Source organism: Streptomyces sp. NPDC051183 (assembly GCF_040682455.1).
In the GTDB taxonomy this organism is placed as follows: domain Bacteria; phylum Actinomycetota; class Actinomycetes; order Streptomycetales; family Streptomycetaceae; genus Streptomyces.
In genome coordinates this window covers 111,969-167,059 of record NZ_JBFBBA010000013.1, presented here as the reverse complement: position 1 = coordinate 167,059, position 55,091 = coordinate 111,969, and the positions used below count along the sequence as shown (strand labels likewise).

Annotated in this window: 55 protein-coding genes and 1 pseudogene (2 of these 56 cut by a window edge); 38 read left to right on the top strand and 18 right to left on the bottom strand. The window is 73.6% G+C overall.

Going from position 1 to position 55,091, the window contains the following annotated elements:
- On the top strand, window positions 1–912 hold the 3' portion of the coding sequence (locus AB0M99_RS14550; RefSeq protein WP_365920113.1) for a sugar ABC transporter permease. The gene continues 177 nt to the left of window position 1, outside the view; only the last 912 of its 1,089 coding nucleotides appear in the window; its start codon lies off the left edge, out of view; its stop codon occupies window positions 910–912.
- 67 nt (window positions 913–979) lie between these two features.
- Here AB0M99_RS14550 and AB0M99_RS14545 read toward each other — a convergent pair whose 3' ends face one another.
- The gene (locus tag AB0M99_RS14545) at window positions 980–2,164 is read right to left on the bottom strand and encodes an acyl-CoA dehydrogenase family protein (RefSeq protein ID WP_365920111.1); all 1,185 of its coding nucleotides are present in this window, start codon (window positions 2,162–2,164) and stop codon (window positions 980–982) included.
- 160 nt (window positions 2,165–2,324) lie between these two features.
- On the opposite strand from AB0M99_RS14545, the gene AB0M99_RS14540 reads away from it, so the two are divergent.
- Entirely contained in the window at window positions 2,325–4,196 is a 1,872-nt protein-coding gene (locus AB0M99_RS14540; protein ID WP_365920163.1) for a CoA transferase, read from the top strand.
- Window positions 4,193–5,881: a class I adenylate-forming enzyme family protein gene (locus AB0M99_RS14535; protein WP_365920109.1), complete on the top strand. Its 1,689-nt coding sequence runs from the start codon at window positions 4,193–4,195 to the stop codon at window positions 5,879–5,881. Before AB0M99_RS14540 ends, AB0M99_RS14535 begins: the two co-directional genes overlap by 4 nt.
- A gap of 170 nt (window positions 5,882–6,051) precedes the next feature.
- On the opposite strand, the gene AB0M99_RS14530 is transcribed toward AB0M99_RS14535, so the two are convergent.
- The 3 genes from AB0M99_RS14530 to AB0M99_RS14520 are packed head-to-tail and all read right to left on the bottom strand — an operon-like array spanning window position 6,052 to window position 8,329.
- Window positions 6,052–6,870: a zinc ABC transporter substrate-binding protein gene (locus tag AB0M99_RS14530; RefSeq protein ID WP_365920107.1), complete on the bottom strand. Its 819-nt coding sequence runs from the start codon at window positions 6,868–6,870 to the stop codon at window positions 6,052–6,054.
- Window positions 6,828–7,697, bottom strand: a complete 870-nt coding sequence (locus tag AB0M99_RS14525) for a metal ABC transporter permease (RefSeq protein WP_365920105.1) — start codon at window positions 7,695–7,697, stop codon at window positions 6,828–6,830. Before AB0M99_RS14525 ends, AB0M99_RS14530 begins: the two co-directional genes overlap by 43 nt.
- Window positions 7,694–8,329, bottom strand: a complete 636-nt coding sequence (locus tag AB0M99_RS14520) for an ABC transporter ATP-binding protein (RefSeq protein WP_365920103.1) — start codon at window positions 8,327–8,329, stop codon at window positions 7,694–7,696. Before AB0M99_RS14520 ends, AB0M99_RS14525 begins: the two co-directional genes overlap by 4 nt.
- A gap of 180 nt (window positions 8,330–8,509) precedes the next feature.
- Here AB0M99_RS14520 and AB0M99_RS14515 point away from each other — a divergent pair, with 180 nt between their 5' ends.
- Complete coding sequence (locus tag AB0M99_RS14515; protein WP_365920101.1) at window positions 8,510–8,923, top strand: hypothetical protein; 414 nt, start codon at window positions 8,510–8,512, stop codon at window positions 8,921–8,923.
- A gap of 47 nt (window positions 8,924–8,970) precedes the next feature.
- Window positions 8,971–9,930, top strand: a complete 960-nt coding sequence (locus AB0M99_RS14510) for a tellurite resistance/C4-dicarboxylate transporter family protein (RefSeq protein WP_365920161.1) — start codon at window positions 8,971–8,973, stop codon at window positions 9,928–9,930.
- On the opposite strand, the gene AB0M99_RS14505 is transcribed toward AB0M99_RS14510, so the two are convergent.
- Entirely contained in the window at window positions 9,887–10,600 is a 714-nt protein-coding gene (locus tag AB0M99_RS14505; protein WP_365920099.1) for a YoaK family protein, read from the bottom strand. The genes AB0M99_RS14510 and AB0M99_RS14505 overlap by 44 nt on opposite strands.
- Window positions 10,601–10,673: 73 nt before the next feature.
- Here AB0M99_RS14505 and AB0M99_RS14500 point away from each other — a divergent pair, with 73 nt between their 5' ends.
- The 4 genes from AB0M99_RS14500 to AB0M99_RS14485 all read left to right on the top strand — a co-directional run bounded on the left by AB0M99_RS14500 (window position 10,674) and on the right by AB0M99_RS14485 (window position 14,047).
- Window positions 10,674–11,108, top strand: a complete 435-nt coding sequence (locus tag AB0M99_RS14500) for a VOC family protein (RefSeq protein WP_365920097.1) — start codon at window positions 10,674–10,676, stop codon at window positions 11,106–11,108.
- A gap of 30 nt (window positions 11,109–11,138) precedes the next feature.
- Entirely contained in the window at window positions 11,139–11,831 is a 693-nt protein-coding gene (locus AB0M99_RS14495) for an epimerase (RefSeq protein ID WP_365920095.1), read from the top strand.
- Between the two features lie 62 nt (window positions 11,832–11,893).
- Window positions 11,894–13,102, top strand: a complete 1,209-nt coding sequence (locus AB0M99_RS14490; RefSeq protein ID WP_365920093.1) for an RNA ligase — start codon at window positions 11,894–11,896, stop codon at window positions 13,100–13,102.
- A gap of 3 nt (window positions 13,103–13,105) precedes the next feature.
- A complete protein-coding gene (locus AB0M99_RS14485) occupies window positions 13,106–14,047 on the top strand; it encodes an AAA family ATPase (RefSeq protein ID WP_365920091.1) in 942 nt (313 codons plus the stop codon).
- Window positions 14,048–14,074: 27 nt separating this feature from the next.
- On the opposite strand, the gene AB0M99_RS14480 is transcribed toward AB0M99_RS14485, so the two are convergent.
- On the bottom strand, window positions 14,075–14,740 hold the full coding sequence (locus AB0M99_RS14480; protein ID WP_365920089.1) for a hypothetical protein: 666 nt from the start codon (window positions 14,738–14,740) through the stop codon (window positions 14,075–14,077).
- A gap of 177 nt (window positions 14,741–14,917) precedes the next feature.
- Window positions 14,918–15,367 carry an SH3 domain-containing protein gene (locus tag AB0M99_RS14475; RefSeq protein WP_365920087.1) on the bottom strand — a complete coding sequence of 150 codons (450 nt, stop codon included), beginning with the start codon at window positions 15,365–15,367 and terminating at the stop codon, window positions 14,918–14,920.
- 357 nt (window positions 15,368–15,724) lie between these two features.
- Here AB0M99_RS14475 and AB0M99_RS14470 point away from each other — a divergent pair, with 357 nt between their 5' ends.
- A complete protein-coding gene (locus AB0M99_RS14470; protein WP_365920085.1) occupies window positions 15,725–15,955 on the top strand; it encodes a DUF397 domain-containing protein in 231 nt (76 codons plus the stop codon).
- Between the two features lie 91 nt (window positions 15,956–16,046).
- The gene (locus AB0M99_RS14465) at window positions 16,047–16,955 is read left to right on the top strand and encodes a helix-turn-helix transcriptional regulator (RefSeq protein WP_365920083.1); all 909 of its coding nucleotides are present in this window, start codon (window positions 16,047–16,049) and stop codon (window positions 16,953–16,955) included.
- A gap of 51 nt (window positions 16,956–17,006) precedes the next feature.
- Here the strand turns inward: AB0M99_RS14465 and AB0M99_RS14460 are convergent, their stop codons facing one another.
- Together AB0M99_RS14460 and AB0M99_RS14455 are read right to left on the bottom strand one after the other, a co-directional pair.
- Entirely contained in the window at window positions 17,007–17,786 is a 780-nt protein-coding gene (locus tag AB0M99_RS14460) for an SAM-dependent methyltransferase (protein ID WP_365920081.1), read from the bottom strand.
- A 205-nt stretch (window positions 17,787–17,991) separates the two neighbouring features.
- Window positions 17,992–18,156, bottom strand: coding sequence for a hypothetical protein (locus AB0M99_RS14455; RefSeq protein WP_365920079.1), 165 nt, complete (start codon window positions 18,154–18,156; stop codon window positions 17,992–17,994).
- An 877-nt stretch (window positions 18,157–19,033) separates the two neighbouring features.
- Between AB0M99_RS14455 and AB0M99_RS14450 the strand changes: the two genes are divergently transcribed.
- The 6 genes from AB0M99_RS14450 (at window position 19,034) to AB0M99_RS14425 (ending at window position 27,082) form a co-directional block, all read left to right on the top strand.
- Window positions 19,034–20,236, top strand: a complete 1,203-nt coding sequence (locus AB0M99_RS14450; RefSeq protein ID WP_365920077.1) for a sensor histidine kinase — start codon at window positions 19,034–19,036, stop codon at window positions 20,234–20,236.
- Window positions 20,226–20,954, top strand: a complete 729-nt coding sequence (locus AB0M99_RS14445; protein WP_365920075.1) for a response regulator transcription factor — start codon at window positions 20,226–20,228, stop codon at window positions 20,952–20,954. Before AB0M99_RS14450 ends, AB0M99_RS14445 begins: the two co-directional genes overlap by 11 nt.
- Before the next feature lie 51 nt (window positions 20,955–21,005).
- Window positions 21,006–21,380 carry a YbjQ family protein gene (locus AB0M99_RS14440; protein WP_365920073.1) on the top strand — a complete coding sequence of 125 codons (375 nt, stop codon included), beginning with the start codon at window positions 21,006–21,008 and terminating at the stop codon, window positions 21,378–21,380.
- Between the two features lie 156 nt (window positions 21,381–21,536).
- Window positions 21,537–24,977, top strand: coding sequence for an endo-alpha-N-acetylgalactosaminidase family protein (locus AB0M99_RS14435; protein ID WP_365920071.1), 3,441 nt, complete (start codon window positions 21,537–21,539; stop codon window positions 24,975–24,977).
- 24 nt (window positions 24,978–25,001) lie between these two features.
- Window positions 25,002–26,429 (top strand): VWA domain-containing protein, encoded by a 1,428-nt coding sequence (locus tag AB0M99_RS14430; protein ID WP_365920069.1) that lies wholly within the window; start codon window positions 25,002–25,004, stop codon window positions 26,427–26,429.
- Window positions 26,430–26,455: 26 nt separating this feature from the next.
- Window positions 26,456–27,082 (top strand): class I SAM-dependent methyltransferase, encoded by a 627-nt coding sequence (locus AB0M99_RS14425; RefSeq protein ID WP_365920068.1) that lies wholly within the window; start codon window positions 26,456–26,458, stop codon window positions 27,080–27,082.
- Between the two features lie 28 nt (window positions 27,083–27,110).
- Here AB0M99_RS14425 and AB0M99_RS14420 read toward each other — a convergent pair whose 3' ends face one another.
- Complete coding sequence (locus tag AB0M99_RS14420; RefSeq protein WP_365920066.1) at window positions 27,111–27,953, bottom strand: AraC family transcriptional regulator; 843 nt, start codon at window positions 27,951–27,953, stop codon at window positions 27,111–27,113.
- 48 nt (window positions 27,954–28,001) lie between these two features.
- A complete protein-coding gene (locus tag AB0M99_RS14415; RefSeq protein WP_365920064.1) occupies window positions 28,002–29,027 on the bottom strand; it encodes an EamA family transporter in 1,026 nt (341 codons plus the stop codon).
- Between the two features lie 29 nt (window positions 29,028–29,056).
- Between AB0M99_RS14415 and AB0M99_RS14410 the strand changes: the two genes are divergently transcribed.
- The 4 genes from AB0M99_RS14410 to AB0M99_RS14395 are packed head-to-tail and all read left to right on the top strand — an operon-like array spanning window position 29,057 to window position 32,311.
- On the top strand, window positions 29,057–30,562 hold the full coding sequence (locus AB0M99_RS14410) for a PLP-dependent aminotransferase family protein (RefSeq protein WP_365920062.1): 1,506 nt from the start codon (window positions 29,057–29,059) through the stop codon (window positions 30,560–30,562).
- Between the two features lie 44 nt (window positions 30,563–30,606).
- Window positions 30,607–31,035, top strand: coding sequence for an LAETG motif-containing sortase-dependent surface protein (locus tag AB0M99_RS14405; protein WP_365920060.1), 429 nt, complete (start codon window positions 30,607–30,609; stop codon window positions 31,033–31,035).
- A gap of 8 nt (window positions 31,036–31,043) precedes the next feature.
- Window positions 31,044–31,784 carry a SigE family RNA polymerase sigma factor gene (locus tag AB0M99_RS14400; protein WP_365920058.1) on the top strand — a complete coding sequence of 247 codons (741 nt, stop codon included), beginning with the start codon at window positions 31,044–31,046 and terminating at the stop codon, window positions 31,782–31,784.
- Window positions 31,781–32,311, top strand: coding sequence for a hypothetical protein (locus AB0M99_RS14395; protein WP_365920056.1), 531 nt, complete (start codon window positions 31,781–31,783; stop codon window positions 32,309–32,311). The genes AB0M99_RS14400 and AB0M99_RS14395 overlap by 4 nt, the downstream gene beginning before the upstream one ends.
- Before the next feature lie 36 nt (window positions 32,312–32,347).
- Here AB0M99_RS14395 and AB0M99_RS14390 read toward each other — a convergent pair whose 3' ends face one another.
- Window positions 32,348–32,803: a MarR family transcriptional regulator gene (locus AB0M99_RS14390; RefSeq protein WP_365920054.1), complete on the bottom strand. Its 456-nt coding sequence runs from the start codon at window positions 32,801–32,803 to the stop codon at window positions 32,348–32,350.
- Between the two features lie 187 nt (window positions 32,804–32,990).
- On the opposite strand from AB0M99_RS14390, the gene AB0M99_RS14385 reads away from it, so the two are divergent.
- From AB0M99_RS14385 to AB0M99_RS14375, 3 genes are all read left to right on the top strand, one after another.
- Complete coding sequence (locus tag AB0M99_RS14385) at window positions 32,991–34,208, top strand: MFS transporter (protein WP_365920052.1); 1,218 nt, start codon at window positions 32,991–32,993, stop codon at window positions 34,206–34,208.
- Between the two features lie 44 nt (window positions 34,209–34,252).
- Window positions 34,253–34,693 (top strand): heme-binding protein, encoded by a 441-nt coding sequence (locus tag AB0M99_RS14380; RefSeq protein WP_365920050.1) that lies wholly within the window; start codon window positions 34,253–34,255, stop codon window positions 34,691–34,693.
- Window positions 34,694–34,754: 61 nt separating this feature from the next.
- Window positions 34,755–36,395: a glycoside hydrolase family 20 protein gene (locus AB0M99_RS14375; RefSeq protein WP_365920159.1), complete on the top strand. Its 1,641-nt coding sequence runs from the start codon at window positions 34,755–34,757 to the stop codon at window positions 36,393–36,395.
- Window positions 36,396–36,400: 5 nt separating this feature from the next.
- Here AB0M99_RS14375 and AB0M99_RS14370 read toward each other — a convergent pair whose 3' ends face one another.
- Together AB0M99_RS14370 and AB0M99_RS14365 are read right to left on the bottom strand one after the other, a co-directional pair.
- Window positions 36,401–36,730 (bottom strand): DUF3040 domain-containing protein, encoded by a 330-nt coding sequence (locus AB0M99_RS14370; RefSeq protein WP_365920157.1) that lies wholly within the window; start codon window positions 36,728–36,730, stop codon window positions 36,401–36,403.
- Window positions 36,731–36,844: 114 nt separating this feature from the next.
- Entirely contained in the window at window positions 36,845–37,675 is an 831-nt protein-coding gene (locus AB0M99_RS14365; protein WP_365920049.1) for an endonuclease, read from the bottom strand.
- Between the two features lie 266 nt (window positions 37,676–37,941).
- Between AB0M99_RS14365 and AB0M99_RS14360 the strand changes: the two genes are divergently transcribed.
- On the top strand, window positions 37,942–38,517 hold the full coding sequence (locus tag AB0M99_RS14360) for a DJ-1/PfpI family protein (RefSeq protein ID WP_365920047.1): 576 nt from the start codon (window positions 37,942–37,944) through the stop codon (window positions 38,515–38,517).
- 159 nt (window positions 38,518–38,676) lie between these two features.
- Complete coding sequence (locus AB0M99_RS14355) at window positions 38,677–39,636, top strand: superoxide dismutase (protein ID WP_365920045.1); 960 nt, start codon at window positions 38,677–38,679, stop codon at window positions 39,634–39,636.
- Here the strand turns inward: AB0M99_RS14355 and AB0M99_RS14350 are convergent.
- On the bottom strand, window positions 39,620–40,432 hold the full coding sequence (locus AB0M99_RS14350; RefSeq protein ID WP_365920043.1) for a glutamate ABC transporter substrate-binding protein: 813 nt from the start codon (window positions 40,430–40,432) through the stop codon (window positions 39,620–39,622). The genes AB0M99_RS14355 and AB0M99_RS14350 overlap by 17 nt on opposite strands.
- Before the next feature lie 238 nt (window positions 40,433–40,670).
- Between AB0M99_RS14350 and AB0M99_RS14345 the strand changes: the two genes are divergently transcribed.
- Both AB0M99_RS14345 and AB0M99_RS14340 read left to right on the top strand, forming a co-directional pair.
- The gene (locus tag AB0M99_RS14345) at window positions 40,671–41,732 is read left to right on the top strand and encodes a hypothetical protein (protein WP_365920041.1); all 1,062 of its coding nucleotides are present in this window, start codon (window positions 40,671–40,673) and stop codon (window positions 41,730–41,732) included.
- A gap of 123 nt (window positions 41,733–41,855) precedes the next feature.
- The gene (locus AB0M99_RS14340; protein ID WP_365920039.1) at window positions 41,856–42,380 is read left to right on the top strand and encodes a TerD family protein; all 525 of its coding nucleotides are present in this window, start codon (window positions 41,856–41,858) and stop codon (window positions 42,378–42,380) included.
- A 170-nt stretch (window positions 42,381–42,550) separates the two neighbouring features.
- Here the strand turns inward: AB0M99_RS14340 and AB0M99_RS14335 are convergent, their stop codons facing one another.
- Complete coding sequence (locus tag AB0M99_RS14335; protein WP_365920037.1) at window positions 42,551–43,213, bottom strand: TetR/AcrR family transcriptional regulator; 663 nt, start codon at window positions 43,211–43,213, stop codon at window positions 42,551–42,553.
- Between the two features lie 170 nt (window positions 43,214–43,383).
- Between AB0M99_RS14335 and AB0M99_RS14330 the strand changes: the two are divergent.
- The 8 genes and pseudogenes from AB0M99_RS14330 to AB0M99_RS14295 all read left to right on the top strand — a co-directional run.
- A pseudogene (locus tag AB0M99_RS14330) lies at window positions 43,384–44,076 on the top strand (phosphatase PAP2 family protein); the annotation flags it as partial.
- 632 nt (window positions 44,077–44,708) lie between these two features.
- Window positions 44,709–45,593, top strand: a complete 885-nt coding sequence (locus tag AB0M99_RS14325; RefSeq protein ID WP_365920035.1) for a hypothetical protein — start codon at window positions 44,709–44,711, stop codon at window positions 45,591–45,593.
- A gap of 84 nt (window positions 45,594–45,677) precedes the next feature.
- Window positions 45,678–45,944 carry a GlsB/YeaQ/YmgE family stress response membrane protein gene (locus AB0M99_RS14320; protein ID WP_365920033.1) on the top strand — a complete coding sequence of 89 codons (267 nt, stop codon included), beginning with the start codon at window positions 45,678–45,680 and terminating at the stop codon, window positions 45,942–45,944.
- A gap of 70 nt (window positions 45,945–46,014) precedes the next feature.
- Window positions 46,015–46,518 (top strand): ribonuclease E activity regulator RraA, encoded by a 504-nt coding sequence (rraA, locus tag AB0M99_RS14315; RefSeq protein WP_365920031.1) that lies wholly within the window; start codon window positions 46,015–46,017, stop codon window positions 46,516–46,518.
- A gap of 214 nt (window positions 46,519–46,732) precedes the next feature.
- The gene (locus AB0M99_RS14310) at window positions 46,733–48,313 is read left to right on the top strand and encodes a peptide-N4-asparagine amidase (protein WP_365920155.1); all 1,581 of its coding nucleotides are present in this window, start codon (window positions 46,733–46,735) and stop codon (window positions 48,311–48,313) included.
- Between the two features lie 27 nt (window positions 48,314–48,340).
- A complete protein-coding gene (locus AB0M99_RS14305) occupies window positions 48,341–50,032 on the top strand; it encodes a serine/threonine-protein kinase (protein WP_365920029.1) in 1,692 nt (563 codons plus the stop codon).
- Between the two features lie 18 nt (window positions 50,033–50,050).
- Complete coding sequence (locus AB0M99_RS14300; RefSeq protein WP_365920027.1) at window positions 50,051–50,977, top strand: squalene/phytoene synthase family protein; 927 nt, start codon at window positions 50,051–50,053, stop codon at window positions 50,975–50,977.
- 103 nt (window positions 50,978–51,080) lie between these two features.
- Window positions 51,081–51,452: an isomerase gene (locus AB0M99_RS14295; RefSeq protein ID WP_365920025.1), complete on the top strand. Its 372-nt coding sequence runs from the start codon at window positions 51,081–51,083 to the stop codon at window positions 51,450–51,452.
- Window positions 51,453–51,501: 49 nt separating this feature from the next.
- Here AB0M99_RS14295 and AB0M99_RS14290 read toward each other — a convergent pair whose 3' ends face one another.
- Window positions 51,502–52,182: a LysM peptidoglycan-binding domain-containing protein gene (locus tag AB0M99_RS14290; RefSeq protein ID WP_365920023.1), complete on the bottom strand. Its 681-nt coding sequence runs from the start codon at window positions 52,180–52,182 to the stop codon at window positions 51,502–51,504.
- Window positions 52,183–52,586: 404 nt separating this feature from the next.
- Window positions 52,587–53,480, bottom strand: coding sequence for a dihydrodipicolinate synthase family protein (locus AB0M99_RS14285; RefSeq protein ID WP_365920022.1), 894 nt, complete (start codon window positions 53,478–53,480; stop codon window positions 52,587–52,589).
- A 71-nt stretch (window positions 53,481–53,551) separates the two neighbouring features.
- On the opposite strand from AB0M99_RS14285, the gene AB0M99_RS14280 reads away from it, so the two are divergent.
- Together AB0M99_RS14280 and AB0M99_RS14275 are read left to right on the top strand one after the other, a co-directional pair.
- A complete protein-coding gene (locus AB0M99_RS14280) occupies window positions 53,552–54,571 on the top strand; it encodes a LysR substrate-binding domain-containing protein (protein ID WP_365920020.1) in 1,020 nt (339 codons plus the stop codon).
- Between the two features lie 74 nt (window positions 54,572–54,645).
- Window positions 54,646–55,091, top strand: the start of a protein-coding gene (locus AB0M99_RS14275; protein WP_365920018.1) for an S-(hydroxymethyl)mycothiol dehydrogenase. It continues 640 nt past the right edge of the window; the window shows 446 of its 1,086 coding nt (coding positions 1–446); its start codon is at window positions 54,646–54,648; its stop codon lies off the right edge, out of view.

Here is a 55,091-nt window from a genome sequence, read left to right as displayed (position 1 = left end):
CTGTGGCTGCGCTCCCGGCACACCGGGGATCCCGCCGACCGGGCCGCCGCCTCCGCGTGCACCGCGCGGCTGGCCCCCTGGGTGGCCGCCGACACCGCCGCGCGCGGGCTGATCCTCTGGTACGGGACCGCCCTGGCCGGAGGGGACCACGGGGCGCGGGAGCTGCGCACCCGGGCCGCCCGGGCCGCGCTGGACGCGTTCGACGGTGAACTCGGGCTGGTGCCCTGGGGGTCGGCCTTCGGCGGCCCGCGGCTGCTGGCCCGGGTCGACGGCGTACCGGGCATGGCGGGGCTGCTCACCACCGCGGGCCGGGAGGGCACCGAGGCGGCGGCCGCGCACCTGAACCGGCACCTCGACCTGTGCGGCGACGGCGGCGACTGCGACGACGACGGCGGCGACGGCGGCCGGGTGTTCGTCCCGGCCCGGGCCTTCGGAGCGGCACGCGGCTGGCTCGCGTGCGAGGACCCGCCGCCCGGCTGGAGCCGGGGGAGGGCCTGGCTGCTGCTGGCGGTGGCCGACGCACTGCACCGCCCCGGCGTTGCCCTGCGTACGCCCCCGGGCCGGCTGGCACGGGCGGCGCGGTGGCTGGCCGCCGGGCCCGCGGACCTCGTCCCGCCGGCCGACACCGCCCGTTCCGACGGCCCCCTGGACACCTCCGCCGCCGCCGTGACGGCGGTCGCCCTGCTGAAGCTCGCGCGGGTCCCGGGCACGGGGGCCGCCGCGCACGCCGAGCGCGCGGCCGCGATCCTGGAGCGCCTGACCGGCGAGCACCTGGCCGGGGGCCGGCTCCTGGACGGCTGCTACGACGCCGCGCGCGGCACCGCCGTACGGCACGAACTGGTGTGGGGAGACTTCTTCCTGGCACAGGGGCTGGCCGCACTGACCGGGCTGGCCGACGTCCTGGAGGCGTGACCCGCTGGGCATCGCGGCCGGGCCGCCCCGGGCAGCTGGGCCGGGGCGGTGGGGCGGTGCGATCGGGTCAGGTCAAGGCCTCCCGGACGGCGGCCGTGGCGTAGCCGCGCAGTACCCGGCGGGCCACCGAGGTGATGTGCAGTTCGTCCGGGCCGTCGAGGATGCGGGCGGCGCGTCCGGTGCGGAAGAGCGAGGGCAGTGGCGTGTCGGGTCCGAGCCCGGCCGCTCCGTGGACCTGGATCGCCGCGTCCGCCACCTGCTGGAGCATGCGGGCCGCGGCCACCTTGGCCAGACCCACCTCGACGTGCGCGTCGAGCCCCGCGCCGATCCTGGCGACCGCCTCGTGCACCAGCGGGCGGGTGCTGCGCAGCGCGAGCAGCGATTCGAATACGTGCCGCTGGACGAGCTGGTGCGTACCCAGCGAACCACGTGAGCCGGTACGGGAGTTGGCGCGCTCCGCCAGCAGGTCGAAGGCGCGCTGGGCCTGGCCGAGCCAGCGCAGGCAGCGCAGGGTGCGGCCCAACTGGAGCCGTTCGGCGGCGATCGACAGGGCCCGGCCGCGCTCGCCGAGGAGGTGGTCGGCGGCCACCCGGACCCGGTCGAACTCGATCTCCCACTGGCCGGACGCGCCGAACACGGGCAGCTCGCGCACCACTCGGAAGCCGGCGGATCCGGTGGGCACCACCAGCAGCGAGAGGCCTTCGCGGTCACCCGGTTCGCCGTCGGTGCGCACGAGCACGGTGACCAGGTCGGCCCCGGCGGCGCCGGACACGAACCACTTGCGGCCGCTCACGGTCCAGCTCCCGTCGGCCTGTTCCACGGCGCGGGTGGCAGTGAGGAACGGGTCGGTGCCCGGTGCGTCCGGCTCGGTCATCGCGTAGCAGGCGCGCAGTGCGCCCGCGGTGAGCTGCTCCGGGTACAGGGCGCGGACCCGCTCGGAGCCGTGCCGCCCCAGCATCGTGACGTCGAGCAGCGGGGCCGAGCCCAGGGCGGCGGGCCCGTGGTCGCTCGCCCCCTCGACCTCGGCGAGCCCGGCGTACTCGCCCAACGCAAGCCCCTGGCCGCCCTGTTCGGCCGGCAGCGGCAGGGCCCACAGCCCCTCCTGCCGGGCCCGGTCGCGCAGTTCCCGCAGCGCACTCGCGGCGGCGGGCCCACCTGCGTCGAGCACGGGCTCGTACGGCATGACGCGACGCCGTACGAACTCCGCGACCCGGCACCGCAGTCGATGCGCGTCGCCGTTCTCCTCCACCACTTTCCTCCATTTTGCCGGGAACCCGTGGGAACAGCAGTCCGACTGTCTGCCTGTGGAGCTGGTCGGGCGCAGACCCGGCCTGGTTCCCGAGTTCCGCAGCAAGAAGACCCGCAAGCAGAAGACCCGCAAGCAGAAGATCCGCAAGGAGAAGAGGAGAGGCATGGCGTCACCAGTCACCGCGCCGACCGCCGTCCGGCCGCTCGGCGGGCTGCACGTGGCGGTCTCGGGCCCGTCCGCACTGACCGGCCTCGTCACCGGGCACCTCGCACTCCTCGGAGCCGGCCCCGCCCCGAGGTCCGCAGATCCCGAGGAGGCCCCCGACATCGACCCGCACACCGCGCGGATCACCCTGGCCGGGCAGGGCCACGACCCCCAGGAAGCCCGCCTGAGCTGGGCGGCGGACCCGGCGAGCGGAATCACCGACGAGGCCACCGCGCAGGCCGCCACCGGCATCATGGCGGTCCACGGCCGCCGGGACGGCGAACCGCGCGGCCTGGCCGCCGACTACGCCGCCACCGCGGCGGCCGTGCTCACCACGCAGGGCCTCCTCGCCGGGCTGCTCGGCCGGGCCCGGGGCGGGGAAGCGGCCGCCCGGGTGGAGACGAGCGCCGACCGGGCCGGTCTGCTGGCGGTCTCGCAGTACCTCGCCGCATCCGGCGCCGACGAGGGCGAAGCGGCCGAACTCGCCTCCGGAGGACCGCCGTTCACATCCTCCGACGGCACCCTCTTCGAGCTCGAAACCCTGGACCCGGGGGCGTGGGCCGAGTTCTGGCGGGCCCTCGACGCCCCGGCCGACGCGATACGGGCCGGGTGGCGGCCCTTCCAGTTCCGCTACGCCACCGCCTGCGCACCCTTCCCGCAGGCCCTGCACGACACCGCGCGGGCCCACCCCTGGCAGCGCCTGCGGCAGGCCGCGGCCCGCTCCGGCGCCGAGGTCTGCCGCCTGCGGACCCTGGCCCAGCGCGCCGCCGAGCACGACGGAGCCGCCCCCTGGTCCGTGGCCCCGAACGGGCCGCCGACAGCAGGCCCCGGCCACCGCACCCCCGGGGCGGGCCCGGGGACGGGTCCGACGCCGAAGGCGGGGCCCACCCCGGCGAAGCCCCTGGCGGGACTGACCGTGCTGGAGGCCGGCCGGCGCATCCAGGCGCCCCTGGCCGCGCACCTGCTGGGCCTGCTCGGCGCCGACGTCGTCCGTATCGAGCCCCCGGGCGGCGACCCGCTGCGCGGCATGCCCCCCGCCTGCTCCGGCATCTCCGCCCGCTGGCTCGCGCTGAACCGGGGCAAACGGGCCGTGGAGGTGGACATCAAGTCCCCCGCCGAGCGGCGCCTGCTCCTCGACATGGCCGCCGGGGCCGACGTGTTCCTGCACAACTGGGCCCCCGGCAAGGCGGCCGAACTGGGCCTCGACCACACCGACCTGGCCGCCGTGAACCCGGCGCTCGTCTACGCGTACACCGGAGACTGGGGCGCGGCGACGGGCGCGGGCCGGCTGTCCGACACCCCGATGGGCACGGACTTCATGGTCCAGGCCCGCACCGGAGTCGGCGAAGCCGTACGCCCGCGCGACGAGGTGCCCGCGCCGTCCCTGATGACCCTGCTGGACGTCCTGGGCGGACTGCTCGGCGCCGAGGCGGTGCTCGCCGGGCTGCTGACGCGTGAACGCACCGGGCGGGGCGCCCGCGTCGACTCCTCGCTGTTGGGCGCCTCCGACGTCCTGATCGCCCCCGCCCTGCGGCGGGTGCGTGAGGGGCGGGACCCGCGCCGCCCGGCCGGCTTCCGCCGGCCCCTGCGCACCGCCGACGGCTGGGTCGCCCCCGCCGACACCGATGCCGGTGCGGCGGCCGCCGCCGCCCACGGCCTGCGCTCCCTGACCACCGGCGAGGCGCTGTCCCGGCTGCGCACGCAGGGGATCGCCGCCACCGCCGTCACGGCCGATCCGGCCGACCTGCTCCACGACCCGCGCTTCACCGGCTCGATCAGCCGGGACGCGCACGGTGCCCCCGCCGTTCCCGACCCCTGGAGCTTCACATGACCGTCGCACTGCACGATCTGCTGCCCACGGGCCTGCGCCGCTCCTGGGCGGTCGACGGCTCCTGTCCCGATCTCGACCTCTACAGCCTCTTCCGGGCCCGCCAGATCTCCGACCTGCACCGCACCGCCGTACTCGATTCCAAGGGGGCGCTCTGCTACACCGCCCTGGACCGCAAGGTGCGATGCCTGGCCACCGGGCTCGCGCAGCTCGGCGTACGCCCCGGCGACGTGGTCGGCGTACAACTCCCCAACGGACGCACGGCCGTCATCGCCGACCTGGCCCTGGCCGCGATCGGCGCGGTGGCGCTGCCCTTCCCCGTCGGCCGGGGCGGCCTGGAGGCCGAGTCCCTGCTGGGCAGAGCCGAGGCCGTCGCCGTCATCGCGTCCGTCGAACACCGCGGGAACCGGCACGCCGCCGACCTGCACGCGCTGACGGCCGGCCTGCCCGCGCTGCGCCACGTCATCGCCGCCGGGCCGGGAACCGCACCCGCAGGAACGATTCCGCTGACGGGGCTGCTGCGCTCCGATCCGGCCGCCTTCGTCGCCGCCCGCCCCGACCCCGACAGCGCCGCCCGCATCCTGGTGTCCTCCGGCTCGGAGGCGGAGCCGAAGATGATCGCGTACTCGCACAACGCGCTCGCCGGAGGCCGAGGCAACTTCCTCGCCTCGCTCATGCCCGACGCGACCCCGCCGCGCGCGCTCTTCCTCGTACCGCTCGGCTCGGCCTTCGGCTCCAGCGGCACCGCCGTCACCCTCGCCCGCCACGGCGGAACCCTCGTCCTCCTGGACCACTTCACCCCGGAGGCGGCCCTCGCAGCGATCCGCGAGCACGCCCCGACGCACGTCCTCGGCGTCCCCACGATGGTGCGCATGATGCTCGACCTCCTGGACGGTCCGGACGAGGCGGAGCGCGGCCGACTGCCGGCCCCCACCGCCCTGATACTCGGCGGCTCCGCCCTCGACGAAACCACCGCCGAGCAGGCCGGACGCGCCTTCGGCTGCCCGGTCGTCAACCTCTACGGGTCGGCCGACGGGGTCAACTGCCATACCGGGCTCGGCAGTTCGGACACGGCCGCCGAAGAGGTCCCCGACGGCGCGGGCATCGTCGTCGGGCGCCCCGACCCGCGCGTCACCGACATCCGCATCGCCGACACCGGGACGGGACGGGCGCTCCCGGACGGCGAGACCGGCGAGATCACCGCGCGCGGCCCCATGACCCCCATGTGCTACGTCGGTTCCCCCGAGCTGGACGCCCGCTACCGCACCCCCGACGGCTGGGTCCGCACGGGCGACCTCGGCCGGATCGACCGGTCCGGGCTCCTGCACGTCGTGGGCCGCCTCAAGGACATCGTCATCCGCGGCGGCGCCAACATCAGCCCCGCCGAGGTGGAACGGGAGCTCGCCTCCGACCCCCGCGTGCGCGACGTGGTGTGCGTCGGCGTACCGGACGAGGTGATGGGCGAACGGCTCGCGGCCTGCGTGGTACCCCGCGGCCCCGAGGCGCCCACCCTGGACTCGCTCGGCGAACACCTCGGGCTGCGCGGCCTGGAGCGGCGCAAGCACCCCGAGCGCCTGCTGCTGCTGGAGCGGATCCCGCTGACCCCGGCCGGCAAGCCCGACCGTACGGCCCTGCGCGAGCGCCTCGCCGCCGCGCCGCCGGCGGGCCGCGTCACGGTGACCGCGTAGGCCGGACAGCCGGGTAGCCGGGTAGCCGGAGGCCCGGCTGCCCCCCGGCAGCCGGACGCACGACGGCGGCGGGGCGATCCACGATCGGATCACCCCGCCGCCTGCCGCCTGCCGCCTGCCGCCTGCCGCCTGCCGCCCGCCGCCTTCAGGAGGCGGAAGTCACGCCGTCCTCAGGACCCCGTCATGGCCTTCAGCAGCCCGGTGGCGGCATTTCGGTACACCGGCAGCAAGTCGAGGTCCTTCTCCGGGTAGTTGACGATCGCGACCTGCTTGGCGCCCGAGTCGGGCAGGACGGTCCCGGTGGACATGTGCGCGTTGTCCAGGACCAGGGCCGGCTTCTTCGCGGACAGTTCCGCCAACTGCGCCGGGGTGACCGCCTCCGGGCCGTACGTACCGACCGTGGTGGCGCCGGCCAGCTTCGCGGACCACGCCGTGAAGACCTGGCTGACGACCACCGGGCTGCGACCGCCGGGCCAGCCGGCGCGCACGTCCTGCGAGAGCATCGCGTACTCGGTGTCGAAGGAGGCGGTCCAGCGCGCGGCGGCCTCGCCGGTGCCGAACAGCTTGCCCAGCCGGGCCACTTCGGCCTTGACCTTGTCGGGGTCGTTGTCGAGGTTCACCTCCACCAGCTGCGCCTTGGACCCGGCGGCCTCCTTGATCTTCGCCGCGTACGGTTCGAAGGGCGCGTACAGCACGAAGTCGGCCTTGCCGACGGCGGCGAGGTCGGACGGCTTGGGATCGTAGTCCGGCGCATGGTGCACCGACTGGGGCACGATCACCTTGACGTCCTCGGCCCCGGCGGCCTTGGCGAAGCCGCCCTCCCAGGTGGTGGTGACGACGACCACCGGCTTGCGGCCGTCCTTCGCCGCTGCCACCGGTGCCTTGCCGTCGCCGCCGTCCCCCTCGTCGCCGCAGCCGGTGACCAGGGCGAGGGCCATGGCCGCGCTCAGCGCGAGGAGGGAAGCGAATCGGACGCGGGTACGCGCCATGAGCTGATTCTCCGTTCGGGGAGGATGTGGACCACGAGGACGACCGCCCCCGCGGTGAGGACGAGGACGGGCCCGGGCGGCCAGTCCAGCCAGAGTGCGGTGAGGAAGCCGACCAGGTTCACGGCGACGCCGATGGCGACCGCCCACCCGGTGATCGACCGCAGCGAGGTGCCCAACCGGCGTGCGGCCAGGGCCGGGAGCAGGGTCAGCGCGTCCACCAGCAGGGCGCCGGTGAGCTTGATAGCACCCGCGACGGCCACCGCGACCAGCACCAGCAGCACCGCCGTCAGCGCCTGGACCGGTACGCCGGAACACTGCGCGAGCTCCCGGTCGTACAACAGCAGTGCCACCTCGCGCCGCCGCCACCAGAACAGGGCCGGCACGAGGACGGCGAGGGCCCCGAGCACCACCAGATCGGCGTTGCCCACCGACAGGATCGAACCCCACAACAGCGCGAACGCGCCGGACGCGTTGACCCCGGACACGGCGAGCAGCAGCAGCGCCGCAGCGATGGCCAGGCTCATCAGCAGACCCATCGCGCCGGACAGGCCGTCCGGTGTCCGGGCCAGCGGCGCCACGCCCGCGCCGGCCAGGGCGCAGGCCAACAGGGCGCACAGCATCGGGTCGAGACCGGTCAGCAGGCCCACGGCGATGCCCAGCAGCGCGACGTGCATCATCGCGAAGCGCACCGGCATGATGTCGAGACCGACGATGACCACACCGATCACCGGAAGACCGATCGCCGCCAACAGCAGTGCCACCCCGGCCCGTTGCACGGGGAGCAGTCGCAGCAGCTCCCCGACGTCGGCGGTGGCCAGGGTGTTCACCGGACCTCCCGCAGCCGGCCGGCGGCCATCTCCAGTACGCGGTCGCAGCGTTCGGCGAGTGCCCGGTCGTGGGTGACGACGACGAGGGTCACGGGCAGCGAGGCCAGTACGTCGGCGGCCTCCTCCTGACCGTCGAAGTCGAGGGCGGCGGTGGGCTCGTCGGCGAGCAGCACCTCGGCCCCGGCGGCGACGCAGCCGATCGCCCGGGCGAGGTACATCCGCTGCAACTGGCCGCCGGAGAGGGTGTGCAGGGGCCGGCCGGTCAGCCGCCCCACCCCCAGCCGGTCCGCGGCTTCGGCGGCCTCCGCCGGCGCCGCCCCGGAGGCCAGCAGTTCCTTCCCGAGCAGCGGGAACCGGCCGACCGCGGGCTTCTGCGGGATCCACGCGCAGGCGCGCCGCCGCCAGGCCCAGTCGGCCGCCGAACCGGTGCCGCGGCCGCCGACCAGGATCGTGCCGCTCACCTGCCGGTGCAGTCCGAGGACGGCGCGCAGCAGCGTGGTCTTGCCGCAGCCGTTGGTCCCGGTCAGCGCGACGCGCTCACCCGCGGCGATCTCCAGGTCCACCCCGGCGACGGCCTCGACCCGCCCGTGCCGGCAGCCCACCCCCCGCATCCGAATGTCCAGCCCGCCCATCCCACGCCCTTCCGCACTCCGTAGCCCGCCGTCCGCACGGGGTAGGAGTCGTACGGCGGCCCCTGCGGGTTCCGGAGCCCGGACCTTTTCTCCCCGGGCCCGTCGGGCCCTCGCCGACGGGCGCGCGCCGACGGCCCCGCTGGCCGAGGACGGCGGGGCGGCGGAGGATGGGGGACTGTGATGACGGTACTGGTGGTGGGCGTGCCGGAGGGCGAGGAACTGGAGCGGCTGCGGTCGCGCATCCAGAGCAACCCGCACTTCCGGGTCATCTCGCACGCCGCCGAGCCCGCCGTGGCCCTCGCGCACGCCCGGGTCCTGCTCCCCGACGTCACCGTCCTCGCCGTGCCCGGCGCCCTCGACGCGGATCCCGGAGCGCTCGGCGTCTTCCACGGGGTGCGCGCCCTGGACCCCCCGAGCGGGGTCGTCCTGCGTACGACGGCCACGGCGGAGGCCGCCGCACTGGCGGGCCTGGCCGGGCTCGCCGTCGACGGAGCCGTCCACATCGTCCGCGACGGCGATGCCGACGGCCTGATGCACGCCCTGCGGACGATCGGCCTGACCCGGGAGAGCTGCGACCCGGACGGCCTGGTGTGACCCCGCAGCCCGGCGCCGACCCGACCGGGCCACCGGGCCGGCGCGCCGTGGTCCGGCAGGGTCCGGTCGGCCGCTGGTGGGCCGGGCTGCCCCCGGCCGCGGGCGCCGCCGTCATGGCCGCCGGCATCATCTCCATCGGCCTCCACCTCATCGGACTCGAAGGACCCTCGCTCGTGGCGCTCGCCGGTGCCGGGGCGCTGTGGGTCCTGCTCGCCGCCGACTTCGGCTACCGGCTGCTCGGCGACCGCCGACGGTTCCGCGCCGAGGCCGACACCCCGGCCGCCCTCACCGCCGTCGCGGCCACGACCGTGCTCGGCGCCCGGCTGTCCCTGCTCGGCCGGCAGCAGGCCGCCGCCGCGCTGCTCGCGCTCTCCGCCGCACTCTGGCCCGGACTGCTGCTCCACGTCCTGCGGCACTGGCAGCGGCGGGTGCCCGGGGCGGCCTTCCTCGTCTGCGTGGCCACCCAGGGGCTCGCCGTCCTGGCGGGCACACTGGCCGCCGCCACCGGCCGCGAATGGCTCGCACGGGCGGCGCTGGCCGCCTTCCTCCTCGGGCTGCTGCTGTACGCCGAGGCCCTCGTACGCTTCGACTTCCGCGAGGTGCTGACCGGCGCGGGCGACCACTGGGTGGCGGGCGGGGCACTGTCCATCTGCGCCCTCGCCGGATCCAAGCTCACCGCGTCACCCGTCTGGGAGGGTTCCGCGCACACGGCACTGCGTACCGCCACCCTGGTGACGCTCGGACTTGCCCTCGCCTGGTACGCGGTCCTGCTCGCCGCCGAGATCCTGCGGCCGCGCCCGCACTACGACATCCGGCGCTGGGCCACCGTCTTCCCGCTCGGCATGACCGCCACGGCCTGCCTCTCCGCCGCAGCCCCCACCGGGGTCGGCCCGCTGCGGCCGCTCGGCGAGGTGCTGTTGTGGATCGCCGTCGCCGCCTGGCTGCTGACCTTCGGCGCGCTGCTCACGACCGGCCGCTCGGCGCGGCGCCCGCCCGCAGGCCCATGAGCGCCACCCAGGCCAGCAGCACCACGGCCGCCGCCAGTGCCCAGCGCGACCCGGGGCCCAACGTCAGCAGACCCCCGGCCAGCGCCCCCAGCAGCAGGGCCGCGACCGACACGATCCGGCGTACCGCGGCCGGCCCCCACGGGTCGGCGGCCAGCCCGGTCAGCGTCCGGGTGAGGACCGTGGTGGTCAGGTCGGGTACGGCGAGCCGGTGCACCACGGCGTTCTGCAGGCCCATGCCCAGCGCCAGCAGGCCGACGACGGGCAGCCGTCCCGCGCCGCCCGCGGCCAGGGCCAGCGCACCGCTCACCAGTACGGCCTGGACCGCCATCAGCGGCTCGAACATCCGGGACGCCTCCGCGGCACGCCGCAGGCGACCGGCGGCCGCGGCCCCCACCGAGAAGGCGGCGAGCGCCAGCAGGGAGGCGGCGACGGACAACTGGCGGTCCCCGGCGAGCGCGAAGCCGAGGAAGACCACATTGCCCGTCATGTTGGCGACGAAGACGTGGTCGAGCCCGAGATAGCTGACCGCGTCGACCAGCCCGCTGACGAAGGTGAGTACGACCAGCAGCGGCGGCAGCACCCCGTACGGCTGGGACGCGCCGTCGGGGCCCGGCGGAAAGAGCAGCGCGGCGAGCGGCCGCAGCACTCTGCGCCCTCCGGTGGACGTCATGCGGACCGTCGTACCACGGTGGCCGGATCCCGGCGGACGCGCGGCGCGCGTGTCGCCCGAGTAGGGTTCCGCCATGGCCTACACGTTCCAGGTGACGATCGACTCCGCCGACCCGCACCCGCTCGCGGACTGGTGGGCTGACGCCCTGGGCTGGGAAGTGGAGCCCAGTGACGAGGCGTTCATCCGGGGCCTGATCGCCGCCGGGCACGCCGGCGAGGAGGACACCACCACCCACCGCGGCGTGCTGGTCTGGAAGGTCGGCGCCGCGATCCGCCACCCGGAAGGCCTGGAGCGGGCTCCGCGCATCCTGTTCCAGCTGATCACGGAACCCAAGACTGTCAAGAACCGCGTCCACTTGGACGTCCGCACCGGCGACGACGACCCCCGGGACGTCGTCGAACGGCTGCTCGCCAAGGGCGCGAAGTACCTCCACGAGGGCCGACAGGGCCCCTCCGTGTGGACCACCATCGCCGACCCGGAGGGCAACGAGCTCTGCGTCTCCCACTGACCGGGCACCTCGACGCATAGTGTGGGCCGCGTGAACGTCATCCTCTTCGGCGCGACCGGAATGATCGGCCGGGGCGTACTGCGCGAGTGCCTGCGCGACGACACCGTCGAAAGCGTGCTGGCCGTCGGCCGCACCCCGCTCGCCGTCACCCACCCCAAACTGCGCGAGCTGGTCCAGGCCGACGTGTCCGACCTCTCGGCACCGGACCTGGACCTGGCCTCGTACGACGCCTGCTTCTTCTGCCTCGGCGTCTCCTCCGTCGGCATGAAGGAGGACGCCTACCGTCGCGTCACCCACGACCTGACCCTCGCGGTCGCCCGCCCCCTCGCCGCCGCCAACCCGCGGCTCACCTTCGCCTACGTCTCCGGCGAGGGCACCGACAGCACCGAGCGCGGCCGCTCCATGTGGGCCCGGGTCAAGGGCCGGACCGAGAACGACCTGCTGGAACTGGACTTCCGGGCCTACATGTTCCGCCCCGGCATCGTGCAGCCCGACCGCGGAATTCCGTCCAAGACCAGGCTCTACCGCACCGCGTACGCGCTGACCGCACCGCTCTTCCCGGTGCTGCGCCGCATCGCCCCGAACCTCGTCATCACGACCGAGGCCATCGGCCGCGCCATGATCGCCGTCGCGGGACCGGGCGCCGACGCCGCGGCGCACGGGCGCGTCCTGCGCCCGCGCGACATCAACCGGATCGCCTCCGGCGGCCGCGACCAGGGGTAATTCAGTTCCAGGCGGTCCCTTCCACGGGTGAGAATGAGCCATCTCGAACCGGGAGGGACCCCATGAGCCAGGACCGCCTGACTCTGCACGACCTGATGCCCGCGCAGGCGCTGGCCGAGGCCATCGACGCCGGATACGTGACCCGCAAGTCGCACCCCGAGCTGCCGCTGTCCATCTACACCTACACGCGGACGGCCCAGTACGAGCGCGTCTGGAACGAGGTCACCACGCGCTGCCGAGGTCTCGTCGCCGACGACGCCACCGGCGCCGTGGTCGCCCTGCCGCTGCCGAAGTTCTTCAACGTCGGCGAGCACGAGTCCGGTCAGCCGTACGCGCCCGCCCTGCCGGACGAGCCGTTCGAGGTGTACGACAAGGTCGACGGCAGCCTCGCCGTGGTCTTCCACTACGCGGGCCGGTGGCGCGTCGCGTCCAAGGGTTCCTTCATCAGCGCGCAGGCCACCTGGGCGCAGCGCCTCCTCGACGGCCGCGACACGGGCGCCCTGGTGCCCGGCACCACGTACCTCGCGGAGATCCTCTACCCGCAGAACCGCATCGTCGTCGACTACGGCGACCGGCGGGACCTCGTCCTGCTCGCGGCCTTCGGCGCCGACGCCACCGAGGTCCCGCTCGCCGAGGCGGCGGCCCACTGGCAGGGGATCGGCTCGGTCGTCACCGTATGGCCCGCCATGCCGATCGAGGAGCTGATCGCGCTGGCCGAGTCCAACACCCTGCCGGACGGCGCGAACGCCCGCGGGACCGACGCCGAGGGCTTCGTGCTGCGGTTCGCCTCCGGGGTGCGCGCGAAGGCCAAGCTGTCCGAGTACGTACGACTGCACCGGGTCCTCACCGCCGTCACCGAGCGGGACATCTGGCGCAGCCACGGCATCCAGCGGTTCGCCGGCCTGCCCGCCAAGCAGCTGGCCCAGGGCCTGAACTGCACGGTCGCCGACATCGAGGCCTCGGGCGGCAAGCCGCTCGACGCGCTGCTGGAGCAGGTGCCCGACGAGTTCGACACCTGGGTGCGCTCGGTGATCGAGCGGCTCGAAGGCGAGGCCGCGGAGCGCGAGCGCGCCATCGACGCGGCGTACGCCGAGATCGCCCACCTGGCCGACGACCGGGGCGCGTTCGCGCGCGCCGCCAAGGAACTGCCCGACCGGGAGATCCGCGCCGCGCTGTTCCTGCGCCTGGACGCCCGGCCGACCGAGCTCGTCGTATGGCGGCAGGTACGACCCGAAACATCCGACCCGTACACGACCGATGAGGAGAACTGACCAGTGTCCGAAGTCCCCGTAACCCCCGTACTCCCGGTGGTGCACGTCATGACGGGGTTGCCGGCCTCCGGGAAGACGACCGCCGCGCGCGCCCTCCAGGCCGAGGCCGCCGGCCGCATGCGCCGCGTCAACCTCGACGATCTGAGGGCCATGCTTGACGTGCCGGACCCCGAGCGCGGCCGGTCCTACCGGCACGAGCAGACCGTGCTGGAGATCCAGGACGAGGCGGTCCGCGCGGCCGTCGACGGCGGCTTCGACGTGGTCGTCGACAACACGCACCTGACCTCGCACATCCCCAAGCGGCTCAAGGCGGCAGTCGCCGGCCGGGCGACCTTCGTCGTGCACGACTTCACCGACGTGCCCGTGGAGGAGTGCCTGCGCCGCGACGCGGCGCGCGAGCGCCAGGTCGGCGAGGAGATCATCCGGATACTCGCCGACAAGCACGCCAAGGCCAGGAAGGGCGGCTGGCGGCTCACGGCCGAGTGGCTCAACGAGCAGCCGGACGTGTCCCCGTACGTGGCCGACCCGGCGCTGCCCGCGGCGGTGATGTGCGACATCGACGGCACGCTCGCGCTGACCGGCGAGCGCAACCCGTACGACTTCTCGCGCTGCGAGATCGACCTGCTGAACACACCGGTGCGCGACGCCCTTGGCGCCTTCAAGCGTGCCGACGGGGACACGATCGTGCTGCTTTCCGGCCGGGGCGAGGAGTTCCGGCAGCAGACGGAGGCCTGGCTGCTGCGGAACGAAGTCCCGTACGACGAGCTGTGGATGCGCCCCGCCGGGGACACGCGCCGCGACGACATCGTGAAGGCGGAGCTGTTCAACGCCCATGTGCGCGACCGCTACGCGGTCCGGGTCTCGCTGGACGACCGGGACCGCGTGGTCGCGATCTGGCGCCGGATGGGCCTGGCCACCTGGCAGGTCAACTACGGCGACTTCTGACCCGGCCGGGCCGGGTCACAAGCCGGTTCACCGGGCCTGGAGGCCGGCGTTGAACCCGTCGCGCAGCCGGCCGTAGGCCTGGGCGACGGTGTGGCCGGCCTCCCAGCAGGCTTCGCGCTCGCCCGCCGCGGCGGGCGCGTCGGCGCAGGATCGGGAGGCGTAGGTCTCCGCGGCCTTGATGACCTTGTCGGCGTGGGCGCGCAGGGTGGTGAAGGTGCGCGGGTCCTCGTGGGCGATCCACGACAGCGAGGTCCTGGCGGTCTCGGCGGCCTTGGCGGCATTGCCGGCGCAGGCCGGGGTGAGCGAGGTGGCGCGCTGCGGCCAGCACTTGGAGCCGGTGTCGGAACCGTAGCGGCTCTCTGCGTCGTTGAGCAGGCCGACGGACTTGGCGTGGACCGCCTCCGCGTCGGGGGCCGCGGTCCCGCGCGGCTGGTTGCGCCACTGCATGATGACGGCGCTCACGTCCGGCCAGGTCCTGGCCGACTGCGGGCCGGTGGTGCCCCCGGTCCCGGTGGACGGGGTCGCGGTCGGCTGCGCGGTGGCCGAGGAGGATGCGGGCGCGGGGACGGCCGACGGGGATGCGGCCGCGTCGGTGGTGCGGTCCGGTGTCGAGGAGCAGCCGATCAGGACGGATCCGGCGGCCGCGAGCATCGCGAGGGTGGCCGACTGGCGGGGGCGTCCTATGAGCGGCACGTGGTCTGTCCTTCATTCCGCCCGCGGGCCGTCTGCCTGCGGGTACACCGCTTGTCTACCTGCCGGGGAGCGTCGGCTCCACCCGCTTGTCCGGTAGGCGGCTTATGTGGGCACAAGCCGGACCGTCCGGCGCCCCGCGGGGCGCCGGACGGCCGGTTCAGCGGTCGTTCGTGCAGGTCAGTAGCACCACTTCACGTGGGTGACGTTCTTGACGTAGCGGGCCGCGACCCAGCGGTCCTCATCGTTCTTGGCGGCCGTCTTCGGCTCGCCGTTCATGTCGTCCTTGCCGTCCAGGCGGTACCAGAGGTCGTTTCCGCCGACCCGCTCGCCGCGCTTCTTGCACTCGATCTCGAGCTTCTGGTGCGGGTACACCACGCCGACCTTGTACGCGTAGGTGCTCGGCCGGCTGCGGACGTTCAGCTTGCCGTGCGAGACGACCACGCCGAGGGCGTGTCCGTACCCGTTCTCCCCGTTTTCCCCGTTGGGCTCGTCGTCGGCCACGACGCTCTCGTGCCCCGGCATGTCGGGCATCGGCTCCTCGTCGGCGACGGCGGCGCCCGCTCCCGCCAGGCCGAGCACCAGGCTTCCGGCGGCGAGGGCGAGGACGGTCCTGGTGGGCTTCAGCATGAGCCGGCTCCTCTATGAAGACATCCACCCGGCCGCGGCGTGCGGCCCGGGGCGGCGACCTGACGGTCGCCACGGACGACTATGGCGAGGGGCGGCGGCGCCGACCGGTTGACTCACCGCCCATTAGCCCGATTTGCCCAATGATAGGTGTTTCGTATGGCACTCGGAATTGCGATCCGGTCGACAGTCCGGTCGATACGAGTCAATCTCCGATGATATGAGGAGGCTGAAATCCGAGCCCCCTTTCGGGGGACTCCCGGGCTCGCTCTGCGTAGCTAGCATTCTCGCAAGTGGTTGTCGTGCAATCCCATATGGGATTGCACGATCATGCGTGTCGGGCAAGGGAGAGGTCGAATCATGCAGTTGACCAATGGCATGGCCGCCAGTGAAATCCCCGGTGCGGTCTGGGTGAAGAGCACCGCCAGCGTGGGCAACGGAAACTGTGTGGAGGTCGCCGGGCTGGCCGGCGGTGGCGCGGCGATGCGCAACTCGCGCTTCCCGGACGGGCCGGCGCTGCTGTTCACGGCCGCGGAGGTCGAGGCCTTCATCGACGGCGTCAAGCGTTCTGAATTCGATCAACTGACCTGATGGCGGCCTGACCTCAGGCCAAAGCTTGGAGGGTATGCATTCAAGCCCCATTGTGGTGACTGACAACTTCCTCAGTCATATTGGAGTTTGTATGCCTGCCCTCCCCGAGCCGCTGCCCGACCCCGGAGCCTGCGTCCTGCCCATGGGCAAGGAGCCGGGACGGGCGGCGGCCGACCGCATGCTGGGCCAGGAGCTGCGGGCCCTGCGGGAGGCCCGGGGTCTCACGCTGCGGCACGTGGCTCCCGTCATCCGCGGATCGGTGTCGAAGATCAGCAGGTTGGAGCGCGGCGAGAGCCCGCCGAAGCGCCGGGACGTCCTCGACCTGGCCCGCCACTACGGCGCCAACGCCGACGAGATGTGGATGATCGAGCGGCTCCTCGAACTCGGCCGGACCTCCGAGTGGTACGAGCAGTTCAGCGACGTGACGCCCGACTTCCTCAAGCGCCTGATCCAGATGGAGGGCGACGCGGAGGAGATCTGCGTCTACGAGAACCTCGTCGTCCCCGGGATCCTCCAGACCACCGACTACGCCCGGTGCATGGTCGAGGCCGCCATGCCCAGTGCCCATCCCGACGAGATCGCGCGCGTGGTCGAACTGCGCCGCCAGCGGCAGCTGCGGCTCATGGAGGGCCCGCTGCCGCGCGTCACCGTCCTGCTGGAGGAGGGCATCCTCTACCGCCGGTACGGCGAGCACGAGGTGATGCGCGACCAGCTGGACCATCTGCTGGAGGCGTGCGGAGTCGCCAAGGTGAACATACGAGTACTCATGATGTCCCGCGCCTACAGCGCCACGCCGCCGTACCCGATCATGCACCTGAAGTTCGGCGACCCCGAGCAGTCCGAGCTGGCGTACGTGGAGCACATCAGCAGCGCGACCTACGTGACCCGGCCGCGGGCCCTGGACGACTACCGCAACGCCCTCACGAAGCTGCGGCAGGCGGCGGAGTCCAGGGACCACAGCCGGGCCCTGATCGAAGCGGCGAAGAGCCGCTTCGAATAGGGCGGCGGGCCGGCGGCGTCGGGCCGGCGGGCCCGGTCAGAGCCGTCCCGGTCAGAGCCGGCCCACTCCGCCCCACTCGACCCAGTCCGTGGGCCGGTTGCCCGGGGGCGGGGGCGGGGTGTCCGGCCGCCAGTCCACTACGTCCACCAGGCCGGGTTCGAGGATCCGCAGGCCGTCGAAGTACCGGCGCACCTCGTGCGGTTCCCGGACCCGGCCCCAGTTGCCGTGCGTGGTGACGTCCATGAGCCGGGTGACGTCTTCCCGTACGACCGGGTCCTCGCTGACGAGCTGGCAGATCACCATGAAGCTGCCCGGCGGCAGCAGTTCGGCCGTGTTCCGCACGACCGCCGCGGGACCGGTGTCGTCCTCCGCGTCCGGCAGGCAGTGCAGGACCGAGACGAACAGGGCGGCGATGGGCTGCTTCCAGTCGAGGAACCCCTCGGTCTCCTCACGGATCTCCCGGGTCAGGCGCATGTCCTTGGGGATGACGAGCGTGCCCGGGTTCTCGTGCAGCGTGGTCAGGGCGTGCGCGAGGACCATGGGGTCGTTGTCGACGTAGGCGACCTTGCAGTCCGGGTGGGCCCGCTGCGCGACCTCGTGCACATTGTCCTGGGTGGGCAGGCCGGACCCGTGGTCCAGGAACTGGCGGATCCCGTAGTCCTCGACGAGGATGCGGACGATCCGGCGCAGGAAGGCCCGGTTGTTGCGGGCCAGGAGCTGGGTGCTGGGGGCGATCTTCAGCAGCGCGGCACAGGCCCGGCGGTCGCTGTCGTAGTTCTCCACCCCGCCGAGGAGCCAGTCGTACATCCGGGCCACGCTCGGGGTGTGCATGTCAATTTGGGGAATGCGGGAATCCTGCCCTGAGTCCATGTCCGTGGGCCCACCTTGGTCAGAGGTTCGGCGGTGTGGTGAACGGCCCATGGTAGGGAGTCGACCCGGGGCGGGCCAATCACTCGTACGGGGGTTCTGGTGCACGGACGGCGCGAGCGGCGCGAGTGCGGTGGGGGCGGGTGAGGCGCCGCCCCCACTGGGGATGTCAGGACTGCCGACGCCGGCGACGGCGCAGGAACCGCAGGAAGGACAGGAAGCAGACCGTGCCGATCGCGGCCGCCAGTGCGGTCAGCAGCGGGACGGTCGGCTCCGCCCGCGGATGGCGGATCACCAGGGCCGCCGCGCCCACGAGGTAGAGCGCGACGATCACCGTCGACCAGAAGCGTGCCTTGTTCCTGTCGTCGGCGGAGGTTTCCCGACGGGGAGGGTCAGGGATAATGCTGGGGCGAGGTTCGGGGTCGCTTGCGTGGCCAACCCGTTCCTTTCCGCAGGCCATCGTGTGCCTTTCTGTAGGTGCCCGGTCTGTCGGGTGGTCCCGGGCTGCAACCCGGGACCACCACGCAACTGGCCGTCTGCCATTGCGTGATGCGGCGATCCTACAGTCACTCCGGATCAATTCGCGTCCTGCTCTATTCATCCCTTCGAGGCTCCCTTTCATGCAACGTCTCCCGCATGCAAGTGAGGCGCTCGGTAATGCCCGATTTCCCGCTAACCCCGTTGTGTCGGGTTCACTTGTGATCGTCAATGATTGAAGTAGCTGCAATTGACAGCCCATTTCGACGGCCGAAATGCCGCCGCATCCGCAGATGCACGTGCAGATGGGAAAGTTGCTGCGTCGCATCCGTGAATTCGGCACGGCTCGGCCGGAGATGTGAGCAGCTGAGTCGGGCGTTCGGTACGTATGACGGTTCGCCGGACGTGTTTGCGACCGGACGGTCCGGGCGGCTCCCGTGCGCCCCGGCCCGCCCGTGCAACAGGAGCGCGGCCGTGAAACAGACGCATCAATGGGTGAACGCCCGCGTCTACGCTCAGGGCGGAACGCCCGGGAGGTGACGGGGCCGTGCCCGCCCCCGAACGGGCACGGCCGCGCGGCGGGCCCCGGGGGGACTGGGCCGCTGCCGGTTGGGGCCGGCGCGGTGAAATCTACGGCCGGGACCGCTCCGGCCTCGCCCATCCACAGGTTGAACCCCGCCTACCCCCACGGGCGGTAACCCTGTACAACCAGGGGTGTACAGGAGGGGGTTGACGTGCAGTTGTCCGAACATCCGGCGGTGGTCCGGATCCGCGCCGTGCTACCGGTCGCCGGTGAGATCGTGTACGCCGTCGGGTCGCTCTGGATCTCCTCCACCATGCTCCGCAACTGGCCCGACCCCAGCGGCTACTGGCGGGACACCGACGCGCTCGCCTACGGGCTGCTCGCCGCGGTCTACCTTCCGCTCGCCCTGCGCCGGCTGTTCCCCGTCACCGTCCTGGTGAGCACCGGCCTCTGCATCGGGACGTACTTCACCCTCGGCTACTACCACGTGCCTGCCGTCTGCGGCATGCTCCTCGCCCTCTACACGGTCGCCTCTCTGCGCCCCCGCCGGGTCTCCTACCGGGCCGCGGCGGGCGCACTCCTCGTACTGCTGTGGGGCACCCGGCTCGCCGAGCCGGGGATCGGACCGCTCAGCGTGGGCTTCGTGACCGTCTCCACCATCGTCTGCTGGGTGGCCGGCGACGGCTCCCGGCGGCTGCGCGACCTCACCCGCCGGCTCCGCCTGGAGCAGGAGGAGAAGGCCCGGCGGGCCGTCATGGAGGAACGCATCCAGATCGCCCGCGAGCTCCACGACGTGATCGCCCACCACGTCTCGGTGATCTCCATCCAGACCGGTCTCGCCGGGTACGTGTTCTCCTCCGACCCGCCGACCGCCCGCCGGGCCCTGGACACCATCGGGGACAGCGCCCACGAGGCCCTCGCCGAGATGCGCAGGATGCTGGTCGTGCTCCGCGAGGAGGACCCGGCGCCCGACGCGCGGACGCCCCCCGGGACCGGCGGCATCGGAAAGCTCGACGAGCTGGTCAAACGGGTGGCGGAGGCGGGCGTCCCGGTGGACGTGCGGGTCACGGGTACGGCGTACGACCTCCCGCCCGGGATCGACCTGTGCGCGTACCGCGTGGTGCAGGAGGCGCTCACGAACGTGATCAAGCACGCCCCGGCCGCGCGCACCACAGTCCGCGTGCACTACGGCGAGGGCGAGGTCCGCGTACGGGTCAAGGACGACGGGCCGGGCCGGACGGCGCCCGTGCGCGCCCCGGGCGCCGCGTCGGCCTCCACCGGCCAGGGCCTCATCGGCATGCGCGAGCGGGCGACGATCTACCACGGCACGGTGACCGCCGAGCCCGCCCCCGGGGGCGGCTTCGAGGTCAGCCTGCGCGTCCCCGTGCCCCGGGCGGCCGGCCATGGTGCCTGAGGGGACGGGGTCCGCTGCCCCGGCGGCCGCCGTGCTGCGCGTGCTCGTCGTCGACGACCAGTTCCTGATCCGGTCCGGGCTGACCGCACTGCTCACCGCCGCGCCCGGCTTCGAGGTCGTGGGCGAGGCCGGGGACGGCGAGGAGGCGGTACGGCTCGCCGCCGAGACCCGGCCCGACGTCGTGCTCATGGACATCCGGATGCCCGGCACCGACGGGATCGCCGCCACCGAACGGATCCTCGCCGAGGCGGAGGCCGGAGGCGGGGCCGGAGCCGGGGCCGTCGGCCCGCGGATCAAGGTGCTCGTGCTGACCACCTTCGACTCCGACGAGTACGTCCTGCGGGCCCTCAGGGTCGGGGCCGCGGGGTTCCTCCTCAAGGACACCCCGCCCGACCGCCTGCTCGCCGCCGTCGCCACCGTGCACGCGGGCGAGATGCTCTTCAGCCCCGGCGCCCTGCGCGGACTCATCGACACCTGCGCCGCCCCGGTCGCCCGCGTCCCGCACCCGGGCCTGGACGCACTGACCCCGCGCGAACGCGAGGTGCTGGGCCTGGTCGGAGCCGGTCTGTCCAACGCCGACATCGCCGGCCGGCTCGTCCTCAGCGCCGCCACCGTCAAGACCCACGTACACCGCTGCATGAGCAAGCTCGGACTGTCCAGCCGCGCCCAGGCCGTGGTCGTGGCGCACGAGTTCGGTGTCGCCGCCCGAATGCCGTGACCGCGGAGCCCAGCGGATGCGCGCGGCCGCGGGCGGCACCACAGTGGGTCCATGGGTATCGAAGACTACGGCGGCGGCCCCGGCGCCGAGCAGACCGGCGTACTGGTCGTGACGACCAACGACGTCCCCGGCTACCACGTCGAGCGGGTGATCGGTGAGGTCTTCGGCCTCACCGTGCGCTCCCGCCACCTGGGCAGCCAGATCGGCGCGGGCCTGAAGTCGATGATCGGCGGAGAGCTCAAGGGCCTCACCAAGACCCTCGTCGAGACCCGCAACCAGGCCATGGAGCGGCTCATCGAACAGGCGAAGGCGCGCGGCGCGAACGCCGTGCTGATGATGCGCTTCGACGTCACGGAAGCGGCCGACGTCGGGACCGAGGTGTGCGCGTACGGGACGGCCGTCGTGCTGGTGCCCGCCTCCCCCTGAGACCCCGCCCCCACCACGTAAGTCCAGGACGGCGCTCCGCTTTGTCCATGGGCCTGCCGTGCCGCGGTCCGCAAGCTGTCAGGTCAGTGAGCGGACCGCCCGTGCCTTCGAGCCGTGCGGTCCTCCGCCAAGGAAGCGCCGATTCCCGGAGGCTCGATGCGCACCCCCCTCTGGCCGGCCGCAGCCGCGGTGGCCGGTCTCGTCGCCACCCTGGTCGTGGCCACGCCCGCCGCCCCCGCCGCGGCGGCCGCACCCGTGACGATCACCTCGCCCGAACTGTCCGTCAGCGTGGACAGCGGCTTCCCCCGCGTCATCAGCTACACCCGCAGAGCCACGGGGGACGTGCTGAACGGCAACGAGGACACCATCGGCGCGATCGTCGTCAACGGGACGACCTACACCCCCGCGGTGACCTCGACCGCCGCCGCCTCCGGCGTGGACTACGCCCTGTCCTTCTCCGGGGTGACCATCAGGTCCCGGCTCTCGGTGGCGGGTTCGGTCGTCGAGTTCAAGGTGACCGCCATCGAGGACACCGCCGCGCTGCGCGTGCGCAGCCTCGCGATACCCGACCACAACCTCGTCAGCGTCCGCAGCGACCAGCCGGGCGCCGCGCTGGCCACGGCGAACATGCACACCGCCACCACCGGCACCGGTGACACCTTCACCACCCTCAAGGCGAACACCCCCGTGGACCCCGCCGCCGTGACGGTGATGCACGGCCTCGCCAACACCGCCAAGCTGGCCGCCGCAGTCGATTCCAACTCCCTCTACGACGCCCCCTCGGGCGGCACCGCCCGCGAGAACGGCCGGATCAGCAAGCGGGTCACCGACAAGGGCGGCTACCGCCGCGCCGGCCTGTGGAGCGGAGCCTGGCTCTACCGCGCCTCCGGCGCCGCGGACAGCGACACCGAGCCGCTGCCCTACGCCCGGGTCGCGATCACGGCCGACCGCAACGCCGACTCCACCGTGGACTGGCAGGACGCGGCCATCGCCTACCGCGACATCTGGACCCCGCCCACGGGCTGGCAGCAGACCCCCGACCGCGTCGTGCAGCGCATCCCCTTCAACTTCGCCTCCGAAGCCACGCACCCCTTCGCGCAGACCCTTGACGAGACCAAGCGGGTCAGCCTCGCCACCGACGGCCTCGGCCAGTTCGTGCTGCTCAAGGGGTACGCCTCCGAGGGCCACGACTCGGCCCACATGGACTACAAGAACATCGGCGCCAAACTGGGCGGCGCCGCCGGCCTGAACGCCCTCACCACCGCGGGCCACGCCTACAACGCGGACTTCGGGGTGCACATCAACGCCACCGAGGAGTACCCGGTCTCGGCCACCTTCGACCCGGCGCACCAGAGCGGCGGCCTCGGCTGGGACTGGCTCGACCAGTCCTACTACGTGGACACCAGGAAGGACGGCCAGTCCGGGCAGCGCCTGAAGCGACTCCAGGACCTCAAGGCCGCGGCCCCCGGCCTCGACTTCCTCTACGTGGACGTCTGGTACGGGGACGGGTACGTATCGCGCAAGCTCCAGCGCGAAATCGGCGGCCTGGGACTCCAGTTGGCAACCGAGTTCCCCAACACCCTCACCGAGCAGTCCCTCTGGCACCACTGGGCCACGGACGTCAACTACGGCGGCAGCGACCTGAAGGGCATCAACTCGGGCATCGCCCGCTTCATCGCGAACCACGCCAAGGACGACTGGATCGCCCGCAACCCGCTGCTGGGCGGCGCCGAGGTCACCGCGTACGAGGGCTGGCAGGGCAAGAAGGACTTCACCGCCTTCCTCAACACCACCTTCGCCACCAACCTGCCGACCAAGTACCTCCAGGAATCACCGATCGTGAAGTGGACCGCCGACACGGTCACCCTCGCCAACGGCACCTCCGTCACCACCACCGGCGGCACCCGCAAGATCACCACCGGCGGCCGGACCGTACTGAACGGCACCAGCTTCCTGCTCCCGCGCGACGGCAAGCTCTACCACTGGAACGAGGCCGGGGGCTCCACCACCTGGACCCTGCCCGCCGGCTGGAGCGCACCCAAGCTCTACAAACTGACCGACACCGGCCGCCAGTCGGTCGGCGACCTCACCGTCGGCTCGGGCGGCCAGGTCACCGTCAACGCCACCGCGCGCACCGCGTACGTCGTCACCAACGGTGCCGCACCCGTCCAGCCCGACCCCAAGTGGGGCGAGGGCACCCCGCTGAAGGACCCGTCCTTCTACGCGGGCAACCTCGCCGCCTGGACCGTCACCGGCGCCGGAGCCGCCGTCACCCGCAACGCCCAGGGCCAGAGCGAGCTCACCATGGCCGCCGGCACCGCCCCCGCCGTCTCCCAGCAGCTCACCGGCCTCACCCCCGGCACCTACGCCGCCTCCGTCTGGGTCTCCACCCCCACGGGCCGGGCGGCCACCCTCACCGTCACCCCGGCCGGGGGCAGCGCCGCCTCCGTGTACGCCGACTCCTCACCGCTGACCAACAACCTCGGCGGCAGCGAGAAGAACGGCACGAAGATGCAGCGCATGAAGGTCCTCTTCGACGTGCCCCCCGGCCAGTCCGCCGCCACGCTCCGACTGTCCTCGGCCGCCGGACCCGGCACCGTCCACCTGGACGACGTACAAGTGGTCCGCTCGGCCCGCACTCCGCTCGGCGGCCACTGGTTCACCGAGGACTTCGAGAACGTCGACGCCGGCTGGGGCCCCTTCGTCTTCGGCGGCGCCGGCGGCTCGGCCACCGACCCGCGCACCCACATCGCCCAGCGCAACGCCCCGTACACACAGGCCGGGTGGAGCGGCAAACTGGTCGACGACGTCATCACCGGGCAGAACTCGCTCAAGTCCCACGAGGAGCGCAGCGGGCTCGTCTACCGCACCCTCCCGCAGACGCTGCGGCTGACGCAGGGGCACGCGTACAAGGTCGCCTTCAGTTACGAGAACGGCTTCAGCGGCGACTACCAGTTCATCACCGGCTCCGGCAGCACCGAGACCGCCACCGCCCTGAACCAGGCGCGTACGGCCACCACCTTCACCAAGACGTTCACCGCCGGGGCCGACGCCTGGATCGGCGTACGGAAGGTGACCGCCGAGGACTCGCACAACGAGGCCGACCTCATCCTCGACGACCTCGCCGTCGACGATCTCGGACCGGTGGGCGGCGGAGAAGTCCTCGTCCCGCAGGGCCAGATGAGCGTTAAGGCGGTCGACAGCCAGGAGACCGCCGGCGAGAACGGCAGCGCCGCCAACGTCCTGGACGGCGACAGCGCCACCATCTGGCACACCCAGTGGTACGCGGCCACCGCGCCGATGCCGCACGAGATCACCCTCGACCTCGGAGCCTCGTACAACGTCTCCGACCTGCACTACCTGCCCCGGCAGACGCAGAGCAACGGGCGCATCGCCGACTACCAGGTCTTCACCTCGGCCGACGGCGTCACCTGGGGGACCGCGGCGGCCTCCGGCACCTTCGCGGACAGCGCCGCCCAGCAGGACGTCTCCTTCACCGCCAGGACCGCCCGGTACGTGAAGCTCAGGGCCACGAGGGAGGTGGGCGGCAATGCGTGGACCTCGGTGGCAGAACTGAACATCGGCTACCGGCCGTAGGGTCCGACGGGCAGACTGGTCGCCGTGACCTCACTGAGCAAGGGCGCCAACCTGCCGATCGGGGCAACCGCCGTCCGGGCCGTGCTCGGCTGGTCGGCGGGGCCCGGAGTCCCCGACGTGGACGCGTCCGCGCTGCTGCTGGGCGGCGACGGGCGCGTCCGTTCCGATGCCGACTTCGTGTTCTACAACCAGCCCCGGCACGCGTCCGGTTCCGTGACCCACCAGGGCAAGCGGCCCGGCGCCGACACGATCGCCGTCGACCTCGGCGCGGTCGAGCCCGGCATCGAGCGCGTCGTGCTCTGCGCCTCGGCGGACGGCGGCTCCTTCGGGCAGGTGCCCGGGCTGCACCTGCTCCTGCTCGACGCGGTGTCCGGGGCCGAGCTGGTCCGGTTCGACATGGCGGCGGGCCCGGAGAAGGCGTACGTGAGCGGCGAGCTGTACCGGCGGTCCGGGGCCTGGAAGTTCCGGGCCGTCGGACAGGGTTACGCCGACGGGCTGGCGGGCCTGGCGACGGACTACGGCATCAGCGTGGACGAGGCGCCGGCTCCGGTCGCGGTCCCGCGCACGGTGCCGGTGCCGGTGCCGCCCTCGGTCCCTGCCCCGCCCTCGGTCCCTGCCCCGCCCTCGGTCCCTGCCCCGGCGGCGGCCCCTGCCTCGGCGGCGGCCCCCGCTCCCACAGCCGTCCGGCTGACCAAGGGCGAGGAACTGCTGCCCACCGAGGTGCGCGCCCGCCTGTCGCTGCGCAAACAGCAGGTCGCGGTCAGCCTGAGCAAGCACGGGGTGGGATCCCTCACCGCCCGCGTCATCCTTGTGCTCGACGCCTCGGGCTCGATGGCCTTCCACTACCGGCGCGGCACCGTCGCGGGCGTGGCCGAGCGGATGGCCGCGGTGGCGGCCCAGCTCGACGACGACGGCCAGATGCAGGCCTGGACCTTCGCCTCCAGTCCCGCGCGCCTCCCCGACCTCGTGATCGCCGAACTGCCCGAGTGGCTGCGCCTGCACGTGCGCGTCGGCGAGATGAGCCTGTTCGGCCGCCGCAGGCCGCCCAAGGGGCTGGTCCCGGGCCAGCTCGACATGCGCACGGTCGGCATCGGCAACGAGGAGCAGAAGGTCATCGCGCAGGTCCGCGCCTACGTCCGTGACCATCCCGTCCCGGACCCGACCCTGGTGCTCTTCTTCTCCGACGGCGGCGTCTACCGCAACGACGCGATCGAGCGGGAGCTGCGCGCGGCCGTGGAGGAACCGCTGTTCTGGCAGTTCATCGGCCTCGGCCGGGCCGACTACGGGGTGCTCGAACGCTTCGACACGCTGCCCGGCCGCCGCGTCGACAACGTGGGCTTCTTCGCGGTCGACGACATCGAGACCCTCTCCGACCCCGAGCTGTACGACCGGCTCCTGTCGGAGTTCCCGTCCTGGATCCGCGCCGCCCGCCAGGCGGGCATCCTGCGTTGACGCGCGCTGGTGGAGGAGAAGACCGGATGAGCGATCACAGTTCCGCGGCCGAGGTGTTCGACGCGCTCGCCGGGCGCTACGAGGAGGCGTTCGGCGAAGTCCCCGCGCGGTTGGAGGCCCTGGACTGGCTCACCGCGAGACTGCCGCGCGGAGCCCGGGTGCTGGACGTGGGCAGTGGCACGGGCCGGCCCACCGCCGAGACCCTGGCCGGGGCGGGCTGCTCGGTGACCGGCATCGACGTCTCGCGGGAGATGGTCGCCCTCGCGCGCGCCCGGGTGCCGGGGGCGCGCTTCGAGCAGGCCGACGTGCGCACGTACACGCCCGAGGAGGACGGCTTCGACGCGGTGTGCGCCTTCTTCGCGCTGCTGATGATGGACCAGCCGGAGGTGGCCGGGGCGCTGCGGCGGATGGCGTCCTGGGTCGCACCGGGCGGGTACTTCGTCCTGGCCACCGTGCCGGGCGACATCCGCAACCTCGACATCGAGTGGATGGGCCACCGGATCACCGTCAGCAGCCTCTCCACGGAGGACCACCTGGCCGTACTGGAGACCGCGGGCCTCGAAGTGCTGGAACACCACACGCGGGCCTTCCGCCCCCACGGCGGCCAGGGCGACCCGGAGGAGCACCTGCTCTGCCTCGCGCGCCGGCCCTGACACGGGCGCCGGGCGGGCACCCGCCCGGTCACCGGCCCGGCCCGCGTGCCGACTGCTGGGCGCGGAACCGGACCGGGGCCATGCCCACGCGGCGGCTGAACAGCCTGCTGAAGTAGGCGGGATCCTCGTAGCCGACCCGCCGGGCGATCCCGGCGACCGGCAGGTCGGTGCGGGCCAGCAGCTCCTTCGCCCGGCTCAGCCGGATGCCGAGCAGGTACTCCTTGACCCCCTCGCCGGTACTGCGCCGCACCGCCCAGCGCAGTTCGGGCAGCGGCATCCCGAGCTGCGCCGCGTGCTCGGCCACCGAGATCGGCAGCAGCGCGTCCCGGGCCAGGGTGTCCATCACCGCGTCGCCGTGCCGGGACACCTCGGACCGGGCGTAGCGCAGCGCGACCAGCAGCCCGTGGACCGCCGCCGCGGCCTCCACCTCCAGCAGCGGTCCGCCGCGCCGGGCCGCCCGTACGATCCCGTCGACCACGTGCCTAACCCCGGCGGTCCCGCTCAGCGGCACCAGCGGCCGGTCCGGGGTGATGTAGCCGAGGTCGGTGTACGCCTCCACGCTCGGGCCCGCGAAGTCCACGAAGCACTCGTCCCATCCGGTCGCGCGATCCGGCCCGTAGTGGTGCTCCACCCCCGGCACCAGCCACAGCAGCGCCGGGGCGGTCACCGGCTGCGGGGGCCGGCCGGCGTGGCTGAACCAGCCGCGGCCGGCCGAGACGACCACCGCGACGTGGTGGTCGAGCGCGCGGGGGCCGACGACGGGCAGCACGCCCTGCTGCACCCCCACCCCGAGACAGACCAGGCCGAGCCGGCGGTGGTTGGCGGTCGGCGAGAAGTACCGCATCCAACTGCTGTACGGGGGCGTTGCCATCTGCGGATTGTGATCCACAAGGCCGAGCGCCCTCAAGGGTGCGGGCACTCAAGGAGCCGCCGGCGCCCGTTCCGCGCCGGTTTCCACCGCGCAGCCGGCCGAACCCGCGGGGGCCGCGGGGGCCGTGGGGCTCGGCGGGGCCGCCCGAGAGGCGGACACCGCCCGGCTCGCGGACACTGCTTGGCGGGTCGGGGCCGCCGCGGGGCGGGGCGGGCGGAGTCCTGCTGCCAGGCCGGCGATGAGCACGCCGAGCCCCAGCCATACCGCCGGGCCCGGCACACCGCCGCCGGTGACGGCCCCCGCGGCCGCCGCCGCGAGCGGGGCGACCCCGGTCAGCAGCCCGGCCCGGCCGGAGCCCACGGCGGCCACCGTGCGGTACCAGAGCAGGAACGCCACCGCGGTCACCATGACGGCCAGGTACCCGGCCGCCGCCCACTGGCCCGCCGTCACCGACGCCAGCTCGGAGGGCCCCTCGACGAACACCGTCAGCCCCGCCAGCATCACCGCCCCCAGCCACACTGCGTGCACCGACACCCCCCAGGCACCGTGCCGCCGCAGCACCGGCACCGCGAGCAGGGTGAACCCCGCCTCGCACCCCAGCGCCAGCGCGGCCCACGCGACCCCGGCGGCGTCGGTCCGGCCCGTCCCCTCCACGAGCACCGCCCCCGCCACCACGACGGGCGCGGCCAGCAGCACCTGCCGGCTGGGCCCGCGCCCCTCCAGCAGCGGGCCGATCAGCCCGAGGAGGATCGGTACGGAGGCCACCGCGACCGCGATGACGGCCGGCTCCGCATGCGCGACGCCCCGTACGACGGCCACGTTGAACAGCACCAGCCCGGTCGCCGCGATCCCGGCCAGCCACAGCCACTCCCGGCCGCGCGGACGCAGGATCCGCACCCGGGCCCACCGGGCGAGGGCGAGCAGGATCAGCGCGGCCGCCGCGTAGCGGACGGCCTGGACGCCGAACAGCGGGGCGTCGACCAGGGAACGGGAGACGGTGACACTGCTGCCGACCAGAGCCATGCCGGCGATGCCGGGGGCGAGGTCGCGCAGGGAAGCGGACGGAGTGTTCATACCGTCGAGCCTGGCGCCAGAATGGACCCATGAGCAGGTCCAAAGAAGGAAAGGTACAGGGGTCCAAAACACCCCCCGCGGGCGGTGGCGCGGACTTCCTCCAGCTCGACGTCGGCCGCGCCCCGGCGGGCGGCCGTACCGAGTGGCTGGCCGAGCGGCTGCGCGCAGCCATCGCCGACGGCACCCTCCCCGTCGGCAGCCGGCTCCCGCCCAGCCGGGTGCTCGCCGCGGAGCTGCGGGTTTCCCGGGGTCTGGTGACCGAGGCGTACCAGCGGCTGGCCGAGACCGGGCAGGTGGCCGGCCGCGGCCGGGCGGGCACGGTGGTCGTCGCGGCGCCGCCCCCGGCGGCAGCGGCCCCGGCCGCGCCGCTGCGCGGAGGCTTCGTGGACGCGCTGCGCGCCGTACCGTGCCGGATCGACCTCTCGCCCGGCGTCCCCGACCTGGCCGCCTTCCCGCGAACCGCCTGGCTCCAGGCCGAGCGCCGGGTCCTGGCCGGGCTCACCCCCGCCGACTTCGGCTACGGCAACCCGCAGGGCGCCCCCGCGCTGCGGGAGGCCGTCGTCGGCTGGCTGGCCCGGAACCGGGGGATCCGCGCCGACCCCGGGGAGGTGGTCGTCGTCGCCGGGGTCGCGCAGGCGCTCGGGCTCCTCGCGCACGTCCTGCGCGAGGACGGCGTACGACGCGTCGCCGTGGAGGACCCCGGCTCGCTGGGGGCCCGGCAGCAACTGGAGTACGGGCGGCTGGAGTCGGTGCCGGTACGGGTCGACGAGGGCGGTCTCGACGTCACCGTGCTGAGGGCCTGCGGGGCGCGGGCGGCGCTGCTCACCCCGGCGCACCAGTTCCCGACCGGGGTCGTCCTCGACGGCGAACGGCGCCGGGAACTGCTCGGCTGGGCCGCCGCCGGGGGAGTGGTCATCGAGGACGACTACGACGCCGAGCACCGCTACGACCGCGCCCCGGTCCCCGCGCTGCGCGCCCTGCTGCCCGAGGCGGTCTGCTACGCCGGGAGCGTGTCCAAACTGCTCGCGCCTGCCCTGCGGCTGGGCTGGCTGCTGGTCCCGCCGCGCCACCTGGACGCGGTGGTCGCCGCCAAGCGCTACGCCGACCTCGGCAACCCGGTCCTCGCCCAGCTCGTCCTCGCCCGGCTGATGGACTCGGGCGAGCTGGAGCGCCACCTGCGCTTCGTCCGGCGCCGCCACCGCGGGCGCAGGGACGCGATGCTGCGGGCCATCGCCGCCGAACTGCCGGGCGCCCGGGTGCACGGGGCGGCGGCGGGGCTGCACCTCATGGTCACGTTCGAGGGCGCCGACTTCGAGGACACCGCCCTCGCCTCGGCGGCCCTGGAACTCGGGGTCAAGGCCCATCCGCTGTCCTGGCACCGGATGGCCCCGGGCCCGCCCGGCCTGATCCTCGGCTACGCGGCGGGCCCGAAGGGCGACATCGAGGAGGGCATCGCGGTCTTCGGCGCGGCCCTGCGAAAAATTCTTCGGAACCGGCGGCAACCTCCCCGGGGGTCGCGCGTCGTGCAGGGGTGAAGGGCGTGAACCCGCGCCCGTTCGACCGACCGTGGAGAACCACCTTGAAGAACCTGAAGCGCGTCTCCTTGTCCGTCCGCCGGGCAGCGGCCGTCGCCGCCGCCACTGCCGGGGTGACCGCTGTCCTCGCCGGGCCGGCCCTCGCCGCGAGCGGGCCCGCCGCCGCGCCGTCGCCCTCGGTCAGCGCCGTCCCGAGCGCCGCCCCGAGCGCGGTGCCGAGTTCCCCGTCCAAGCCGTCGCCCTCGCAGCCCGCCGTCAAGCCCAGCGCCTCGGTCAGCCTGCCGCCGGGCACCGCGCCCAGCGCCGCCCCGAGCGCGGCGCCGAGCGCCGGCTCCGCCGATTCGTCCGGCGGCGGTGAGCTTGCGCATACTGGCTCCTCCAAGACCACCACCATCATCGGGGCCGGGGCCGCCGTACTCGTCGTCGCCGGGGCCGGGACCCTGTACTCCGTGCGGCGCCGCGCGAACGGCTGAGGACTCCCGTGCTTCACCTCGCACCACCCCTGAGCTCCGTCGTGCCCGGCTTCGGCCGGGCACGGCGGGGCTTGTGGTCGTTGCTGCTCCACCGCGAGCGCCCGGCCCCGCCGACCCCCGCGCAGCCGCACGGATACGCGTACGGTCACCACGGCCACGGCCACGGCCACGGCCACGGCCACGGGCACGGCCACGGGCACGGCCACGGGCACGGCCACGGGCACTACGCGGATGCCCGCGGAGCGGGGGACGGCGGTGCACCGCCGCCCACCGTCACCGCGCTCTACCACGCGCACCGGCTGCGGATGGTCCGGCTGGCGGTCCTGCTCGTGGACGACCTGGGCACCGCCGAGGACGTGGTGCAGGACGCCTTCACCGCCCTGTACCGGCGCCACGGGGAGCAGATCGCCGAGGTCGACAACGCGCTCGGCTACCTGCGCACAGCCGTCGTCAACACCGCGCGCTCCGTACTGAGGCGCCGGCGCACCGCCCGGGCCTGGACCCCGCCCGCACCCGTCGACGTGCCGTCCGCCGAGGCGTCCGTGGTCCTCGACGAGGCGCACCGGGAAGTGCTCGCCGCCCTGGGGCGGTTGACGCCGAGGCGGCGTCAGGTCCTGGTGCTGCGCTACTGGGCGGACCTGAGCGAGGCGGAGATAGCCGAGACCCTCGGGATAAGCCGGGGCGCGGTCAAGTCGAACGCGAGCCGGGCGCTGGACGCGCTGGAGCGGATTCTGGAGGGTCGGATATGACGCCTGACGTCGAGCGCACCGGTGAGCGGGCCGCCGAGCGGCCCGTCGAGCGTCGGCTGCGCCAGGCCCTCGACGTCCGCGCGGCCGGGGTGACGGTGCGCGAGCTGCGCCCCGCCGATCCGCCGGGGCCGCACGTACGACGGCTGCCGCTGTCGCTCGCGCGGCTGCGGGGGTTCACGCTGCCCCTGACGGGTCTGGCCGCGGCGGCCGCCGCGCTGGTGGGGTACCTCGTACTGGCTCCGGACGCGCCTGTGGTCCGCCCGGTGCCGCCGGCCTCGCCGCCCGAGATCACGAACCCCGCACCGCGGCCTTCTCCGCCGCCGACCGGGACTCCGTCGCCGGTTCCGTCGTCCCCCTCGTCGCCGACTCCGTCGGCACCGGTGCCCGAGGTCGCGTCGACGAAGCCGGGCGGCGCCCCGCCGGGCACGAGCCCGTCCCTGTCCCCGTCGGCCCAGCGGGGCGCGTCGAGCCCGGTCCGCTCGTCACCGCCACCGCCGAGCGCCACGCCCGCCGGGCCGCAGGGCTAGGGGGTGTCTGGCGGATCAGGGTCGGCCAGACACCCCCTAGACCGGCCGCGCGTTCTCCACGACCGCCACCAGCGGGGCGAGCTCCGGATTGCGCGCGGCTTCGTCCAGGGCCTCGCGCAGGGCGGTGTCGTTGGTGGGGCGGGCCTCGCCCAGGAGGGCCAGGCCCGCCTCGCTGACGTCGGTGTAGATGCCCCGCCGGTCGGTGTCGCAGATGTAGCGGTTGAGCAGCCCGCGGTCCTCCAGCCGGCTGACCAGGCGGGTCGTCGCGCTCTGGCTGAGCACCACCGATTCCGCCACCTGGTTCATCCGGAGGTGGCCGCCCGGGCCGCTGTGCTGGCGGCTGAGGACGTCGAGCAGGGAGTACTCGCGCACGCTCAGCCCGTGTCCGGCCTGCAGGGCCCGCTCGATGTGCGTCTCGATCCGCCCGTGCAGGAGGGAGAGGGCGCACCAGCCCTGGGCGAGGGCGGTGAGTGCGCTGTCCGTGGCCGTCATGGGCTCCTCCTTCGTACATGTGCCAATGCCCAGGATAGGTCACATCCGCAATAGCCCGCGCTTGCAAATATCCCGCGTCTGCAACTAATGTGGACGCACGTAAGCGGCGACCGCACCAACACGTCGCGGCGACCGCGGCCACCCGCCGCGACGGCACCACCACCTCCCCTGAAGGGCACCACCCCTCATGCCTCTCGCTCTCCTCGCCCTCGCCATCGGGGCCTTCGGGATCGGCACCACCGAATTCGTGATCATGGGCCTGCTCCCCGAGGTCGCCGCCGACTACGGCGTCTCGATACCCACCGCGGGCTTCCTGGTCACCGGCTACGCCCTCGGTGTGGTCCTCGGCGCACCTCTGATGACCGTCCTCGGCACCCGCATCCCCCGCAAGCGCATGCTGATGCTGCTCATGGGCCTGTTCGTCGTCGGCAACGTGCTCTCCGCGCTCGCCCCGGCCTTCGGGGTGATGCTCGCCGGACGCGTCGTCGCCTCCCTCGCCCACGGTGCCTTCTTCGGCATCGGATCGGTCGTCGCCGCCGGCCTCGTCGCCCCCGAGAGGAAGGCCGGCGCCATCGCCATGATGTTCACCGGCCTGACCGTGGCCAACGTCGTAGGAGTCCCGCTCGGCACCCTCGTCGGCCAGCACCTCGGATGGCGCGTCACCTTCTTGATCGTCGCCGCGCTCGGCGTCCTCGGCCTGCTCGGCATCGCGAAGCTGGTCCCCGAACTGCCCCGGCCCGAAGGCGTACGGATCCGCCACGAGCTCGCCGCCTTCCGCAACGTCCAGGTGCTGCTCGCCATGGCGATGACCGTCCTCGGCTTCGGCGGGGTCTTCGCCGCCATCACCTACATCACCCCGATGATGACCAACGTCGCGGGCTTCGCCGACACTTCCGTCACCTGGCTGCTGGTCCTCTTCGGCCTCGGCATGGTCGCCGGAAACCTGATCGGCGGCCGGTTCGCCGACCGCGCGCTGATGCCGATGCTCTACGTGTCCCTCGGTGCGCTGGCCACCGTCCTCGCGCTGTTCACCCTCACCGCCCACAACAAGTTCGGCGCCGCCGCCACGGTCGTCCTCATCGGCGCCCTCGGCTTCGCGACCGTGCCCCCGCTCCAGAAGCGGGTCCTCGACCAGGCCGCCGGGGCCCCCACCCTGGCCTCCGCCGTGAACATCGGCGCCTTCAACCTCGGCAACGCCCTCGCCGCCTGGCTCGGCGGGCTCGTCATCGCCGCCGGGCTCGGCTGGACCGCCCCGAACTGGGTCGGCGCCGCCCTCGCCGCCTCCGCCCTGGTGCTCGCCCTCGTGTCCGGCGCGCTGGAGCGGCGTACCGGGGCCCGGGCGGCCGGGCGGGCCGTCGCGGCCGGGGCCTCCCGGGCCGCGGCCGCCGCCCCCGTCCACCGCTGAGCCCCCACCCCCGTACGACGAACCACCCCGCAGGAGAACCCGCCATGACCACCGCCACCACCGCGCACCGCACCGCCGTCGCCCCGCTGACCAACGCGGACGCCGAACTGCTCGTCGCCACCGCCAGGACCGCCGCCGAGGCGGCCGGGGTCACGGTCAGCGTGACCGTCCTCGATGCCGGCGGACACCTGCTCGCCTTCCGCCGCGACGACCGCGCCGTACTGATCTCCGGAGAGACCAGCACCCGCAAGGCCTTCACCGCGCTCCAGCTCAACGCCCCGACTGCCGATCTGGTCGAGGCCGTCCAGCCCGGCGGCCCCTTCCACACCCTGCCCACCGCCCTCGACCGGCCGCTGCTGTTCATCGCGGGCGGGCTGCCCGTCCACCGCGACGGGCGCCTCATCGGTGCCATCGGGGTCGGCGGCGGAGCCCCCGCCCAGGACCACGGCTTCGCGGCGGCCGCCCTCGACGCCCTGGCGGGCTGAGCCGTCCGGTCGCGCACCGGCGTCCCCCGTGCCACGTTGGTACGGGGGACACGGGTGCATGATGCGGAATCCGAGGCAGTACGGGAGAGTCCACGTCATCGCGACGGCAACCGTCGCCGCGCTGGTCACCCTCGCCGTCCCGGCCTGTACGGCGGCCTCGGAACAGCCCCGCGCCCCCACCGGCACGGCCACCCCGGCCGCCGTCAGCTCGCCGGGCGCCGCGCGCGCGCCGAGCCCGAGTCCGACACCGCCGCCCGGTCCGACGCCCTCGTACCGACTGTCCACGGCCCCGCGCACCATCCCCGCCGTACGGGAGCACGTGCCGGCCCGCGGCCCCGGCTGGAAGCCCGCCCCCGACGCCCGGGTGGTGGTCCGGCCGCCCGACAGCGCGGTCCTGGCCGACGAGGGCCGGCTGCTCGCCGGTGAACTGCGCATGGGATTCGCGGAGTCGGCCGACGTACGCCGGGGCGACATCGAACTCGACCTGGGCGCCAAGGACTCCGGCGCGCCCGAGTCGTACACGCTCACCGTGCAGAACGGACAGGCCCGCATCACCGGCCCCGACGAAGCCGGCGTCTTCTACGGGACCCGTACCCTCAAACAGGCGGTGGCGGCGGGTGGTTCGGCCCCCGAGGGCACGGTCCGCGACGGCCCGGCCAAGCCCCAGCGCGGCCTCAACCTCGACATCGCCCGCAAGAACTTCACCGCCGGCTGGATCGAGGACCGGCTGCGCGAGATGGCCGACCTCAAGCTCAACCAGTTCGGCCTGCACTTCTCCGACGACCAGGCCTTCCGCATCGAGTCCACCTCCCACCCGGAGATCGTCTCCACCCCGCACCTGACCAAGGCCGAGGTCGCCCGCATCGTGGCACTCGCCCGGAGCCTGCACATCACCGTCGTCCCGGAGATCGACTCGCCCGGCCACCTCGGCGCCGTGCTGCGCGCCCACCCGGACCTGCAACTGCGCAACGCGCAGGGCGGGGTGGTCAAGGGGGCCGTGGACATCTCGAACCCGGCGTCGGCGAAGCTGATCGACGAACTGCTGCGCGAGTACCTGCCGTTGTTCACCGGCGGGGCCTGGCACCTCGGCGCCGACGAGTACCAGGCGCTGGTGGTCCGCGACCCGCAGGCCTCCTTCCCGCAGCTCGCCGCCGCCGCCCGGCAGCGGTACGGGCCCACCGCCCGGGTGCAGGACCTGGCGACGGGCTGGCTCGACGACCGCGCGGCCGTCATCCGCCCGTCGGGCAAGGCGCTCAAGGCGTGGAACGACGGCTTCTTCACCGGCGGCGTGGCCCAGGCCGCCAAGGACCTTCAGGTCGAGTACTGGACCGGCAAGGAGATCGGCGCCCGGCCGCCGCTGGAGTACCTGCGCGAGGGCCGCAAGCTCGTCAACCTGAACGACGAGTTCCTGTACTACGTGCTGGGCGAGCCGAACCAGTTCACCTACCCCACCGGCCGCCGGATCTACGAGCAGTGGACGCCGCTGGTGCTGCGCGGCACCACCCCCGTGCCCGCGAGCTACGGGGCGCAGATCCTGGGCGCCCGGCTCGCCGTCTGGTGCGATCTGGCCGCCTCCCAGACCCAGGCGCAGGTGGCGGCCGGCATCCGGCTGCCGCTGGCCGCGCTGGCCCAGAAGGTCTGGGACGCGCGGACCCCGCAGCAGGCCTGGGAGCAGTTCAAGGCCCTCGCCGACCGCCTCTGAAACGGCTAGGGTGCCTTCTGGGGCTGCGGGGTGCGGTCGCGGCGCTGCCAGCGCTGCTGGACCGACTGGCCGAGCAGCGGCAGCGCCGTGACCACGGTCAGCGTCCAGGCGGTGGCGAAGCCCCAGATCAGAGGCTCCGCCACGGTGATCGACGCGGCGACCATCAGCGCCACCGTGAGCGCACCGAGCAGGCAGGCCGCCGCGATGCGCCGGCGCCGGTGCGTGGACCGCGCGAAGCGGTCGAGGGACCGGCCCAGGGACCGGTCACCCTTCAGTTGGGCCTCGATCGCGGAAAGGGCGCGCTGCTCGCGATCGGAGAGTCCGGCTCCGTCCATGGCCACGTACCTCCACCTGCTGCCGCCGCCCTGCGCGGACCTCAGCCTCTGGCGAGCGAATACCCGGCCTGAGACGGATCAACCCCCGGCGGCCGCGGCGGCGCAGGCGGGTGGTCACCAGATGGAGTTGACCCACTCCGGGTGGTCGATGAACGGGTTCCGGTTGTGCTGGTAGGTGTCGTATATGACCTGGTTGCGGCGCTGCTCGAAGGCGTCCGGCGGGTCCTGCAGGTTCCACTGCTTCAGGACGCTGATCCGGCCGAAGGTGGGTGCGGAGCCGTTGTTGACCCTGTCGTTCATCTCCAGGTCCGCGAAGCCGTCACCACCGTCGTAGCGGACCGCCATGTACAGGAGCATCCGCGCCACGTCGCCCTTGACCGCGTTGCGCGGTTCGAAGGAGTCCGAGTCGGTGTAGCTGCCGGGGGCCTCGGAGACCGGGCCGCCGCCGTAGTCGAAGTCCTTGTTGCCGCGGGTGCTGTTGACCGTGACGTCCTCGGGCCGCAGGTGGTGCAGGTCGGTGCCCGGTCCGGTGGCGGTGCCGAAGTCGCCGTGGCTCTTGGCCCAGACGTGCTCGCGGTTCCAGTCGTTGACGCCGCCGCCGTTGGTGGACTTCGACTGGGAGCGGCCGGAGTAGACCAGGATGACGTTGTTCGGGTTCGCCGGGTCCTGGTCGGTGACCTTCAGGGCGTTCCACACGCCGTCGTAGGAGACCTTGGACTGGGTCTTGATGATGTTGTGCAGCGCGGTCTTCAGCGCGGCCCCGGTCTTGCCCTCGGCGGTCGCGTAGTACGAGTCCACGTCGGCGGACGAGACGGCTGCGGCTGCGGTTGCCGCGGACGGATCGGCCGCGGCCCGCTGCTGGCCCGCGGAGGCGGCGGCCGGGACGAGCAGCAGCGCGGCTGCCGCGAGCGCGGCCGCGCAGGGGGTTGTGCGGGAGATTCTCATGATGTGGGGGACCTCTTTACAAGCACCGTCCCCGCCCGGGGAATTGGCGGGGTTTCAGGTGGCCAAGCGAGATTCACATTGTCATGTGCCGAACAGGTGAAAACCATGTGTCCGGAACCAGGACTTTGGCCCTCCGGCCCCGATCGGGTGAGGCCCTCTTGGCAGAACGCCGGGGTACGGGCACGGTGGCAAAGGCCCCGGTGGCAAAGCCCCGGCGGGGCCGCCCGGACCGCTGGAACCGTCAACAGCCCTACCTGGAGCAGCCCATGGCAGCGAAGATCCTCATCGTGACCGGCGACGCGGCGGAGTCGCTGGAGGTCCTCTACCCCTACCAGCGCCTGCGCGAGGAGGGGTACGAGGTCCACATCGCGGCGCCGACGGTGAAGAAACTGCGCTTCGTGGTCCACGACTTCGAGGACGGCTTCGACACCTACACCGAGAAGCCCGGCTACACCTGGCCCGCGGACATCGCCTTCGCCGACGTCGACCCGGCGGCGTACGCGGCAGTGGTCGTCCCGGGCGGGCGTGCGCCGGAGTACCTGCGCAACGACCCCGACGTGCGGCGGATCCTGGCCGCCTTCGCCGGGGCCGACAAGCCGATCGCCCAGATCTGCCACGGCCCCCTGATCAGCGCCGCCGCCGGCGCGCTGGACGGCCGCCGGGTCACCGCGTACCCGGCACTGGAGCCGGACATGAAGTCCGCCGGGGCGGACTTCGAGGACTGCGAGGCCGTCGTCGACGGCACCCTGGTCTCCGCCCGGGCGTGGCCGGACCACTCGGCCTGGATGCGGGAGTTCCTCACCGTGCTGCGCGGCAAGGCGCCGCTCGCCCAGGCGGAGTGAGGCCGGGCGGGCCGGGCCGCGGCGGGTCGCGTCGGGCGAAGGGGAGGTTCCCCATTCCCTTGTGAAGTGTGCGGGTCGGGGGACTGACGGGGCGCCGGTCGTGTGTTGAGGTGGGTGAGTCAATCAACGTTGTTCGCAAGGCAGTTGAAGGGACTTACCGTGACTGGAACTCTGGGTCGACGCGGGTTCATCGGGGCGGCCGCGGCCCTCGGCACGGCCGCGCTCGCCGGGCCGATGGCCCCCCTCGCCCAGGCGCAGCCCGCCGCACGGCGCCCCGACTCGATCGCCGTCCCGGCGGGCTTCCAGCCCGAGGGCATCGCCGTATCGGCCCGGGGCGCGCTCTACACCGGTTCCCTGATCGACGGCTCGATCTACCGCGCCGACCTCGCCACCGGCGCGGGCCGGATCATCACCGAGGGCCAGGGCCCCATGTCGGTCGGGCTCAAGCTGGACACCCACGGCAGGCTGCTCGTCGCGGGCGGATTCAGCGGCCAGATCCGCGTCGTCCACGCCGGCGACGGGCGCGTGCTGGCCACCCACCAGGCCGCGACCGGCACGACCTTCGTCAATGACGTCGTCGTCGGCTGCGGAGGGGCCTGGTTCACCGACTCCTTCAACGACGTCCTGTACTTCCTCCCGGCGGGCCGCGACCTCACCGGCGCCGGCGCCGCCCCGCGTACGGTGGCCCTCGGCGGCGAGTGGACCCCGACCCCGCCCGGCGGCGAGTACTGGGGCTCCAACGGCATCGAGCGGACCCCGGACGGCCGGGCGCTGCTGGTGGTGCACGACACCGCGCAGGCGCTGTTCCGCGTCGACCCGCGCACCGGCGCGGCCACCCGTACCGTGCTCGACGGCGGCTCGGTCGGCAACGGCGACGGGCTCGTGCTCCACGGCCGCACGCTGTACGTCGTACGCAACTGGGCCTACGCCATCGACGTGTTCACGCTCAGCGCGGACGGACTGCGGGCCCGGTTCGTCAAGCAGATCACCGACCCGCGCTTCGACGAGCCGACGACGGCCGCCGTCCACGGCGGCCGTCTCTACGTGGTCAACGCGGCCTTCGACTCCGACTGGTCGGACCCGGCGACCGCCTCGACGATCGTCAGCTGCCCGATGTGATCGGCGGGGCCGGCTCGGACTTGTAGTTCTCGCCGAAGTTCTTCTTCACGGCGGCGTCCCAGGAGCCGTCCTCGACCATCTTCTTCAGAGCGGTGTTGATCTTGCCCTGGAGTGCGGTGTCGCCCTTCTTCACGCCGATGCCGTAGTTCTCGTTGCTCAGGCTCAGCCCGACCAGCTTGAACTTGCCCTGGTTGCCCTTCCGGGCGGCGTACCCGGCCAGGATGGAATTGTCCGTGGTCATGGCGTCGACCAGGCCGTCCTGGAGGGCGACCAGGCACTCCGAGTAGCCGAGGAGCTCAAGGAGGCTGGCCTTGGGGGCGAGCTTGTTCTTGACGTTCTCCGCCGAGGTGGAGCCGGTGACCGAGCAGAGCTTCTTGGTGTTGAGGTCCTCGGCCTTGGTGATGGTGGGGTCATCTGCGCGGACGAGCAGGTCCTGGTGCGCGAGGAAGTACGGGCCGGCGAAGGAGACCTTCTCCTTGCGCTTGTCGTTGATCGAGTAGCTGGCCGCGACGAACTTGACCTCGCCGTACTGGAGCAGCAGCTCGCGGTCGGAACTGTCGACGCGCTTGAACTCGATCCGCTCCGGCTTGTAGCCGAGCTCCTTGGCCACGTACGTCGCCACGTCCACATCGAAACCGGTGAAGGTGCCGTCCGTCTCGCGCATGCCGACGCCCGGCTGGTCGAACTTGATGCCGATGGAGAGGGTCCCCTTGTCATCATCGCCTCCGAAGCAACCGGAGGCGGTAAGGCTGAGGCCGATCACTGCGGCGACCGCACCGGCCTTGGGAACCTTCATGCTGCACTCTTTCCTCGGGAACGCGGATCGCGCGGTAAACGGGCACGCGGAGGCAGCGCGGCGGCGCCGGGATTACCGGAACACAGGGAACCGCGCGGACGTGGAGACGCGTGTACGAGGAAGCTAGGAAAGTGACGGGCGCAGTGTCACTGGATCTGAGGAAAACTTGAGGTAACGATCCGGGTAGGCCGCAGATCCTGTGGCCGATCGGGTACCGGGCGGGAGAGGGGCTGGGTGCGTGACTGCTGCTGGGGCAAGGGTCGAGGGGAACGAACTGCTGCTGGGGGACGGGGCGAGGGTCAGCTTCATGCGGACCCTGCGGCTGCCGGAATCGGGCACGCACGCGCTGCCGCCGGGGCTGGGCCAGTTCCCGCTGCGCCGGGTGGAGGACTATCCGGACACGGTGCCCCCGGAGTGGCTGGCCAAGGGCGGGGTGATGCTCCCCGTGTACCTGCGCGAGGCGATGTGGCTCAGCTTCGGCGGGACCGCGGAGCCCACCGCGCTCCAGGTCGGCGTGGGCAAGGTGTGCGCCGTCTCGGGTGAGCGCTGGACGGGACGCCTCGCGCGGCGCCCGCAGAACTACGTGGTACTGCCGCGGCAGCCCTGGCTCGACGGGATCAACTCCGGCGACGGGACGGTGCGCCAGTTCGTCGCCGTACCGCTCGGGCTCGGAGCGACCGTGGAGGGGCAGGTCACCGGCGAGGAGACCACGGGCGGGGTGCAGCTCCAGGCCTTCGCACTGCGTCCGGACCGGCTGGCGCAGTGGCGCGCGGCGCGTGCGCCGCGGACCCGCTCGATGAGCGTCGGGTACGGGGGCGCGGCTCCCGCGCCGTCCATGCCGCCCGCCGCCATGCCGTACGCCCCGGGGGCTGCGGCGGGACCGCCCCCGCCGGGCGCCCCGGCTCCGGCGGCCCCCGCCATGGGCCTCGGCGTCGGCGGTTCCATGCACCAGGAGGTGTACGAGGACCACCGGCCGCTGTCCGACTGGGCCGAGGAGGCGGCCGCGCGGGTCTTCGTCCACCTGGTCACCCCGCCCGCGTGGCACCGGATCACCGGGGAGCGCCCGCCGCCCTCACCGGTCGACCGGGCCGCCTACACCAAGGCCGGGCTGCCCTGGTTCGACTACTACGACGAGTCCGCCACCGACCTCGCGGCGGCCGGTCCGCTGGAAACGGTCAAGCCAGTGGGGGAGTGGCTCGGCGAAGACCACGCCCCGTGGACCCCGCCCGCCCCGGGCCAGGTCAAGTCGCTGGGCAACGCCCCGCGGCCGGGCGCACCCGTCCAGGACGGCGACTGGTAGGGGCTCGCACACCGGGCGCGGGGCGGCCGTCCGGCTGGCCGGGAACGTACGGTCGGCCGGGGCGGGGCGTCGGCCGCATGGCAGCATGGCCGGGCAACACACGGTAAGCGGAGGGGGAGTTCGGTGAGCGGTGTACGCAAGGGCCTGGCCAAGGTGGAGATCGCGCTGCGCTGGGACCCCAGCCCGGCCGGGGCGCCCGCGCACGATCTGGACATAGTGGCGGCGGTGTACGGGGCGGCGGACCCGCACGGACGGCCCGCGTACCTCGTGCACTTCGGCAGCCGGTCCCCCGACGGCACCATCACCTTGAACCGGGACAGCCACACCGGTCTCGGCCTCGGCTTCGACGAGGTGATGACCATCGAACTGGACCGGATGGCGGAGGAGTTGCGCCGCGTGGTGGTGGGCGTCGTGATCCAGGCCGGGTCGACGACCTTCGCCGACGTCGCCGGCAAGGGGTTCAGGGTCCGGGAGGGCTACACCGACCTCGCGCAGGGCGACTTCGCGGACGTCCCGGACTCCACCGCGGCCACGGTCGCCGAGTTCACCCGCGACGACTCCGGCGCCTGGTCGCTGGACACCGCGGTACGGGGCTTCGACACCGACCCGGAGGAGTTCGCCCGCGTCATGGGCGCCCCTCGGGGGTGAGTCCGCCGGGCCGAGGTCCGCGGGGCCGAGGTCCGCGGGGCCGCGCAGATCGGGCGGCGGTCACTCCCTGAGGGTGACCGCCGCCCGGTCCGGGTGGCGCGCTGCCGCCGTCCCCACGAGGCAGCGCGGGCAGGTCGCCGTCCGGTCATCGGGGGCGGCGGCCCGCCGGTTCAGGTGGCCGAAGAGGCCGTGGCCGTGGCCGTGACGGGGGCAGAGGCAGGGACCGGGACCGGGGGTGCGTGCAGGCCCAGGGCCGGAAGCAGCGCCGCGTCGACGAACCGGACCAGGTAGTCGGCGTCGGCGTACTGTCCCTCCAGCACCGGCCGGATGCGCAGCACGCCCATCAGCTGGGCCGGCAGGAACTCCACGGCGGGGTGCTCCGCGGTGATCTCGCCGCGCGCCACGGCCCGCTCGACCATCGCGTCGAAAGCCGCCAGCTCGGGCTCGATCAGCGCTTCGCGCAGCGCCGCCTGGAGTTCTTCGTCACTGAGTACGGCGTGCCCCATGGCCTGGGTGAGCAGGGTGTCGCGCCCCGAGGTGCCGGCCGCGATCCGGGCCGCCTCGCGGAGGTCCCCGGCCAGGCTTCCGGTGTCCACGGCGGCCAGCGTGCCCTGCCGGTTCGCGCGCAGGGCGGCCGCGACGAGCTGGGGCTTGGTCTTCCACTGCCGGTAGAGCGTGGATTTGCCGCAGCACGCCCGGGCGGCGATGCCCTCCATGGTCAGGGCCTCGTACCCGTGCTCGCGCAACTGCTCCAGGACGGCGTCGTAGAACTGCCGCTCCCGCTCCGGGGTGATCTTCGAGCGGCGCGCGATGGTCGGCGTCGGCGACGTCATGGGGTGCGGCTCTCCTCGGGGGCGCCTCGGTGCCTTCGTGGCTGGATCTCGTTCCAGTCGAAGTCTACGGGAACGCAAGCGTATCGGTACACCCTCGTATCGATACGCCAATGTATCGATACACTGGCGTGTCGATTGTGTGTGCCCGTGACAGGAAGAGAGACCGGGGGATGACCTCCCAGACCACACCCGCCGAGGCAGGTGCCGGACCGAGAACCGACCAGCGCCGCCGCCTCATACGCGAGCTGCTGCTCGTCGCGGGCCTCTTCGCCGTCTACAAGGCGGGCCGGATGCTCTCGACCGGCCGCACCGACGAGGCCTTCCGCAACGCCACGCGCGTCTGGGACGCCGAGCGCGCCCTGCACCTGCCGGGCGAAGGCCTGATCCAGCGACTGCTCCTGCACGGCGACGCACTCGTGCAGAGCGCGAACACCTACTACGCGGCCGTGCACTTTCCGGCCACCGCGCTGTTCCTGGTCTGGCTCTACCTGCGGCGCCCCGCGCACTACCTGTGGTCCCGCCGGGTCCTGGCCCTGCTGACCGGCGCCGCCCTCGTCCTGCACCTGTCCTTCCCGCTCGCGCCCCCGCGGATGCTCGGCGAGGCGCGGCTGATCGACACCGGCCAGGTCTACGGGCCCACCGTCTACGGGGCCGCGCCCGCCACCGACACCATGGCGAACCAGTTCGCCGCGATGCCGTCCCTGCACTTCGGGTGGGCGCTGATGCTGGCCCTCGGCATGATCGCGGCCACCCGGTCCCGGTGGCGCGTGCTGTGGCTGCTGCACCCCCTGGTGACCCTGCTCGTGATCGTCGGCACCGCCAACCACTACTGGATCGACGCCGCCGTCGCGACCGTGCTGCTCGGCGCCGCCCTGCTGCTGGTCCCGCGCCCGGCCGCCCGGTCCCTGGTGGCCGTACGGAGCCTGCCGCGGCCGCGCCCCGCAGCCTCGGGCCCGCCCGCCCAGGCCGCCGCCGCGGCTGCCGCCCCACCCGCCGCTGCCCAGCCTGCTGCTGCCCCGCTCGCCGCCGTTGCCCGGCCCAGCGCCGTGGCACTGCCCGGCGCTGCCGCCCCGCTCGCCCCCGTGGCCGTGCCCGGCGCTCCTGCCCTGCCCGCTGCCGCTGCCGTGTCCGCTGTTGCTGCCCAGTCCGCCGCCGTGGCCGCGCCCGGCGCTGCTGCCCCGCTCGCCGCCGTTGTCCGGCCCGGCGCCGTTGCCGTGCTCGCTGTTGTTGCCCGGCCCGGCGCCGTGGCCGTGCTCGCTGCCGTTGCCCGGCCCGGCGCTGCTGTCCAGTCCGCTGCCGTTGCCGGGCCCGGCGCTGCTGCCACGCCCGGTCTGCTGCGGCAGCGCCCCGGCGCCTCGGGCACGCCCGCTCAGGGCGCCGCCGATGCGGCTGCTGCCCCGCCCGGCGGTGCCGGGCCCGCCGCTGCCCCGTCCGGCGCCGTTGACGGGCCCGGCAGCGGCGCTGCCGTCGGGGCGGGGACCGTGGGGGCCGCGCGGTGAACGCCACCCTCCTCGCCGTCGGGCTCTGCCTCGCCTCCGCCGCCACCTACGCGACCGCCGCCGTCGCCCAGGAACGGCTCGCCCGCCGCGCCACCGCCCGCAGCGCCAAGTCCCTGCTCGGCAACCACGCCTGGTGGTGGTCGGCCGGGCTGAACGCCACCGCCGCACTCCTGCACGCGGCCGCCCTGCGCTACGGGCCCCTCACCCTGGTCCAGCCGCTCGGCGCCCTCACCCTCGTCGCCGCCGTCCCCCTGGGGGCGCACGGCGCCGGACGCCGGGTCGCCGCCACCGAGTGGCGGGGCACCCTGGCCACCGTCGTCGGGCTCGGCCTGCTCCTGCTTCCGGCCTCCGGACCGGCGCCCGACGACACCCTCACCCTGGCCGAGGCCCTCGCCGTCTCCGGCGCCACGGCCGCGGTGATCGTGCTGCTGACCGCACGCCGGGACACGCGCTCGGGGCTGCGTCACGCGACGGCGTCCGGGCTGGCCTCGGCGGCCGCCTCCGCCCTGACCCAGACCGTCGCCGTGGCGGCCGGCCGGGGCGGGGCCCTGCTCAGCGTCCGGGTCGTGTCGGTGGCCCTGCTCGTGGTGGTCTTCGCGGTCGGCGGGCTGCTGCTGTCCCAACGGGCCTACCGCGGCGGCCTCGGCGCACCCCTCGCGGTGGTCAACCTGGCCAACCCGCTGGCCGCGGCCGCGATCGGCATGGTCCTGCTCGGCGAACGCCTCCAGGGCGGCGCGCTCGGGGTCCTGCTGGCCGTCGCGGGCGCCCTCGCCGCGGCCCGCGGGGTCCTGCTGCTGACCCGTACGGCCCCGTCGGCCGTACCCGCGGCAGCCGCCGTACCCACCGCCCCGGCGGCGGCGATGACCCACGCGGCGGTGTGATCCGGCACGCCGCAGAACCGTTTCGGCCGGGCTCGCGTCCTCGAAGGCGAGTACGCGCACACGAACGAAGCGGAGTGAACGGGCATGGGGATAGTCAGCTGGATCGTCCTGGGACTGCTGGCCGGGGCGATAGCCAAGTTCCTGCTGCCCGGCCGCGACCCCGGCGGTCTGATCGGCACCACCCTCATCGGCATCGCCGGCGCCTTCATCGGCGGCTGGCTCTCGGCGAAGTTCCTGGACCGCACGGTCGAGAACGACTTCTTCGACCTCACCACCTGGACCTCCGCCATCACGGGCTCCCTGGTGCTGCTCGTCGGCTACCGCATCCTGTTCGGCAACTCCCGCGACTGAACCCCGCGGACCAGCTCATAGGCTGGGCCCGCACGGCGCGACGTACGAGCTGCGAGGAGCCCCGAACCGGATGAGCGTCACACCCGTCACACCAGTCACACCCGTCCCCACCGCCGACCTGTACGACGAGCACGGCGAAGGACTCGGCATCTGCACCACGCAGTTCCGCCCCTTCGGCGGCCGGCGGCTCTTCGCCGGGTCCGTTCGGACCCTCGCGTGCCACGAGGACAACGCCCTGCTGCGCGAGCTGGTCCACACGCCGGGCGGCGGCGCGGTCCTCGTGGTGGACGGGGGCGCCTCCCTGCACACCGCCCTGGTCGGAGACCTGCTCGCCGGCGCGGCGCAGCGCAACGGCTGGGCCGGTCTGATCATCAACGGCGCGGTACGGGACAGCGTGGCGCTCGGCGCCCTCGACCTCGGCATCAAGGCGCTCGGCACCGTCCCCCGCAAGAGCGGCAAGACCGGTGCGGGCACGGTGGACGAGCCCGTCACCATCGGCGGGCTCACCTTCCGCACCGGTGCCGTGGTGCACGCGGACGACGACGGCGTGGTGCTCCTCCCCGCCGCGGACTGAATCCCGCCACGGACGGGCGCGCCGCGCACCGGCGAGTTCCGGCCAGAGCCGGTCGCCGGCCCTGGCGGAGTCCGGCCGGGCCGGGTTTCACTGCGGGCCCATGAGACGACACAGGATCATGGGCCTGCTCGGCGCGCTCGCGCTGGCCACGGCCACCCTGGCCGCCGCGGGACCCGCGAGCGCGGCCGACCCCACCGGTTCCGGCGCGTCCGCCGTGGCCCGCGCGTCCACCGGTTCCACCGCGCCCGTCGCCCCCGCCGGAGCCACGACGACCCCGCCGGCGGAGTTCGGCACCGACTGGCACGACCCCCTCACCGCCGCCCCGCCCGTGGCCCGGCCCGCGACCCGGGCCTGCGATGTGACCCTGGCGGAGGCGCAGTTCCGGGACTACACCCCGTACCGCGGGAGCTACGCACCGCCCACGGCCTGCGGCGCGGGCACCTGGGCCAAGGTGGTGCTCCGCCTCGACGGCAAGGTCAAGGGCCGCCAGTACGACCGCCTCGGCCACCTCTCCGTCGGCGGGGTGCAGATCTTCCACACCTCCACCCCCGAGCCCTCGCCCGACGGGATCACCTGGTCCGTCGAGAAGGACGTCACCCACTACCGCGACACCCTCAGCCGTCCGCAGCCGGTCGAGATGCTCATCGGCAACGTCGTCAACGACACCTACACAGGCGTCATCGACGTCAAGGTCATCCTGACCTTCTTCGCCGCCGACGGCCGCAACCCGGCCCCCGCGACCCCCGACCGCGTGCTGCCGCTCACCGGCCCGACCGTCACCACCCCGCGCAACACCGAACGGCTCCTCGCCGAGGTGTACGCCACCGGCTCCGGCGGCGGCTGCGAGGAGTACTGGTACATGACCGCCCCCGACGCGGCCCCGTACTCCTGCAAGGCCGCCGACGGCCCCTACCGCGAGGTCCAGGTTTCCGTCGACGGGCAGCTCGCCGGACTCGCCGCGCCCTTCCCCAACGTATGGACCGGCGGCTGGTCCAACCCCTTCCTCTGGTACGTCACCCCCGGCCCCCGGGCCTTCGACGTCCAGCCGATCCGCTACGACCTCACCCCCTACGCCGCCGTCCTCAACGACGGCCTCCCGCACCGGATCGAAGTCCACGTCGCCGGGGTCCCGGCGGGCCAGAGCGGCTGGAAGGCCCCCGCCAACCTGCTGCTCTGGCAGGACGGGGCCCGCGAGGTCGTCACCGGCGCGCTGACCCGCCACGAGGAGGGCGCCCCGCAGGGCTCCTCGCGCTGGACGCCCGCCGCGCCCGGCGCCGAGCACCGCCTGGACACCGAAGGCGGCCACCGGCTCACCGTCGCCGGCCACCTCGACACCTCCCACGGCCGGGTCACCACCACCGTCACGCGGGCCGTGCGCAACACCTCCGTCCACCGCTGGACGGAGGGCGAGGACCGGGACGCGCTCGACGCCACCTGGACCGACGAGGAGACGGTGACCCGCGGGGCGACCGCCACCCGCACGCAGCGCACGTACACGATGGACGGCGAGACCACCCTCGGCGCCGGCGACCGGCTGCGCACCGTCCTCGCGCTCGGCGACCGCGCGGACACCGTCACCCTGCGCGGCGGCCGGCAGGTCGACTGGTCCCGACTGGACGACCGGTACACGGGTGACGCCTCGTACACGGCCAACGTCCCGCGCGACCAGCGGCACGCCGTCGGCACGACCAACGCCCGCTACCGGCTCCTCGGTTCGGGCGTGCCCGGCGGCTGCTACGACCGCACGGTGGCGACCGAGCAGGGCACCGTGACGGTGGACCGCCGACGCTGCTGACACCGGCGGCCCCTACGATGACCGCCCATGGAGAACAGTGAGGCCGGCAGACAGCTGATCGGCGGGCGCTTCGAACTGATCGCGCCCCTGGGCAGCGGCGGCATGGGAACGGTGTGGCGCGCCCGCGACATCGCATTGCACCGAGATGTCGCACTCAAAGAGGTGCGCCCGCCGGACCCGGCGACCGCCGCCGCCCAGCCCGGTCTCGCCGACCAACTGCGCGAACGGGCCGTCCGCGAGGCCCGCGCACTGGCCCGCCTCGCGCACCCGCACGTCGTCACGATCCACCACATCGTCGAGCCGGCCGACGGCGCCGAGGGACATCCGTGGATCGTGATGGAGCTGGTCAAGGGCGGCTCCCTGTACGACCGGCTGGCACCGGGGCCGATGCCGGTCGCGGAGGTGCTGCGGCTCGGGCTCGACGTGCTGTCGGCGCTGCGGGCCGCGCACGCCGAAGGGGTCCTGCACCGGGACGTGAAGCCGGCCAACGTGCTGCTGCGGCCCGACGGATCGGCCGTGCTCACCGACTTCGGGATCGCGGCGCTGCACGGGTCGACCGCGCTGACCTCGACCGGGGTCCTGATCGGCTCGCCGGAGTACATCGCACCGGAGCGGGTGCGGGGCGAGGAGGGACTGGCGGCCTCCGACCTGTGGTCGCTGGGCATGCTGCTGTACGTGGCCGCGGAGGGCGTCCACCCGCTGCGCCGGGCCACCAGTCTGGCCACGGTGGTCGCCGTGCTGGACGAGCCGATCCCCGCGCCGGTGCGGTCCGGACCGCTGGGGCCCGTACTGGAACGGCTGCTGGTACGGGACCCGGGCGCGCGTCCGGAAGGCGAGGAACTGGAAGCCCTGCTCCGGACCGCGAGCAGTGCTCTTGGCGGTGCCACCCCGGTCACGCCTCCGGTCGCCCTGGGCCAGTACGGTCCGCCGACGCCGCCCCCGATGCCGCCGCTGCCCGACCCCGGCCGGGCGGCGGGCCGGCCGCCGGGCCCGAACCCGTACGCGGCCACCGCGCCCCTCCCTGCCCAGGCCGCCCCGCGCCGGCGCCCGGCCCTGCTCGCCGCGCTGATCGCGGTGGTCCTCGCGGTCGGCGTGACCGGCGCCGTGAAGTGGCTCTCCGACAGGGACGACGACGGCGGCGACGCGAAGGGCGGTGCGACCCACTCGGCCTCGACCGCCCCGACGGGCCCGACCACCGGCCCGACGCCGTCCCCCAGCCCGACCCCGAAGGCGAGCACGCAGCAGACCGGCGGCCCCGTCGAGCCGGTCGATCCCCCCGAGGGGTCCCTGATCTCGCCCGCCAACATCCGCACCGCCATCGAGGCGCTGAAGCAGCAGACCGGCACCACCACCTTCGTGGACATGAAGGTCTACGACTCGTACGTGCTCGCCTCGATCCCCACCGCCCCCGGAGCCAGGACCGTCGACTCCTGGCAGTACCGCAACGGCGCCGCCAAGCGCAGCGGCCCGGCCGGAACGGTCAAGGAAGGCAAACCGCTGATCGACATGGCCACGGTCAACTGGGACGCCCTGCCCGCCCTCCTGGAGCAGTCCAAGCAGGACCTCGGCGTCCCGAACCCGACCTCGCGCTACATCAACGTCGAGATCTGGCAGGACGGGACGCCGTCCATGCGCCCCTACCTCAGCGACCCCTACGGCCAGGGCGGTTTTGTGCTCGCGGGTACCGATGGCAAGGTCAAGAGGGTCTACCGGAACTGACGAGGGAGCCCGGCCACCATGCCCACCTGGCGCAGCACGCTGACCGCGGCCGGGATACGCGACCCCCGGCTGCGGGACGACTACACGCACGCCGCCCGCCGCGTGCTGCGCCGCGAACCGGCCCCCTACCTGGCCCTGCGGCTGCTGGCCGCGCCGGCCCTGGTGCCCTGGCTCGCCGCCGGCCTCGCCTTCATGAACCGGGTCGACGACGTAGCCGAGACCGGCACCCCCGGACAACGGTCCCTCGGCCTCAAGGAGTTGGCCGCGGAGGTGGACTCCGCGCTGCGCGGCGGGCACAGCGCGGACCCGCTGCTGCGCGCCTACGCCCACGCGGTCGGCTCCCGCGGCCTGCCCGTCCACTGGGTCACGCGTTTCCTCGACGGCGCGGCCACGGCCGAAGCCGGCTTCGACGGGTTCGCCACCGAAGCGGACTTCCAGGAGTACCTCGACGCCTATGCCTGGCCCGGGGTGGTGATCTTCACCGGCCTCCAGTACCGGGGCGGCCCCGACGCCGAACAGGCCGCGGGCTGGCGGCGGTTCGTCGACGCCGCCCAGCAGGTCGACTTCCTCGCGGACCTCTCGGGGGACCTCGCGGACGGCCGCATGTGCCTCCCCGCCTCGCGCCTGGCCGAGCACTCCGTGACCCGCGCCGATCTGGAACGGGCCCGCGACACCCCGGCGGTGCGGGAGCTGCTCGCCGCCGAGTGCCGGCGCGCCCGTACCGCACTGGAGGCCGCCGACGGCATCCTCGCCCTCGCCGAACCCGGGCTGCGGCCGGTCATCGCCACCATGACGGAGCTCATGGAGCACCAGCTCACCGCCGTGGAGCGGGCCGGGGCCGGCGCCCTGCGCAAGGACATCGGCTACGGGGTGGCCGCACCCCTGCGCACCCTGGTCCGCGCCCGCGCCCGCGCCCGGGCGCGGAGACGGAGTACGGCAGCCTGAGCCTTCGACGGGCGCCGGTGCCGGTGCCGGTGCCGGTGCCGGTGCGCGAGGATGGCCGTACGCGAGAACCCGCCACCCGCCGGCCACCACCCTGGAGTGCCTGATGCCGCAGATCACCGTCGACTACTCGGCGTCCCTGTCCGATGCCTTCGACCGCCGGACCTTCGCGCTGTCCCTGCACGAGCTGACGGCGCGGATCGTCAGTACACCGCTCGACACCTGCAAGACGCGCTTCCGGCGCGTCGAGGAGGCCTACGTGGCCGACGGGGCGCCCGAGCACGCCGTCGTCCACGTGCAGTTGGGGCTCCTGCCGGGCCGCACCGAGGCGGTCAAGGCGGAGTTGAGCGAGGCGGTGCTCGAACTGCTGCGCAAGGCCACCGCCCCGGACGCCGCAGGCGCCACCGGGCTCATCGTGCACGCGACGGTGGACGTGTCCGAGCTGGGGGCGGCATACCGCAAGCACGTGGGGGCCTGAGGCCTGCCCACGTGCCGTTGCGGAACGTACCTCTGCTGGTCGGGCCGGTTCAGTACGGGCCGTTGACGTTGTCGATCGAGCCGTAGCGGGCGGCCGCGTAATTGCAGGCGGCGGTGATGTTGGCGACCGGGTCGTAGGAGTCCTGGGACGTGCCCGGGACGTGATAGGCGCGGAAGGTCGGGTCGATCACCTGGAGCAGTCCCTTGGAGGGAATGCCGGCCGCGGCGTTGGAGTCCCAGTTGTTGATGGCCAGCGGATTGCCGGAGGACTCCCGCATCACGTTGCGGTGAATTCCGTCGTAGCTGCCGGGAATTCCGTGCTGCGCCATGACGTCCAGGGACTCCCGGATCCAGCCGTCGAGGTTGTTCCCGTAGGTCTTGGCGGTCTTCGCGACGGCCTGAGTGGCCGTGGTGGTCTTCGCCTTCGCCTGGGTGCCGAGCGCCAGCTTGATGCCGGGACGGATGATGGACGGGTTGGCGCCGACGATGCTGCGGTTCGCCTCGTAGAGCTGCTTCCAGCCGCCGCTGATGGAGTGCTTCGCCGCGATCTCGGACAGGGTGTCACCGCTGACCACCGAGTACGTCGTGGGCGCGGCCGCGACCTCCGCCGCACCGGCCGTGGTCGCACTGATCAGCGGGAGGGCCAGTGCCGCGCCGCCCGTGCCGGCCAGGGCCAGCTTGCGGGTGATCGGGTTGTGCTTGGGCCGGCGGTGCTTTCCCTTTGCGGGCATGGCGGAATTCCTCACGTGCGGGGTACGGGAGAGCCCTGGTGGTGGCCGGATGAGGCAGCTGACCACCGGGAACGAGGCGACCGTAAGTGAGCCCGCGCGACCGGTACAAGAGTTGAATTTGACCCGGAGATCCACATCCCGCTATGGGCCCGGAGAATGACCTTGAAAAGGCCTTCGAGGAATTGCCAACTTTCCCGCCGGGAAAAGGGAATCGGCCCTTTCGGGGAAATGATGTTGAGGTGGCCCGCGTGACTCACATCACGGGCCGGAGGTCCGCCCCTCAATACGGGCAAGTCGCCCGTCCGCGTGCCTGATTCGGGCGACTGCCGCGTTAACCGCCAATACCTCATGCGGGGGCGTTTCGGACAATTGGCGGGGCCCGGGTCGCCCCGGGCCCCGCAGGGTTAGAACCCGGTGAGTTCCTTCAGGGCCGCCATGACCGAATCCGGGTGCGCCGGGAGCAGGGGGAGGCGGACGTCCGGGGTCGGGATGCGGCCCTGGGCGTGGAGCACCCCCTTGACGACCACCGGATTGGGCTCGGCGAAGACCGCGGCGGAGAGCCGGGCCAGGGCGTGGCCCAGCGAGCGGGCCCGGTCCGCGTCGCCCGCCCGCCAGGCCGCCGCGAGCTCCACGAACCGCGCCGTTTCGAGGTGCGCCGAGGCGAGGATCCCACCCGCCGCGCCGAGCGCCAGCAGCGGCGAGGCGAACGCGTCGTCGCCCGCCATCACGTCGAAACCGTCCGGCAGCCGACCCAGCAGCGCCACCGTCTCCTGGTCGATGCCGCCCGCCGCGTACTTCAGTCCGGCCACCCCGGCGAGCGACCCGACGGCCCGCAGGGCGTCCGCGTCGAGCGGCTGCCCGGTGCGGTACGGGATGTGATAGACGATCAGCGGTACGGGGCTCACCTCGGCCAGCCGCGTGAAGTGCGCCAGCGCCCCGGCCGCCGCCGGCCGGACGAACGACGGCACCGTCACCAGCGCGGCCCGCACCTCGGGCCACCGGGTCAGCCGGGCGAGCGACGCCTCCGCGGCCCGGGTGCCGCTCGCGCCGGCACCCACGGTCAGCAGTGCGCCGCGCTCCCGGCAGACCCGCGCGCAGACATCGGTGACGAGATCGCGCTCCGACTCGTCCAGGGCGGCGGTCTCGGCGGTGGTGCCGAGCGCCACGATCCCGGTGGCGCCCGCGTCGAGCACCTCGTGCGCGAGGGCTTCCAGGGCGTCGGCGGCGATGTCACCGCCGGCGGTGAAGGGGGTGATCAGGGGTACGTGGATCCCGTGCAGGGAGAGGTCCTGTCGCATGACGTCGAGCCTGGCGTGCCCGGAGCATCGAATCCAGTTCGCATTTCTTACGCGAACCGTAAGCTGAGCCGATGCTCGACGTACGACGCCTGCGCCTGCTGCGCGAACTGGCCCGCCGCGGGACCATCGCCGCCGTGGCCGAGGCCCTCTCCTTCAGCCCTTCGGCGGTGTCCCAGCAGCTCGGCGTCCTCGAACGCGAGGCCGGCCTGCCGCTGCTGGAGCGCACCGGCCGCCGGGTCCGGCTCACCCCCGCCGGGCAGAACCTGGTCCGCCACGCGGAAGCCGTGCTGGAGCGGTTGGAACAGGCCGACGCCGATCTCGCCGAGGCGCGCAGCGGCCTGGCCGGGGCGCTGCGGATCGGGGCCTTCCCCACCGCCACGCGTGCCATCGTCCCGGCCGCCCTGGTCATCCTGGCCCGCCGCCATCCGGCGCTGGAGCCGATGGTCTCGGAGACCGACCCGGCGGCGGTCGCGCACGCGCTGCGGGCCGGGGACCTGGACGTGGCCCTGGTCCACGAGTACGACTTCGTGCCGACCCCGGAGGAGCCCGGGCTGGCCACCGAGCCGCTGTACCGGGAGGCGATGTACCTGGCCGCACCGGCGACCGGCGGGGGGCCGGGCACGGGCACGGGCACGGGCCCGGGCCCGGGCCCGGGTGCGGGTGCGGGTGCGGGTGCGGGGCCCGGTGCGCAGCCGGGTGCGGTCCCAGGTCCCGGCCCCGACCAGGGCGCGGTTCTCCGTACGTACGCCGACGCGCCCTGGATCACCGCCACGCCCGGCACGCTCTGCCGGGCCATGGCGGTGCGGGCCTGCCAAGCCGCCGGGTTCACCCCGCGGGTCCGCCACCAGGTGGACGAGTTCGCCACCGTGCTCGCCCTGGTCGCGGCCGGGCAGGGCGTGGCGGTGGTGCCGCAGCTGGGGGTCGCGGGGCACGCGGACCCGGCCGTCGGCCTCACCCGGCTGCTCATGGAGCGCCGTACGAAGGTCGCCTTCCGCAGCGGAGCCGCCGCCCATCCGGCCGTGGCCGCCTTCGGCGCGGCGCTGCGAGAGGCACTTCCGCCGGAGTTGGCCGGATCACGCGCCGGGATGTGACACAACTCCCTTATGCGGTGGTGTCCGTGTACGTTGCTCATGGGATTCGAACTAGATCGAGATCGGGGTAGCACGTGACGCATCGCGTACGAGGGGTCATCGCCCGGAGCAAGGGCGCACCGGTGGAGACGACCACGATCCTCGTGCCCGACCCGGGACCCGGCGAGGCGCTGGTCCGGGTCCAGGCCTGCGGGGTCTGCCACACCGACCTGCACTACCGCGAGGGCGGGATCAACGACGAGTTCCCCTTCCTGCTCGGCCACGAGGCCGCCGGAATCGTCGAATCCGTCGGCCCGGACGTCACCTCCGTCGCCCCCGGCGACTTCGTCGTCCTCAACTGGCGGGCGGTGTGCGGGAACTGCCGGGCGTGCAAGCGCGGCCGCCCCTGGTACTGCTTCGCCACGCACAACGCCACCCAGCCCATGACCCTGGAGGACGGCACCCCGCTGTCGCCCGCCCTCGGCATCGGGGCCTTCGCCGAGAAGACCCTGGTCGCGGCCGGGCAGTGCACCAAGGTCGA

What these genes read in the sequence shown, in the direction of transcription:
- AB0M99_RS14540 (WP_365920163.1), top strand. Translation starts at nt 2,325, where the DNA reads ATGGCGTCACCAGTCACCGCGCCGACCGCCGTCCGGCCGCTCGGCGGG.
- AB0M99_RS14535 (WP_365920109.1), top strand. Translation starts at nt 4,193, where the DNA reads ATGACCGTCGCACTGCACGATCTGCTGCCCACGGGCCTGCGCCGCTCC.
- AB0M99_RS14530 (WP_365920107.1), bottom strand. Translation starts at nt 6,870, where the DNA reads ATGGCGCGTACCCGCGTCCGATTCGCTTCCCTCCTCGCGCTGAGCGCG.
- AB0M99_RS14520 (WP_365920103.1), bottom strand. Translation starts at nt 8,329, where the DNA reads ATGGGCGGGCTGGACATTCGGATGCGGGGGGTGGGCTGCCGGCACGGG.
- AB0M99_RS14515 (WP_365920101.1), top strand. Translation starts at nt 8,510, where the DNA reads ATGACGGTACTGGTGGTGGGCGTGCCGGAGGGCGAGGAACTGGAGCGG.
- AB0M99_RS14505 (WP_365920099.1), bottom strand. Translation starts at nt 10,600, where the DNA reads ATGACGTCCACCGGAGGGCGCAGAGTGCTGCGGCCGCTCGCCGCGCTG.
- AB0M99_RS14500 (WP_365920097.1), top strand. Translation starts at nt 10,674, where the DNA reads ATGGCCTACACGTTCCAGGTGACGATCGACTCCGCCGACCCGCACCCG.
- AB0M99_RS14490 (WP_365920093.1), top strand. Translation starts at nt 11,894, where the DNA reads ATGAGCCAGGACCGCCTGACTCTGCACGACCTGATGCCCGCGCAGGCG.
- AB0M99_RS14475 (WP_365920087.1), bottom strand. Translation starts at nt 15,367, where the DNA reads ATGCTGAAGCCCACCAGGACCGTCCTCGCCCTCGCCGCCGGAAGCCTG.
- AB0M99_RS14470 (WP_365920085.1), top strand. Translation starts at nt 15,725, where the DNA reads ATGCAGTTGACCAATGGCATGGCCGCCAGTGAAATCCCCGGTGCGGTC.
- AB0M99_RS14465 (WP_365920083.1), top strand. Translation starts at nt 16,047, where the DNA reads ATGCCTGCCCTCCCCGAGCCGCTGCCCGACCCCGGAGCCTGCGTCCTG.
- AB0M99_RS14460 (WP_365920081.1), bottom strand. Translation starts at nt 17,786, where the DNA reads ATGCACACCCCGAGCGTGGCCCGGATGTACGACTGGCTCCTCGGCGGG.
- AB0M99_RS14445 (WP_365920075.1), top strand. Translation starts at nt 20,226, where the DNA reads ATGGTGCCTGAGGGGACGGGGTCCGCTGCCCCGGCGGCCGCCGTGCTG.
- AB0M99_RS14440 (WP_365920073.1), top strand. Translation starts at nt 21,006, where the DNA reads ATGGGTATCGAAGACTACGGCGGCGGCCCCGGCGCCGAGCAGACCGGC.
- AB0M99_RS14435 (WP_365920071.1), top strand. Translation starts at nt 21,537, where the DNA reads ATGCGCACCCCCCTCTGGCCGGCCGCAGCCGCGGTGGCCGGTCTCGTC.
- AB0M99_RS14425 (WP_365920068.1), top strand. Translation starts at nt 26,456, where the DNA reads ATGAGCGATCACAGTTCCGCGGCCGAGGTGTTCGACGCGCTCGCCGGG.
- AB0M99_RS14420 (WP_365920066.1), bottom strand. Translation starts at nt 27,953, where the DNA reads ATGGCAACGCCCCCGTACAGCAGTTGGATGCGGTACTTCTCGCCGACC.
- AB0M99_RS14415 (WP_365920064.1), bottom strand. Translation starts at nt 29,027, where the DNA reads ATGAACACTCCGTCCGCTTCCCTGCGCGACCTCGCCCCCGGCATCGCC.
- AB0M99_RS14410 (WP_365920062.1), top strand. Translation starts at nt 29,057, where the DNA reads ATGAGCAGGTCCAAAGAAGGAAAGGTACAGGGGTCCAAAACACCCCCC.
- AB0M99_RS14395 (WP_365920056.1), top strand. Translation starts at nt 31,781, where the DNA reads ATGACGCCTGACGTCGAGCGCACCGGTGAGCGGGCCGCCGAGCGGCCC.
- AB0M99_RS14390 (WP_365920054.1), bottom strand. Translation starts at nt 32,803, where the DNA reads ATGACGGCCACGGACAGCGCACTCACCGCCCTCGCCCAGGGCTGGTGC.
- AB0M99_RS14385 (WP_365920052.1), top strand. Translation starts at nt 32,991, where the DNA reads ATGCCTCTCGCTCTCCTCGCCCTCGCCATCGGGGCCTTCGGGATCGGC.
- AB0M99_RS14380 (WP_365920050.1), top strand. Translation starts at nt 34,253, where the DNA reads ATGACCACCGCCACCACCGCGCACCGCACCGCCGTCGCCCCGCTGACC.
- AB0M99_RS14375 (WP_365920159.1), top strand. Translation starts at nt 34,755, where the DNA reads ATGCGGAATCCGAGGCAGTACGGGAGAGTCCACGTCATCGCGACGGCA.
- AB0M99_RS14370 (WP_365920157.1), bottom strand. Translation starts at nt 36,730, where the DNA reads ATGGACGGAGCCGGACTCTCCGATCGCGAGCAGCGCGCCCTTTCCGCG.
- AB0M99_RS14365 (WP_365920049.1), bottom strand. Translation starts at nt 37,675, where the DNA reads ATGAGAATCTCCCGCACAACCCCCTGCGCGGCCGCGCTCGCGGCAGCC.
- AB0M99_RS14360 (WP_365920047.1), top strand. Translation starts at nt 37,942, where the DNA reads ATGGCAGCGAAGATCCTCATCGTGACCGGCGACGCGGCGGAGTCGCTG.
- AB0M99_RS14350 (WP_365920043.1), bottom strand. Translation starts at nt 40,432, where the DNA reads ATGAAGGTTCCCAAGGCCGGTGCGGTCGCCGCAGTGATCGGCCTCAGC.
- AB0M99_RS14335 (WP_365920037.1), bottom strand. Translation starts at nt 43,213, where the DNA reads ATGACGTCGCCGACGCCGACCATCGCGCGCCGCTCGAAGATCACCCCG.
- AB0M99_RS14320 (WP_365920033.1), top strand. Translation starts at nt 45,678, where the DNA reads ATGGGGATAGTCAGCTGGATCGTCCTGGGACTGCTGGCCGGGGCGATA.
- rraA (WP_365920031.1), top strand. Translation starts at nt 46,015, where the DNA reads ATGAGCGTCACACCCGTCACACCAGTCACACCCGTCCCCACCGCCGAC.
- AB0M99_RS14305 (WP_365920029.1), top strand. Translation starts at nt 48,341, where the DNA reads ATGGAGAACAGTGAGGCCGGCAGACAGCTGATCGGCGGGCGCTTCGAA.
- AB0M99_RS14300 (WP_365920027.1), top strand. Translation starts at nt 50,051, where the DNA reads ATGCCCACCTGGCGCAGCACGCTGACCGCGGCCGGGATACGCGACCCC.
- AB0M99_RS14295 (WP_365920025.1), top strand. Translation starts at nt 51,081, where the DNA reads ATGCCGCAGATCACCGTCGACTACTCGGCGTCCCTGTCCGATGCCTTC.
- AB0M99_RS14290 (WP_365920023.1), bottom strand. Translation starts at nt 52,182, where the DNA reads ATGCCCGCAAAGGGAAAGCACCGCCGGCCCAAGCACAACCCGATCACC.
- AB0M99_RS14285 (WP_365920022.1), bottom strand. Translation starts at nt 53,480, where the DNA reads ATGCGACAGGACCTCTCCCTGCACGGGATCCACGTACCCCTGATCACC.
- AB0M99_RS14280 (WP_365920020.1), top strand. Translation starts at nt 53,552, where the DNA reads ATGCTCGACGTACGACGCCTGCGCCTGCTGCGCGAACTGGCCCGCCGC.